Source organism: Streptomyces panacea, from assembly GCF_040560175.1.
GTDB lineage: Bacteria > Actinomycetota > Actinomycetes > Streptomycetales > Streptomycetaceae > Streptomyces > Streptomyces panacea.
Genome location: NZ_JARJHW010000001.1, coordinates 113,726 through 164,235, shown reverse-complemented (window position 1 = coordinate 164,235; position 50,510 = coordinate 113,726). Strand labels below are relative to the sequence as shown.

Here is a 50,510-nt window from a genome sequence, read left to right as displayed (position 1 = left end):
GGGGACTTGGAGAGGTCGGTGGTGGCCGGACCCATGTCGTCACCCATGTCGTCTACCTCGTGTTCCTGGTCATGTGGCGCATCAGCACTTCCTGGGTCGCGTCCGCGCGCGGGACCTCACCGGTGAGCCGGCCGGCCGCCATCGTGTAGACGCGGTCGCACATCCCGAGCAGCTCCGGGAGTTCGGAGGAGATGAAGACGACGGCCTTGCCCTCCGCGGCGAGCCGGTCGATGACCGTGTAGATCTCGTACTTGGCGCCGACGTCGATCCCCCGGGTGGGCTCGTCGAGCAGGAGGACGTCGGGACCGGCGAAGATCCACTTGCTGAGGACGACCTTCTGCTGGTTGCCGCCCGAGAGCCGGCCGGCCTGTTCGAAGACCGTCGGGGCCTTGATGTTCATGCTCCGGCGGTAGGACTCGGCGACGCGGGTCTCCTCGTGCTCGTCGACGATGCCGCGCCGCGACACCTTCGGCAGGGCGCTGAGGGTGATGTTGCGCCCGATGGTGTCGATGAGGTTGAGCCCGTACTGCTTGCGGTCCTCGGTGACGTACGCGATGCCGTGTCCCACGGCGTCGGGCACGGTCCTGGTACGGATCTCCCGGCCGTCCTTGAAGACGGTCCCGCTGATGTTGCGGCCGTAACTGCGTCCGAAGACGCTCATCGCGAGTTCGGTGCGGCCCGCGCCCATCAGACCGGCGATTCCGACGATCTCGCCCCGGCGGACATGGATCGAGACGTTGTCGACCACCTTGCGCTGCTGGTCGATCGGGTGGTGCACGGTCCAGTCGCGGATCTCCAGCGCGGGCCGCGCCTCGGGATCGCCGTCGTACGGGGTGCGTTCGGGGAAGCGGTGGTCGAGGTCGCGGCCCACCATGCCGCGGATGATGCGGTCCTCGGTGGTCGACTCGGCCCGCACGTCGAGGGTTTCGATGGTGCGGCCGTCGCGGAGGATGGTGACGGAGTCGGCCACTTCCGCGATCTCGTTGAGCTTGTGCGAGATGATGATCGAGGTGATGCCCTGCGCCTGCAATTCCCTTATCAGAACGAGGAGTTGGGCACTGTCCCCGTCGTTGAGCGCGGCGGTCGGCTCATCGAGGATGAGCAGCTTCACCTCCTTGGCGAGGGCCTTCGCGATCTCCACCAACTGCTGCTTTCCCACGCCGATGTCGGCGACCCGGGTCCCCGGGTGCTCGGCGAGTCCGACCCGCTTGAGCAGTGCGGCGGCATGTCTCAGCGTCTCGTTCCAGCTGATGATCCCGTGCCTGGCGTGCTCGTTGCCGAGGAAGATGTTCTCTGCGATCGACAAGTACGGTACGAGGGCCAGCTCCTGATGGATGATCACGATGCCGCGCGCCTCGCTGGCGCCGATGTCCTTGAAGGCGCAGGGCGAGCCCTGGAAGAGGATCTCGCCGTCGTAACTGCCGTGCGGATGAACCCCGCTGAGGACCTTCATGAGCGTGGACTTGCCCGCCCCGTTCTCGCCGCAGATGGCGTGCACCTCCCCCGGGGCGACGTTGAGGGTGACGTCGGAGAGCGCCCTGACCCCGGGGAAGGTCTTGCCGATGGAGCGCATCTCCAGGACGGGTGCGCTCACTTCAGGTCACTCGCCTTGATGTAGCCGGAGTCGACCAGAGCGGCCTGGTAGTTGGCCTTGTCGACGCTGACCGGGTCGAGCAGATAGGCGGGGACGACCTTCTTCTCGTTGTCGTACGTCTTCTCGTCGTTGACCTCGGGCTTCTTGTCGTTCAGTACGGCGTCCGCCATCTGGACGGCCTGCTTGGCCAGCGCCCGGGTGTCCTTGTACACGGTCTGCGTCTGCTGTCCGGCGACGATCGACTTGACCGAGGCGACCTCCGCGTCCTGGCCGGTGACGACCGGATAGGGCTTGGCGGAGGTGCCGTAGCCGTCCGACTTCAGTGCGGAGAGGATGCCGATGGAGATTCCGTCGTAGGGCGAGAGCACGGCGTCGACGTCCCCGGAGCCGTACGACTTGGTGAGCAGGTCGTCCATCCGCCGCTGCGCGGTGCCGCCGTCCCAGCGCAGTGTGGTGACCTGGTCGAGCTGTGTCTGGCCGCTCTTGACGACGAGTTGCTTCTTGTCGATGTACGGCTTGAGGGTCTTCCAGGCGCCCTGGAAGAAGTAGCGGGTGTTGTTGTCGTCCGGCGAACCGGCGAACAGCTCGATGGCGAAGGGGTCCTGGTCGTCGCCGCCGTCCTTCAGGCCGAGCTTGTCGATGATGTACGTCGCCTGGAGAACGCCGACCTTCTCGTTGTCGAAGGACGCGTAGTAGTCGACGTTCGGGCTGCCGAGGATGAGCCGGTCGTAGGCGATGACCTTGATGCCCTGGTCGGCGGCCTGGCCGAGTACGTCGCCCAGCGCCCGCCCGTCGATGGAGGCGACGACGAGGACGTCGACCCCCTTCGTGATCATGTTCTCGATCTGGGACACCTGCTGGTCGACGTCGTCCTCGCCGTACTGGAGGTCGGTCTTGTAGCCGAGCTTCTTGAACTCGGCGACCATGTTGCGGCCGTCGGCTATCCAGCGCTCGGACGATTTGGTCGGCATCGCGATGCCGACGGTGGAGCCCTTGCCGCCTTTCTTCTCCTCCTTGCCCCCGCCGTCGCCGCTCTGGCCGCAGGCGGTCAGCGCGAGGGCGAGTGAGGCGACGGCGACGGTGCGTGCGGCGCGGCTGGTGCGCATGGTCATCAGTCCTTGTCCTTAAGGAAGGGGGAAACGGTTGAGTGGTCCGGGAAGGCGCGAGCCGAGCGGCGACATCCCGCCGTCGGCGCCGTGCCGGGCGAGCAGGTCGAGGACGAGCCGGCCTCGCCGTACGCGTTCGCGGGCGGTGGCCAGGGTGAGATCGCGCAGATGGGCGCCGTACGGGTAGATGCCGGGCGCCTTGGAGAGACCGAACTTGAGGTACAGGGGCGCGCCACGCCGGATCAGTTCGGCGGTCTCGTACATCCGGACGTAGCCGCCGAGGTCGTCCGGCGCCTCGATGTAGAGGTCCATCGGGGCGCGGCTGGCGCGGCGGATCTCGGTGAAGTGGGCGAGGGCGAGATCGGAGGGGATGTTGAGGGAGTCGGCGCCCAGGCCCTCGTGGACCGCGTACGAGGCGGGGTTGACCGGCCCGATGAGCGCCGACACCTTCAGCGTGGTGTCGGCGGGCAGGATGCCTCGCGTACGCAGCCGGTGCAGCGACCAGAGCACCCCCTCGTCCGCGACGAGCAGGCACTTGACGCCCAACTCGGCGGCGCGCAGGGCGTCTTCGACGCAGCCGGCGAGGGCGTCGTGGCCCCGGGCGCGCAGACCGGCGCCGCCGGAGTCGGTGCGCGTGGCCGCGCCGATGTCCCAGGTGCCGCGCGGGCCGGTGAACAGGCACAGCTCGATGTCGCGCGCCGCGCAGGCGCCGGCCATCTCGGTGATCTCGTCGTCGGTGAGCATCCAGACACCGCTGCCCTGGCTGATCCGGTGGATCGGCACATCGAGGCGGGCGGCTTCCTTGAGGACTTCGGTGAGGACTTCGGGGCCCTCGACGGAGGGGATCTCGGTGCGCCAGGTGCCGCCGTCGGGGAAGGTGTGCGGGGACGCGTCGGCGGGGTGGTCGTCGGGCGCGGCCAGGCCGAGCGCGGCGAGCGCCTGCTCACCGGGGCGGCGGGGGCCGGGGGTTGGTACGTCGGTCAACGGACATGTCCTTCGGTCGCTGCCTGTCGATTCTTTGCTCGCGTTCATGGCGTCCAAGGCGTCCAGGGCGTTTACGGGTGTTCGATATCCCGAACTACGTTCGGGTCTTGCGATACGGCGCTGTCGCGGCGCGCCGGACCGGCGGGGTCAGGGGCGCAGCAGCACCTTCCCCGTGTCCGGGTCGCCGCCGCCGACGAGCGCGACGGCCTCGGCGTACCGCTCCAGCGGGAACTCGTGGGTGATCAGCGGGCCGGGGTCGAGCAGGCCCGCCGTGAAGGCGCGTACGGCGAAGGACCAGGCGGCCGACGGGGCGCCGAAGACGCTGCGTACGGTCAGCTGCCCGAATGACAGATGGACGGGGTCGATGCCGGTCGCGCCGGTCGTGAACATGCCGGTGAGCACGACCCGCCCGCCGCGCCGCGCCAGCAGGCAGGACGAGGCCGCCGTGGTGGGCGCGCCCGCCGTCTCGACCACGAGGTCGTAGCGGCCACGCCGGCTCTCGGCCTCGGCGGGGCTGATGACCTCGTGCGCGCCGAAGGCGGGTGCGAGGGCGGCGCGGGTGGTGCGCGGTTCGACGACCGTCAGCTCGCCCGGCGCGTAGGCGGCGAGAAGCTGGACGGCGAGCAGTCCGAGCGTGCCGGCGCCGACGACGGCGATCCGCTCGCCGGGCTCCGGACACCCGGCCCGTACGGCTCCGGCGACCACGGCGGCCGGCTCCAGGAGGGCGGCGGCCCGTAGGTCGGCGTCGTCGGCCAGGGGGTGCAACAGCCGTGCGGGGACGGTCACATGGTCGGCGAAGGCGCCCGGCCGGGTGAAGCCCGTCTCGTCGTAGCCACTCGTGCAGAGCGAGGTGTCGCCGGCGCGGCACCGCTCGCAGGTGCCGCAGGTGCGGAAGCCCTCGGCGACGGTGCGTCTGCCGACGAGTGCCGGTTCCACTCCCTCGCCCACCGCCTCGACGGTGCCGGACCATTCGTGGCCGGGGGTGACCGGGTAGCGGACGTACGCCGGGTCGCGGCGGCCGTCGTACACCTCGCGGTCGCTCATGCAGATCCCGGCGGCGGCGACCCTCACGAGCACCTCGCCGGATCCGGGGACGGGCCGCTCGCGCTCGACGAGCCGGTGGGCCCCGGGCCGGTCGACGACGATGGCGCGGCCTCGGCTCGGGGCGGGGGCCGGGGCGCTCATCGGGGCGCCTTCGGGTCGCGCTTCTCCCAGCCCTCGGCCCAGAGGTCGAACCGGGCCTGCTGCTGCGGGAATTCGGCCGCCGCGTCCGCGTCGAACTCGACGCCGAGTCCGGGCGCGTGCGAGATCTCGAAGCAGCCCGTCTCCGGGTCGATCTCGGGCGCGCCCGTGACGATCTTCTTGATCTCCGCGTCGGCGAAGTCGTTGAAGTGCTCCAGGATCTTGAAGTTCGGCGTACAGGCGGCGAGTTGGAGACTGGCCGCCGTCAGCACGGACCCGCCGACGTTGTGCGGGGCCACCAGCACGTAGTGCGTCTCGGCGGTGGCGGCGAGCTTCCGCGCCTCCAGGATGCCGCCGATGTGGCCGACGTCCGGCTGGATGATGTCGGCGGCCTGCGAGGCGAACAGCTCACGGAACTCGATGCGGTCGTGGATGCGTTCACCGGTCGCGAGGGGGATGTCCACTTTCCCGGCGACCTTGCTCAGCGCCTGAAGATTCTCCGGCGGTACGGGCTCCTCCAGCCAGGCCGGGTCGTACGGGGCCAGTTCGCGCGCCAGCCGTACCGCCGTGGCCGGGCTGAACCGTCCGTGCATCTCCAGCATCAGCTCGGTGTCGGGGCCGATCGCGTCCCGTACGGCCTCGATCAGCGACACCGCGTAGCGGGTCCCGGCGCGGTCCAGCTCGAAGTGGCCCGTGCCGAACGGGTCGATCTTCAGGGCGCGGTAACCGCGTGCCACGACCGCCTCGGAGGCCTGGTGGTACGCCTCGGGGGTGCGCTCCGTGGTGTACCAGCCGTTCGCGTACGCCTTGACCCGGTCGGTCACCTTCCCGCCGAGCAACTGCCACACCGGGACGCCGAGGGCCTTGCCCTTGATGTCCCAGCAGGCCGTCTCCACCACGGCGATGCCCGACATCACGATCTCGCCGGCCCGCCCGTAGTCGCCGTACTTCATGCGGCGGACCAGATCCTCGACCGCGAACGGGTCCGAGCCCGCGATGTGGTTGGCCTCGGCCTCGCGCAGATAGCCCACCAGTGCGTCGGTACGGCCGAGCATCCGTGTCTCGCCGACGCCGGTCAGCCCCTCGTCGGTGTGGACCAGGACGTAGGTGAGGTTGCGCCAGGGCGTGCCGACGACATGGGTGCTGATTCCCGTGATGCGCACTGCGGTGCCCCTCAAGGTTGATCGCGAGAGCTGTTCGATATTTCGTCATGCGTTCGAAATGCTGGCGTGACCGTAAACAGCCGGCGGAGGGGTGTCAATGGTGCGTGCAGCGGTTAGCCTTTGTTCGTCACTCCGACCGATGGCCGGAGTATCGAACACGACGGTGGGGGGCGGACATGGGGCGGCTGGTCCCCGCGGTGACGCGGGCGTTCGACATTCTCGAACTGTTCCTGGAGGGCGACGGGAAGCTCTCCGCGCCCGATGTCGTCCGCCGGCTGGGGCTGCCACGCACCACCGTGCACGAACTGCTCACCACCCTCGCCGCCCGGTCGTATCTGGAGGCGATCCCCGAGCAGCCCGGCCGCTACCGCCTCGGCGTGCGGGCCTACCAGCTCGGCAGCCGTTACGCGGAGCAGCTCGACCTCGCCGCCGAGGGCGGGCAGGTCGCGCGGGACATCGCGGAGACCTGCGACGAGACCGTGCACGTCGCGATCCTCGAAGGCCTCGACGTCATCTACATCGCGAAGGTGGACTCCACCCACACGGTCCGGATGGTCTCGGCGGCGGGCCGTCGGCTGCCCGCCCACTGCACCTCGGTCGGCAAGATGCTGCTGGCGTCACTCCCGGAGCCCGAACTCGACGCCCGGCTCACGGGCGGCGAGTTGGCCGCCATGACCGCCAACAGCATCACCGACCCGGCTGTGCTGCGGACGGCGCTCGCCGGGATCAGACAGCGCGGCATCGCGGTGGAGCACCGTGAGTCCAACTCGGACGTGAGCTGCGTGGCCGCCCCGGTCCGCGACAGAAGGGGCCGGGTCGTGGCCGCGCTCTCGATCTCCGTCCCGATGATCCGCTGGACCGAGACCCGTGAGGACGAGCTGGCCCAACTGGCCACGAAGGGCGCGGAAGCCCTGTCGGTACGGCTGGGCCACCGCTCCCGCGGCTGAACGGGGTCTTGCGGGCGGGAGCGGTGGCGCCTGCTACGACGGTGCGCGGGCCCTGCGGCTGTCCGCGACCCCCGGCACTACTCCGGCCGCGTCACCGTCAGCCCCCACCGAACGCTCTCCGGCGAGGCGTCGACCGCGACGGGGAAGGATCCCGCGGGGACGACGCCCGCGTCCATGGTCTCGGAGCCGATACCCACACCATGCGCACGGGTTCGAAGGCCCTTGTAGGTCGATTGATCACGGACCGCCCGAGGCGATCCGCCGTCGAGGACTTTCCGCTGATGCGTGACAAAGTATGGACGGTCCCGACAGAAGTCTCTAGTCTTTCGCTCGATGTCGACTGATGGCGTACATGACACGAACCATTGGTCGAGCCGCGAACCGCCAGAGCGCCACGTCCGCATCCGTCGCCAGACCTCCGCATCCGGATCGAAGGGCCAGCCCCGGCGGTGAACTCCGCCCAGGGACAGGGGTGTTCTTCCCGGTGCGCGAAGTGCCAGGAGGAAGAATGGATCAAAGACCGAGCCGCCGCCTGCGCAGATGTCTGCTCAGTCTGCTCACCGTCTCGCTCCTCGCCACCGGCCTCATGTCGACCCCGGCCATCGCGGCCGACCCCGTCGCGGCCGATCCCGTCACCCGTGAACTGCCGCCGCAGGAGCCGGGGGTGACACTGCGCGTGTACGACGTGCAGGTGCCGCTGGAGAAGATCTGCGTCCTCAAGCCCGCGCAGACCCCGAACGTCGACAAGCTGATGCCCACCATCGACTGGTCCTCGACCGACGACTTCGGCGGGATCGGCGACAACTTCGTGTCGCAGGTCATCGGCAACATCGATGTCCCGCAGGACGGTTCCTACGCCTTCCGGCTGACCAGCGACGACGGTTCGCGGCTGCTGATCGACGACCGGGTCGTCATCGACCACGACGGTCTGCACGGCGCGGACCCCAAGGACGGCACGGTCACCCTGACGGCCGGCTACCACTCGCTGCGTATCGAGCACTTCGACCGCGCCGGCGGCCAGAACATCACCCTCGCCTGGCGCCCGCCGGGCGCCGCCGGCTTCGCCGTCGTACCCAACTCCGTCCTGAGCACGGACGCCGATGTCGTACGCGTGACGGCCCCGGGCCGCAAGGAGTGCGAGGGCGTCAGGGACTCCCCCGGCGACGGCCTGCCCCTGAACAGCGTGCACCCCGGCTACACGCTCACCGACCTCCGGCCGAGCGGGTTCGAACCGCAGGTCACGGCGATGGACTGGCTGCCCGACGGCCGGCTGGCCGTCACCACCTGGGGCGGCACCGACAACACCACCGGCGAGGTCTACCTCCTCAGCGGTGTCACGGGCAGCACGGGGCCGGAGAAGGTGAAGGCCAAGAAGATCGCCCAGGGCCTCAAGGAGCCGCAGGGGATCAAGTACGTCGACGGTTCGCTGTACGTGTCGCAGAAGCACGAGCTGACGGAGCTTCAGGACACCGACGGCGACGACGTCACCAACACCTACCGCAAGGTCGCCGCCTGGCCGTACGGCGGGAACTTCCACGAGTTCGCGTTCGGGCTGCTCTACCAGGACGGCTTCTTCTATCTGAACCTGTCGGTCGCGATCAACCTGGGCGGCGCGACGACGAATCCGCAGCCCGCGAAGAACCGCGGCTCCACGATCAAGGTCAACAAGGAGACCGGCGCGATCAGTTACGTGGCCGGTGGCCTGCGTACGCCCAACGGCATCGGATGGGGCCCCGAGGGCGACATCTTCGTGACCGACAACCAGGGCGGCTGGCTGCCCTCCTCCAAGCTGGTCCACATCAAGCAGGACCGCTTCTTCAACCACTACACGAACCCGGCGGGCCCGTTCGACGCCAAGCCGGTCACCAAGCCGGTGCTGTGGCTGCCGCAGAACGAGATCGCCAACTCCCCCAGCACTCCTTTGCTGTTGAAGGAGGGACCGTACGCCGGGCAGATGGTCTTCGGTGACGTCACGTACGGCGGCCTTCAGCGCGGTTACCTGGAGAAGGTCAAGGGCGAGTACCAGGGCGCGGTCTTCCGGATGACGCAGGGGCTGGAAGCAGGTGTCAACCGGATCAGCATGGGCCCGGACGGCGCGATCTACGCCGGTGGTCTGGGCGCCGGCGGCAACTGGGGCCAGGAGGGCAAACTCCAGTACGGCCTCCAGAAGTTGACGCCGAACGGCCAGGACGCCTTCGACATCCTGGCGATGCGCGCCAAGCCGGGCGGCTTCGAGCTCGAATACACCAAGCCGCTCTCCGCCGAGACCGTCGCCCAGCTGGCCGACCGGTACGAGGTCGAGCAGTGGCACTACGCCCCGACCCCCGACTACGGCGGCCCCAAGATCGACGAGGAGACGCTGAAGGTGCGGTCGGCCACCGTGTCCGCCGACGGCAAGAAGGTCACCCTCGCCATCGACGGCCTCAAGTCCAACCGTGTGGTCCACATCCGCTCGCCGCGGCCGTTCAGCGCCGAGGGCGGCGGGACGCTGTGGAGCACCGAGGCCTGGTACACCCTCAACTCCCTTGTCGGCGACGAGCAGCCGAAGACGCAGTACGAGGCGGAGGAGGCCGCGCTGACCGGCGGCGCGCGTGTCGACACCGAGCACGCGGGCCACTCGGGCGGCGGCTTCGTCGACAGCTACGGGACGCAGGGCGCCACCACCACGTTCGACGTGCGGACGGCCAAGGCGGGCAAGTACGACGTCGGACTGCGCTACGCCAACGGCCCGAACCCCTTCGTCGGGGACAAGACCGTGAGCGTCTACGTCAACGGCCGCAAGATGAAACAGACCATCCTGCCCAGCACCGGCAAGTGGGACGGCTGGGCGACCAAGACCGAGTCGCTGCCGCTCAGCCGCGGGGCCAACACCATCGCGTACCGGTACGACGAGGGCGACACCGGCCATGTCAATCTCGACCTGATCTCCGTCCACCCCAAGGACAGTCGCATCACCCTGTTCGACGGGAAGGACCGCTCGCAGTGGCAGCACAACGACGGCAGTAATGTCCGATGGCCGTCGTCCGACGAGAATTCGATGGAGGTCTGCTGCGGCGACATCCGCACCAAGCAGGCGTTCGGAGACTTCAAGCTGCACGTCGAGTTCCGGGTACCGAAGCTGCCACCGGACGTGACCGGCCAGGACCGCGGGAACAGCGGTGTGTATCTCCAGGAGCGCTACGAGATCCAGATCCTGGACTCGTTCGGCGTCGAGAAGCTCGCCAACAACGAGGCGGCGGCGATCTACACCAAGAAGGCCGCGGACCTCAACGCCTCGACGGCGCCGGAGACTTGGCAGACGTACGAGATCACGTTCCGTGCCGCCCGCTTCGGCGCCGACGGGAAGAAGACCGAGGACGCCCGCGTCAGCGTGGTGTGGAACGGCAAGACCGTCCACAACGACGTGGCGATCGACGGGCCGACGGGAGCCGGCGCCCCCGAGACCACGGCCACCGGGGCCATCCGGCTCCAGGACCACGGGAACAAGGTGCGCTACCGCAACATCTGGATCGAGCCCAAGGCGTAGGACCTGTCTTCGAAGTCCCGCGCCACCTTCCTCGCCCCCGGCCGGTCACGGCCGGGGGCGAGGCCGTACGCACTCTCGTCATGTTGACGATATACCCCCCTCTTCGATATCGTCATTCCGACGAGAAGAGGTCATCATGGCTGACATCACCAAGCGCCTCGGCCGGCGCCATCTCCGCTCCGCCCCCACCGCCCACATCCGCCATCACCGGCGGGGACGGCTGGTCCACGACGGTCCGGGGCTCAGCTTCTGGTTCCGGGCGCTGTCCGCCGCTCTCTCCGAAGTGCCGGTCAGCGACCGGGAGTTGGCGATGGCCTTCCACGCCCGCACCGCCGACTTCCAGGACGTCACAGTCCAGGCCACCGTGACGTACCGGATCAGCGATCCCGCGCTCGCCTCCGCCCGGCTGGACTTCTCCCTCGACCCCGACACCGGTGTCTGGCGCGGCGCCCCGCTCGAACAGATCGCGACGCTGCTCACCGAGACGGCCCAGCAGCACGCGCTCGACGTCCTGGCCCGCACGCCGCTGGCCGCCGCGCTGTCCGACGGCGTCGCCGCCGTACGCGACCGGATCGACGGCGGGCTGGCCGCCGAGCCCCGGCTGCCCGCCACCGGCCTGGAGGTGGTGACCGTACGGGTCGTCGCCGTCCGCCCGGAGGCCGAGGTCGAACGCGCGCTGCGGACGCCGGCGCGCGAGCAGATCCAGCAGGAGGCTGACCGGGCGACGTACGAGCGGCGCGCCGTGGCGGTGCAGCGGGAGCGGGCCATCGCCGAGAACGAACTCGCGAGCCAGATCGAACTGGCCCGCCAGGAGGAGCAGTTGGTCGAGCAGCGCGGCACCAACGCCCGCCGTGAGGCCGAGGAGAGCGCGGCGGCCGACGCCGTACGCACGGAGGCCGAGGCGGCGCGGCGGGTACGGCTGGCGACCGCCGACGCCGAAGCGGCGCGCAGGTCCGGCGAGGCACGGGCGGGGGCCCAGGCCGACTGGCTGCGGGTGCACGGCGACGCGGACGCGGCGACCCTGCGCGCGCTGGCCGTCGACCGGCTCGCCGAGAACCTGCCGCGTATCGACAGCGTCACCGTCTCCCCCGACGTGCTGACCGGCCTGCTGGCGACACTGGGACGACGGGACGGGGAGCAGGCGTGACGCTCGCGCCGCGTGCGGTGCTGGTCCACCGCACCACCGAGTACGAGGAGTTGCTGGCCCGGCACGGCACGCACGGTCAGGCCGCATTCTTCCTCTCCTCGCGCGACCGTGACATCCGTGAGGTCGCCGAGCGGCACCACCGAACACACCGGGCACTCATCGACGTGGCCGCCGCCGTGCCCGACCGGTGGCGGCGGAGCCGGGTCGAACGCGCGGACCTGGACCGGTTCCTCTTCGGCCCGGAGGACGTCGTGGTCGTGGTCGGCCAGGACGGGCTGGTCGCGAACGCGGCGAAGTATCTGTCGGGACAGCCGGTGGTGGGCATCGACACCGATCCCGGCCGCAATCCCGGCGTACTGGTGCGCCATCGCGCCGCCGACGCGGGTCCCCTCCTGGCCGGGGCGGTGGGGCGCGGCGGCGTCGACGAACTCACCATGGTGGAGGCGGTCGCCGACGACAGCCAGCGGCTGCTCGCGCTCAACGAGATCTGCCTCGGCCCGGCGGGCCACCAGACGATCCGCTACCGCCTGAGCGCGGGCGACGGGCCGACCTCCCCGAAAGCCGGGGCCAAGGACGGAGCGGCGGCCGAAGCCCAGGCGTCGTCCGGAGTCCTCGTCGGCACCGGCACCGGCGCCACCGGCTGGCTGCGCTCACTGTGGCAGGAACGCGGCAGCGCGCTCACCCTCCCCGGCCCCGTCGACCGCCGGCTGCTCTGGTTCGTACGAGAGGCCTGGCCCTCCCCCACGACCGGGACCACACTCGTCTCGGGCGAACTGACGCCCACGGAACGGCTGAGCCTCACCGTGGAGTCCGACCGTCTGATCGCCTTCGGCGACGGCATGGAGTCGGACGCGCTGACCCTGACCTGGGGCCAGACGGTCCGCGTCGGCGTATCGTCGACGACCCTGCGGCTCCTCGGCTGAGCCTGCTCAGGCCGGGGCCGCCGCGTCACCGCGCCAGGAACGCCACAACACGGCGAGGTGCCGTAGCCGTCGTCGTGCGCCCGCCGGGGATGACGGGACAGCACTTAGCCGGGCCGACGCGTCAGGCGGACCCTTTCGAGGCGTTCCGGGTACAGGAGGACCGGGCCGAGGAGCCCCGAAGTCCGCGCGTCGCCATGGGCGTTGGCGCCGGTGTTGGTGACGCGCACACGTACGACGTTGGTGCCCGCGCGCAGTGCGGCCGTGATGTCGCAACGGTACGGCGTCCAGAGCCGGGCGGGCAGTTCCGTACCGTTCACGGCGATCTCCGCGACGTCGCGCACCTCGCCGAGGTCCAGGCCCCACCGGCGTCCGGACAGGGTTCGCGCGTCGAGGGTGAACTCGCGCTCGTAGAGGGCGGACCCGGAGTGGGCCGGGTCCAGATCCGTCCAACTGCCGAGCGGACGGCGGGTGTTCGGCGCGCCGTCACGGTCGAAGCGGAAGGCCCAGTCACCGTCGAGTGGTACGGGCGTCAGCGGGTCCCCGACGGTGAGGGTGCCCTCGTACCGGCGGTCGCCGTGTCGCGCCACGACGCGGACAGTCGTCGCGGAGGCCACGCGTACGGTAGCGGTCCCGGTACGTCCGTCGACCGTCAGACGCTCCACCGGCACGTTCGACTCGACCGCGTGCGCGGGCTCGCCGTGGGACGGGGTGCGGAAGACGACGGCTATCGCGGCCTTCGCCTCCAGACGGAGCGGTACGGCCGTCCCCTTCCCGCCGGCCGGGCCGCCGGGGAACGGCGCCGGGCGCCAGACACCGGCCGGTGCGGTCCGGCCCGTGTCCGGATCCCAGACCTCCGGGACGCCCAGCGCGGGGAACGTCGCGGTGAACTCCACCGCCCGCGCGCGCTCGTTGTGCACGAGGAACGACTGCTCACCGGCGCGTTCCAGGCGCAGTACGCGGACGTCGGACAGGGCGGGCGAGAGTGTCGCGGCGGCGCCACCGGCCGACGCGACCTTCGAGGCCGCTTCCGCCGGGTCCTTCGCACGGTGCGCGCTCCGGCCGGCGAAGAGTCTGTCCAGGGCCCTCGCCAACTGGTCGTCCCTGCCCGCCGGTTCGCGTGTCGGCAGATCGCCCACGGCGACGAGGACACCGCCGCCGTCCACGAAATCGGTGAGCGCCTCCACGGCCCCGACCGACAGCAAGGGCGTCCGGGGCAGGACGACGATGCCGTACTCCTGGTGTCCGACGGCCAGCCGGGAGCCGCGGGTCCTGGCGTGCTTGATGAGCGCGGGATCCTTGTCCAGCGCGCCTTCGTCCAGGAGGTCGAAGTCGATCTGTACGTCTTCCAGCGCGTGGATCGCGGCCACGAACGAGGCGTCGAGTGCGCTCTGTTCGGGGCGGTCCTGCACGGATTCGGCGGCGCGCTGGGGCTGCACGAGCGCGGTGCGGGCCTTGGCCGTGGCCCGCGCCGCCTCCACGAGCCGCCCGATCCACTCGTTGAGGGGCGTGGAGAGGTCCCACCACGGACTGACCGGCTGGAAGGGCGGCGGGAAGACGATGTTGTCCGCGTCGGAGAATCGGGCGTGCAGCAGGACCTTGTTGACGCCGCGGACGACGAACGCACCGATCACCTCGCGGGTCAGGGCGGGGGTGACCGCCCATCCCGTGCCGCCCATCGCTTCCAGATAGACGCGCCGCCGCCCCATCTGGTGGGCCGCGCTGGCCGGCCAGCGCGGCAGGATCCGGTGGTACTCGCGCTGGAGGTGGTCGAAGATGAGGTCGGTGCCCGGCACCTGGGCCCACTGGTGCGCGGTGTTGAGATTGCCGGTGCTCTTGATCTGCTCGGCGGGGCCGTACTCGTCCCACAGCGGATTCGAGACGAGTTCCAGGCCCCGGTCGCCGGTCCAGGTGGAGACGCGCCGGTAGTACGCGGCGGCGAACCGGTTGGAGACGGCGCGCCAGAAGACACCCCGCAGCCGGTCCCCCTCGTCGCCGAGGTCGTCGTGAACCGCCGTGAGTACGACCCCGAGGCCCGCCTTCGCGTTCAGCCGCCCGACTTCGCCGACCAGGCTCGGGGACCAGGGCGGTCTGCCCCATCCGGCGTCGGCGGACGCGATGAACGGCTCGTCGTCGGCGAAGCCGCGCAGTACGCCGCCGATTGCCCACGGGAACCGGCGCAGATACTCGCCCGGCACGGTGTCCAGGAAGAGGTCGACCGCCTCGTCGTCCAGGAGGTCGAGGTAGTTGCGCCGGCTGCCGGAGGCGTCGGCGAGCGGCCGGGAGGTGTAGATGTCCACCTGCCACCGTCCGGCGGGCGCCGTCCAGACCCCGTCACCGTTCAGGGCCTCGGTGAGGTCGATCATCCTGGCGATCACGCCGGAACCGGTGGCGCCCGCGGGCCGGGCCGCGGCGGCGACCACGTCCCCGAGGTCGGCCGGTGTCTCGAAGTCGTCCGCGGCGGAGGGGACTTCGAAGCTCTGTGTGTACAGCGGGGCACCGGCGGGGTCCACGACGGTGAGGGCGTTCCAGGACGAGCGCTGCGTGGCGGTGGCCCGTACGCCGACGGTGCCGGTGGCGAAGGCCGTGTCGCTCACCGGGGTGAGAGCGGCGCCGTCCAGTGCGGGTGTGAGGGTCGATCCCTTGACGGAGACGGAGAGTTCGTGGTCGGCGTCGGCGTCGAATCCGTCGGCGGCGGCGCCTTGGCGCAGCAGTGTGAAGCCGCCGTCCCTCTGGCGCCAGATGTCGACGCCGCCGTCGGCCCGCAGGTCGGCCAGATAGCCGTTCCTCGCGTCGGAACAGCGCACCATCAGGCCCGCGTTGGCCCGCTCGACGCGGACCGTGGCCGTGACCGTGTAATCGCCCCACCCGGTGCCCTGTTTCAGGACGCGGACACCGTCGTACGTGGCGGCGTCCACGCCCAGGCGTCCGCCGGCGACGGTCAGGGCGTGGGCGGTCAGCGTGACCGCGTCGCCGCCGTCGGCGTCGACGGTGCCGCGCCCCAGGTTCCTGGCCCGCAGATCGGGTCGCGGCTCGTAGGTCCGGCCGCCGACCGTGCCGCCGTTCACCACGAACCCGCCGGCCCGGCCGCTGGGGAAGAAGTCGTCGTTGAACAGCCACAGCCGCATGTGGTGGCGGTCCGCCTCGCGGAGTGTGTGCTCGATGATGTCGAACCACGCCTCGGTGAAGAAGACGGGGCGCAGCGCGGGGGTGTCGAAGGGGAAGACCAGGACCTCGGTCACTCCCTTGTCCCGCATGTCCGCGAGCGTGGCGTCCACGAGGGCGGGGGTCACCGTGCCGTTCCAGAACCACAGGACGAGCGGCATGCTGCCGGTGCCCGGGCGGGCGAACCGGGCGGCGGAGAAGCCCTCGGAACCGCCGCGCGCGGGAGGGCCGGGCTCTGATGCGTACGCGGGCTGCCAGAAGCTCGCCGCGCCGTCGGCCGTCGCGGCCGCCGCTGCCGTGGCGGCGGCGAGTTGAAGGGCTCGTCTGCGGGTGGGCGCGGGCGTGTGCGTGCCGTCGTCGGTGCCGTCGTCGGTCATCGGTTCTCCCTCGGGAGGACAAGAAATGAAAGGATTCATTTCCTTCGACACGGACGCTAAGGCAGGCTTCCGTCAAGGGTCAATGGGGCGGATAGAACGTTTCACAGCGGCAGTCGGGCAAACGGACGGGCCCGGCCCCGGGGTCTTCCCCGGGGCCGGGCCCGCCGAGGATGCCTCAGTCCGCGTAGACGCTCAGTCCGGACAACTGCCCAGCCGGCCAGCCGCTGTTGCCGGTGATCTGCACCCGTACGTACCGGGCGGTCGCCGGCGACGCGAGGGTGACCGTCACCGTGTTCCCGCTCGCCGGGTCGAAGACGCGGGCGGCCGGGGCGCTCAGAGTCGCGAAGCTCGTCCCGTTCGTGGAGCCGAGGACGGACAGCGTCTGGGTGCGCGAAGCCCAGGCGGGGTTCGGCGGCAGCGACAGGACGAGCCGGCGCACCGGCAGGGCCGAGCCGAGGTCGACCTGGATCCACTGGGGGAACGCGTTGTTGGCGCTCTCCCAGTAGCTGTTCCCGTTGCCGTCGACGGCGTTGCCGGGGCCGTAGTTCTGCGTCTGGCTGCTCGCACTCGCCGCCCTGCTCAGCGCGAGGTCGCCGGTCGGCGGGTTGGGGCCGCCGCCGCCGGTGACCGGCGGTGTGGGACGGGTCGGGGTCAGCGCCAGCTGGCCCTTGAGCATCCGGCCGCCGTCACCCGTGAGCCGCAGGTAGTAGTCCGCCGAGCAGGCCGTGCCGTCCTCGTCCAGCGCCCGGATGCCGGAACCCACCGGGACGTGCGCTGCGGTCTCCGCGGTCTTGGCGATCTGGTTGCCCTCGTTGTACTCGTCGAACATCGAGATGTAGATGCCCTGCACGCCGATCCGGCACATGTTGTAGAACTGCCGCCACATGAAATCGCCGTGCGCGCGGTGGCCCGACTGGAGGTCGCCGGGCAGGACACAGGGCTGGTAGTCGATCCCGTTGGCGTCGCAGTGTGCCTGGTCGGGTGTGTTGACGTTGGCGTAGAAGTTGTCGGCGCCCGCGATGTCCCCGATCCGGCCGACCATCCACGGCGAGATCATGTCGAAGGCGAGGTACACGTCCATGTACCCGGGCCGTGAGTCCTCGATGCCGCGCCGCCAGTGCGTGGGCACGCCACCCATCACGTAACAGCCCTGCGCCTTGAACCAGTTGACGACGTCCAGGCAGACGGCGGCCGACCAGGTCTTGTTGGGCTCGTTGAAGCCGAAGCCCCAGATGCCGACCACCGGCTTGCCGTTCTGTTTGGCGTAGGCCGGGGACGCGGTGAGCGCCTTCATCTTGGCGAGCCAGTCCGCCTTCATCTCCGGCTGCATGTTCGTCCACGCGGTGGCGTCGTACATCACGTAGAACTTGCGCCCGTACTTCTCGGCGGCGCCGCGCACCTTCACCGCCATGTCGTCGCGGGTCGCGCCCTCGCCGCCGTTGGGGTTGAAGCGCTGGAGGGCGGCGGTGTCGATGCCGGACTGCTGCATCCACGAGAAGTGCGTGTCGACGGTCTGCTGGTCGTACGAGGAGAACAGCGCGGCCGGCTGTCCGTTGCCGAGCGCCGGGTAGGCCGTCCGGTAGGTGTGGGTGTAGTCGCGTACGTCGGGCCAGCTCACGATCGCGGTGTTGCCGGGGGACGGCGACTGGCCCCAGTTCTGCGACCAGTGCCACCAGCCGTTGATGGGCGCGCCGTCGCCGGAGCAGGCGAACCAGCCCTGGTAGCCGACGGTGATCTTGCCGACGACGTCTCCGGGTGGGGAGGCGGCCGCCTGTGCGGTCCCGGTCTGGGCGGCCAGGCCGGCCGCCGCTCCGGCGCCGGCTATCGCGGACGCGATGACGGTGCGTCTGGAAAGTGCCACGGGGTTCCTCGCAATCGGCTCTGCGTGTGGAGGTGCGGGGAAGAGCGGCATGCGGCGGCATGCGGAGTACGTGGTTCGCGGTCGCGGTTCGCGGTACATGGCGGCGGTGTGCGCGTCCCGGCGCACGGTGCGGCCCCCCACAACGTAGGGACATGACAGTCCACCGGCAAGACAGAGGACTGGAAATTATTGACCGATCCGCGTCACGATCCGAAGGATGCAGCGAAATTCCCACTCAACCCGGCTTCGGCCGAACAGGTCGGCGAGCAGCGCGAGACGACCGGGCGCGGTCGGGCAGCGCCTCATGGCGGTGCCACGTGACACTCAACGAGTGAGCGAACGAGTCGAGTTGGGCGCGGCGGCGATGAACTCCGGCCGCACGACGGCGCCGTCGCCCGACGGGCGGTACCGGGCCGACGTCCGGTCGGCCGACGTCCGGTCGGCGGGCGACGGGCCGTGTGGGCTCGTCGGACCCCAACGGCGCCGCTAGCGGCTCCGCCGACGGCGCCTCTCGCCCAATGCCGCCAACGCCGCCCGGTGGCAGTGCAACTGACGGACCGACAGCAACGTGAGAACGGGGAACGCGAGTACGCCGGTCACGCTGGTCCACAGCGTCTGATCGCCGGGGTGCCCCGCCCACAGGGCGGAGGCCAGGCACGCGGCTGCCAGAACGGACATGCCCGCGTACGCCCATCGCACCCAGGTCAGCAGTCCGGCCTGGTCCTCGGTCAACGGATATCTGCTCGTCCCGGACTCCGGGATGGTGGTGCCCATTCGCTGCGCCTACCCCCGAGCGCCGAAGCTACCCACGTTCGGCCGCCCTCACACTCGTCGGCACGGGCGAAGATCGACGGCAGCAGTCGTACTGTCTTCGCGGGGGCGTCCCACGACATGGGCCTGTCACCGGTGGAAGGCCCGCCCCGGCCGTGAGCGAAAACCCGGTGACTCCGCCACGCCGCTCTCCGTAGACTCACCACGAACTCGCGCGCCGCACACCGTCGCGGCGCGCGATCCGTGACCAGTGAGGGGAGACCGGCCGTGCGCTACCGCACCGCTGTTGTCGTTCCCCCGGCACGGTACGAGGTGATCCTGGTGTCTCCCGGCGCCCGGCGCCGGCTGCGCGGCCGGTACCGGATGTCCGTGACGAACGTCTGATACCCCGTCAATCCGCTGTACGGGCAACCTCGTTGGGCATGACCCACGAGATTGGCCACGCAGCGTCGGGGTGCTTCGTCCGGGCAATCGCGTCGTCCTTCTCCGTGGATCACCCCGAAAGGCCCTGGGCCGTGCGTACCGACCTGCACACCAACCACCCGCGCACCACCGACCGACTCACCGCTGTCCGGAACCTGGGCATCCTCGCCCATGTCGACGCCGGCAAGACCACCGTCACCGAGCGGATCCTCTACCTCACCGGCACCACCCACAAGCGTGGTGAGGTCCACGACGGTACGACCGTCACGGACTTCGACCCGCAGGAGCGCGACCGTGGGATCACCATCTTCGCCGCGGCCGTGAGCTGCGACTGGGACGGTCACCGGATCAACCTCATCGACACCCCGGGCCACATCGACTTCGCCGATGAGGTCGAGCGCTCACTGCGCGTACTCGACGGCGCGATCGCGGTGTTCGACGCGGTCGCGGGGGTCGAGCCGCAGAGTGAGTCGGTGTGGCGGCAGGCGGACCGGCACGGGGTGCCCCGGATCGCGTTCGTCAACAAGCTGGACCGGGCCGGGGCCGATCTCGACGCGGCCGTCGAATCGATCCGCCGGCGGTTGCATCCGGCGCCGCTGGTGGTGCAGTTGCCGATCGGCACGGAGGACGGCTTCACCGGTGTGGTGGACCTGCTCCGGATGCGCGCGCTCGTCTGGTCCGGCGGCGACACGGACTCCTGCGAGGAGGGCCCCGTGCCCGACTCCCTCATCGAGGAGGCGCTCCGGCGCCGCCGCGTGCTGGAGGAGGCCGTGGCGGAGCTGCATCCGCTCGCGCTGGAGGAGTTCTGCGCGGAATCGACCCTCTCGGCGCGGACGTTGGCCGCCGCACTGCGTGACCTGACCCGTTCCGGCGAGGGTGTCGTGGTGCTGTGCGGCTCGGCGTACCGCAACCGCGGGATCGAGCCGCTGCTGGAGGCGGTCGTCGCCTACCTGCCGTCACCGCTGGACGTACCGGCGGTGCGCGGCACACGGGACGGCGCCCAGGAGGAACGGGCCGCCGACCCGGCGGGGCCGTTCGCGGCGCTGGTGTTCAAGGTCAGCTCGACCTCGACGGGCCGGCTGACGTATCTGCGGGTGTATTCGGGAACGGTCGGAAAGGGAGAGGCGGTGCTGGACGTGGGTACGCGGCGTACCGAGCGGATCAGCCGGATCCTGCGGGTCCGGGCCGACCGCCACGCGGAGGTGGACCGGGCGGTCGCCGGGGACATCGTCGCGGTGGTCGGGGTGAAGGCGGCCCGCGCGGGCGCCACCCTGTGCCTACCGTCGGCCCCGCTGGTCCTCGAACCGCCGACCGTCGCCGATCCGGTGGTCTCCGTGGCGGTCGAGGCGCGCGGGCGCACCGACGTCGACCGGCTGGTGACGGCCCTGGCGCGGCTGGTCGAGGAGGATCCCTCGCTGGCGGTGCGGACCGACTCCGAGACCGGTCAGACGGTGCTGTCGGGGATGGGTGAGCTGCATCTGGAGGTCGCGGTGGAGAAGATCCGCCGTGCCCACGGGCTGGACGTCGGAGTCGGCCGGCCGGAGGTGGCCTACCGCGAGACGGTCGCGCGCGGGGTGTCGGGGCTGGTGTACCGGCACGTCAAGCAGGACGGCGGGGCCGGGCAGTTCGCGCATGTCGTCATCGACACCGAGCCGTTGGAGGCGGCGCGATCGGCCGGGGACGACCGTGGTGGAGCGCTCGACTTCGCGTTCCGCTCGGCCGTCGTCGGCGGACGCGTGCCGCAGGAGTACGTCCGGGCGGTCGAGGCCGGCTGCCGGGACGCGCTCGCCGAGGGGCCGCTCGGCGGTCATCCGGTGACCGGGGTACGGGTCATCCTGACCGACGGGGCGACGCATCCGAAGGACTCGTCGGAGATGGCGTTCCGCACGGCCGGACGGCTCGCGCTCCGCGAGGCTCTGCGGGCCGGCACGACGGTCCTGCTGGAACCGGTGGTCGAGGTCACCGTGACCGTCCCCGACGACGCCGTCGGCGGGGTGCTCGGTGACCTGGCGGCCCGGCGCGGCCGGGTCTCGGGGTCGACGGCGCGTGCCGGTACGGCCGTGGTCACCGCGACGGTGCCGCTGGCCGAACTGTTCGGCTACGCGACGCGGTTGCGCAGCCGGACGCAGGGCCGGGGCACCTTCACGGCCCGGCCCACCGGCTACGCCCCGGCGCCGGGCCCGGCGTCCCACGCCGCGGCGTCCCGGTAGCACATGACCGTGGGTGGCCCCGCCCGTACACGGGCGGGGCCACCCACGGTCATCGGCCCGCTCAGCGCACGGGCGCCCCCGGACCCAGGGGGATACCGAGCGCCCACCACGCCAGGAACAGCAGCGTCCAGGCCGCGGTCATCGCGACGGCGAGCGGCAGGGTGTACGAGGCGAGCGTGCCGATGCCCGCGTTCTTCCGGTAGCGCTGGAGGAAGCCGAGCGCCATCAGGAAGTAGGGGCTCATGGGCGTGATCGCCGTGGATCCGGAGTCCGCGATCCGGAACAGCGCCTGCGTCGTCTCCGCGGGGACGCTCACCAGCATCAGCATCGGAACCAGCACCGGCGCCGCCAGTGCCCACATCGCCGAGCCGCTGGTCACCATCACGTTCACCAGCGTCAGCAGGAGCAGGATCAACAGGAAGACGACGACGATCGGCAGTCCACTGGACCGGAGCGCCTCGGCCGCGTTGACCGCGAGCACATCGCCGATGTGGGTCCACTCGAAGTACGCCAGGAACTGGGCGATCGCGAAGAAGAGCACCAGTACCGGCGCCATCTGTTTGATGCCCTCGGCCATCAGCTTCGGCACGTCGGCGGCCTTCTTGATCGAGCCGGAGCGCACGCCGTAGACGATGCCCACCAGGCCGAAGAGGAAGGCGACGACGGCCGCGATGCCGTCGAGGAACGGGGATTCCACGATGCTGCCGCCGTCACCGCGCAGCGGCGAGGAGACCGGCAGGAGAGCGGCGGTCAGGACCACGACGGCCGTCAGCAGCACGGCCACCGCGCGGCGCAGCGCGGAGCGTTCCCGGTCGCTGAGGGTGAGTCGACCGAGGTCGTCCAGGTCGGCGTCGGGGTCGGCGTCCAGGTCGGGCCGCTTGCTGAGCACGAACTTGGTCACCAGTGTGATCACGACGGCGAGCAGCAGCGAGGAGGCGATGTTGAAGAACCAGTTGCTCAGCGGGGACACGTACGCGTCGTCCCCGCCGACGATCTGCGCGGCGGCCGTCGTGATGCCCGCGAAGATGGCGTCGTTGGGCGTGGGCAGCGGACTGGCGTCGTATCCGGAGGCGATCGCGGTGTACGCGACGACGACGCCCAGGATCGGGGAGCGGCCCACCGCGCGGAAGGCGAGCCCGCCGAGGGGCACGAGGATGATGTAGGCGGCGGCGGAGGCGACATGGGCGACGGTGCCCGCGAAGGCCACGGCGAACACGACCCACGAGGCGGGGACGCGCGAGACGCCGACCCGCATCAACGCGGCGAGGAATCCGCTGCGTTCGGCGACGGCCACACCCATGATGACGACGACGATCGTCGCCATCGGCGGGAACGTCGCGAAGTTCTCGATCATCGTCGAGACCGCCATGGCGAGTCCGTCGCCGCTGAGCAGGTTCTGGACGGCCACGGTCTTGTCGTCGGCCGGCGAGATGACGGAGACGTCCGTCGCCGCGAGTACGGCGCTGACGACGGCGAGGATCCCGGACAGGATCCAGAACAGCCAGAAGGGGTGCGGCAGGGCGTTGCCGGCGCGTTCGATGACGCCCATGGCGCGGATGATCAGCGGCAGCCGGGGCTCGTCGGGTGTCTCACCGGGTGTGCCGGAGGTGCCTGGTGTGCCTGGTGGTGCGGGGGTCGAGGTACTCATGAGCGGCTCTCCTTTCTCGATTCCTGCGTCAGCGAACGACGGATCTCGGGGTCCGGTACTGGCGCAGGAACTGCCACATCACCTCGTGCGCCTCGATGGTCCCGGTGGCGTATCCGCCACCGCTGTAGCTGTCGGCGCCGGGCCAGGTGTGACCGCCGCCCGTGACGGCCACGTGGCGTACCTCGGCGCCGTGGTCGCACCCGCCGCGGCGGGTGATCGTGATGTCGGGCTCGATCGTGCTGGTGCGCGGCCGGGCGCGGCAGTCGTTGCGGTCGGCCCACGCGTTGGTCCAGTCGGGTATCGCGGGCAGGCCGCGCTCGGGGTCGCCCTCGTAGGGGATAGTGACGTCGCCCGTGCCGTGGAAGTCAATGACGGGGACGGGACGCGAGGGGCGGCAGTTCTCGCCGGTCTCGGGGTAGAAGGCGCCGGCCACGGGGGCGATGGCGGCGATCCGGTCGGACATGCGGCAGGCGAGCAGGCCGGTGAAGCCCGCGCCGTTGGACTTGCCGGTGGCGTACACGCGCTGCCGGTCGACGCAGAGGGTGCGGTTCAACTCGTCGATCAGGTCACCGGTGAAGGCGACGTCGTCGACACCGGCCGCCGCGTACGGCGCGCCCTGCCAGGCCTGCCGGTCGCCGTCGCCGGTCCCGACGACGCCGTTGGGGTACGCGACGATCGCGGGCAGGTTGGACAGCCCGGAGAACTCCTCGGTACCGACCCCGGTGTTGCCCCTGCCGTGGAAGGCGAGCACGACGGGCCAGTCGTGGCGCGGGGTGTAGTCCGCGGGGAGATGGAGTTGGTACGTACGGGAGAGTCCGCCGCTCGCGAGGGTGCGCAGTTGGCTGGTGCCCGGCTGCTGGGGCGCGGGCTGCCGACAGCCGGTGGCGGACGGGTGGCCGGCGGGAGTGGAGGCGGCCGTCGCCGTGACCGGGGCCAGCGCCGAGCCGACGAGGGCGAGTCCGGCCGCGGCCACGGTGGTACGGATCAGGGCGCGGGCACGGCCCGGGGAGAGGCGTCGGCCGCCGAACGGGGACTGCTTCATTGCAGGCTCCTTCTGCCGTACGGCACGGGGGCGCGTACGGCTCACTGAGGGACAGGGGTGCGGGGGAACGAGGGCGCGCGGATACACGGCGCGGGGTGCGGTGACGGGTGAGGGGCGTGCGCCTCGGATGTGCGGGCGCACGCGGGGAAGTGGTGGTGCCGGAGGGGGCCTTGAAGGCCCCGGTCAGGCGTCCAGCCACTCCTTGACGAACGTGACGATGCGGGACACGGCCGTGTCCACGACGGCCTGCCCGGCGGCGGCGGTCGCGCGGCGCGGGTCGCCGAGTACGCCGTTGGGGCTGAGCCGGTCGTAGCTCACCGTGAGCGCGGGGTGGCCGCGCCGGGAGAGCCGGGAGAGGGGATCGAGATCGGCGGTGGCCGTCGGTCCGGGGGTCAGGCGGTCGGTGTGCACGAGATGGGGCGCGAGGTGCAGCATCTGCGCCGTCTCGGCCTCACCGCTGTGTCCGTGCACCTCGCCGACGCGCATGTCCGCGACGGCGTCGGGCGCCAGCGCGGTGAGCGGGGTCCAGGCGAACTGGATGTCGGGCCGGGTGACGAGCAGGTCCTGAGCGACCGTGCCCAGGGTGGCGTTGTTGCCGCCGTGGCCGGTCACGACGAGGATCTTCCGCCAGCCGTGCCGGTGCAGGCTGTCGACGTACTCCCGTACGACGGCGGCGAACGTCGTGGTGGAGAGCGTCACCGTGCCGGCGAACGCCAGGTGGTGCGGGGACACCCCGACGGGCAGGGACGGGCCGATCACCGCGCGTCCGCCCAGTTCGGCGGCGGCCAGGTCCACCACCGACTCCGCGCGGACGGTGTCGGTGGCCATCGGCATCCCCGGGCCGTGCTGCTCGAACGCGCCGGCCGGCAGGATCACCACCGGGCTGGACGTCACGGCGTCGGCCGCCTCGACGGTCGTCATCTCGGCGAGCCGCAGCGGACGCGGCGGCAGGGAGGGTGAGGGGTGGGAGGAGGTCATCGCCGGCCTCCTTCCGGGAGCGTGCCGCCGAGTCCGGCGTCGGCGTCCGGCTCGTCCGGCTCGTCCGCCGGGAAGTCGGCGGTGAGGACCGCCTCTCGGATCGCCGCCAGATGCGTACGGGTCAGCCGCTCGGCCGCCGCCGCGTCGCCGTCCCGTACCGCGTCGAGGATCTCCAGGTGCTCGGCGTGGTCCCGTGCCCTGTCGTTGTAGCGGTGCCGGATCTCCACCTGGTCCCGCGCGCGGACCTGGAGCAGGGCTTCGACGGCCTCGCGGAGCAGCGTGTTGCCGCTCGCCGCGGCCAGCGCCACATGGAAGTGCACCGACCGCCGCAGGGATTCCTCCGGCGGGTGCAGCGCGTTGGAAGCCGCCGACTCCAACTCCCGTACGGCGTCGGCCATCCGCACATTCGCCGCAGCCGCGGCGACGGCCGGCTCCAGCACCAGCCGTGCCTCGACCAGTTCCAGCACCGAGGCGCGGGTGCTGCGCGGCAGATGCGGGTTGGCCATCAGCCGGCGCCCGATACCCGGGCCCACGTACGTGCCGGATCCGTGCCGGAACTCCACCACGCCGGTGGCCTCCAACCTGCGCAGCGCCTCACGCACCGTGGGCGTGGTGACGCCGAAGCGGCGGGCGAGATCACGGGAGGACGCCAGGGCGTCTCCGTGATCGAGGCGTTCCGAACGGATGATCTCGACGATGTTGTCCGCCAGGCGCTCGGACAACGACAACTCACTGCGACTCATAAAGTGAATAGATCACTTGATCTCTGACGGTGTCAATGCTCGTGACGGCATCGATCGCCCACGATCTGTGATGGACGAACGGGCCACCGCCGTGGCGGACACCTTCCTCGAAGGCTCCGAGCCGTCGATGGGCCGCGGGGGCGACGCCTTCGACACCGAGCCGAGCACCATCGACCCCACTGCCGAGCGGCGCGCCGCCGACCGGCGGGCCCGTCAGGGGCTCGAACAGCGCGACCAGGGTCACGCGGCGTGAGTACGAGCGAGCCCGAGCCGCCCGAGCCGAAGATCGATGTGTCCTACCTGCTCCACGCCGCCGAGCTGCCGCTCCGGGACCCGCGGCTCGACGGCTACGGCCCTCTCCACGCGACCGCGGCCCGCGGCTACGCCCGCGCCATGGACCGGGACATCCGCGGCTCCCCGCACCTCAAAGGCCGCCGCACCGCTCCAGACCCTGGCCCGGCCGCCCTGCCCGGAGCACTCCTGCGGGACGTTCCTCCCCCCGCACGGGCACCGGCTGGACTGTCCCGCGAAGGCGGCGGACGCGCTCGTACGTGACCGCCGCGTCGGGCACGGCCGGCGCCACCGGCGCCGCACGCCTGCCGCACGCCTGCCGCACGGCTGCCGCACGCCTGGAGCGCCGGCTGAGCCCGGCGCCCCGGCCTCAGAGCCCGCCGGGTGGCCTCCGACCGGCTCTCAGCGACGGCGCCGGTGGAACAAGGCGTAGCCGACGACCCCCACGGCGATGGCGATCGCCACGAACGTGTACCAGGTGGGACCTCCCGCGTCCTCCGCTCCGAGGATCATTCGGCGGCCCCGCCGAGCGCACGGACCGCGTACGGGGCCGGGGGAAAGCACTTCTGGGATGCCATGCCCATCATCTACCCCGCGCGGGCCGCGCCAGACGGCCGGACCGGCCGTCGGCGGCGGCTCATCAGCTCTTGACCTGCTCGCGGACGCTTTCGACACTGCCGCAGTCCGCCGCCAGCTGCCTGGCCCTCTCCTCGCTGAACGCGACGCCGAGCTCGGCGCGCCGCTCGGCGCCGACGTTCTCCCGCGCGCCGTTGAGGATGGTCCGCTCCTCCTCGTCGAGGTGGTGACTCACCGCTTCGACCAGGCTCTCCAGCCTCTCGTCCCACTCGGCGGAGCCGACCTCGTCGGTCTCCAGCAGGTCGAGCAGCGCCTCATTGCCCTCGTCGTGCTCCTCTTCGCCGTGCTCGACCTCGGCGTTGTCGATGTTCTTGAAGCGCGTCAGCGCGGGATAGACCTCGGTCTCCTCGGCGCGGGCGTGGGCGACCAGCAGCCCCGCGAACTCGCGCAGCGCCGCCGCGCGATCCGCCTCCACACTCCGCATCCTGCGGAACAGGTCCTCCATCGTCCGGTGGTCCCGGAGGATCAGCGCTACGACGTCGTGCTCGGTACCCATGGGGCTCCTTCTGTCGGCTCGTTGTCCGCTCGTGTGCCCTGAATCCGCCGCCCTGCGCACCTTCCGTTGCCGCCCGCCGATCGACGCCGGTGACAGCTCCGGGGCCGTACGGCCCCCGGACCCGCGTCGCCTCCCGCGCCACCTCCCCCGGCCCGGCCCCGGCGCCCGCCCGCGTCGGGGCCCGTCTCCGCCCGGCCCACTCCCGAACCACCCGGCGGACATTTGGGGCGTATTCTGAGAATCTGCCGAAAGGATCGAGTGATGGTCGACGAGTCACGAGGCGACGACGTGTACCAGCCCGAGAACTCGGACGTGGACAACGGCCCCTCCGACGATCTCGATCTGGAGAACGTGATAGACGAGCGCGGGCTGGACGACATGATGACGGAGGGGTACTCCCCGCCCGAGCACCCTCTCGGCGTCAACAAGTACGGCGTCACCGGCGAGGAGCAGCGCGAGGGAGAGTCCTTGGACCAGCGGCTCGCCCAGGAGGCTCCCGAGGTGCGCCCGGAGACGGGCGACGGCGTCGGTGACGTACCCGAAGGCGAGGGCGAGCCGGTGGACACGGAGACGGGTGACGCGCGAGCGGGACGGCTGGAGGCGGTGGACGACATCGCGCCCCGTCGGCATTCGGACGTGGGCGCGCGCGACGTCGGGATCGACGGCGGCGCCGCTTCGGCCGAGGAGGCCGCCATGCACATCGCCGAAGACGAGGAAATGGACGGCTAGTGCGAGGGGAGGACCGCCTGGCCCGGTATCACGGGAAGCGCCGGTTCGACACCACCGACGAGCCGCGCGGCGAGGGCACGGGCCCCACCGGTGAACTGTCGTTCGTCGTCCAGATCCATGACGCCCGCCGGCTGCACTTCGACTTCCGGCTGGAGGTGGACGGCGTGCTCAAGTCCTGGGCCGTACCGAGGGGTCCGTCCACCGACCCGGCCGACAAGCGGCTGGCGGTGCCCACCGAGGACCACCCGCTGGAGTACCGGGAGTACGAGGGTGTCATCGCGTCCGGTCAGTACGGGGCGGGCCCGGTCATCGTCTGGGACCAGGGAACGTACCGGCCGCTCGGGGTCAACAGCCCGGCCGCCTTCGCCACCGCCCTGGCCAGCGGTCATGCCTCCTTCCGGCTGAACGGGCGCAAGCTGCGCGGCTCCTACGCGCTCACCCGGTTCCGTGACGGCGAGGACGGATCGGCCGAGGCCTGGCTGCTGGTGAGGAAGACCGGTTCCGGCAGTACGCACGGCCGACGCGCCACCCCCGACCCGCGGCGGGCCCGCTCGGCGCGCACCGGCCGGACACTTCGCCAGGTGAACGGGGATACGCCGGACCGGGCGATGCCGGATCATGGGAGCAGCCGCGTCCATCGATCCGAAGGCGACGACCATGCTTGACGCAGACCTTGACCCGGGTGCCGGCCCAGGTCTCGACACCGACGACGTCCGCCGTATCGCGCTGTCCCTGCCGCGCACCGTGGAGAGGGAACTCTGGAACATCCCCACCTTCCATGTCGCGGGGCGGATGTATGTCACGGTGCCCGACGACGGGACGTCGTTCGCCGTCCGCTGCCCCCGGTTGGAGCGTACGGAGCTGATCGCGGCCGAGCCCGAGAAGTTCTGGGTCCCGCCGCACGAGGCCAACTCCTCATGGGTACGGGCCCGGTTGAGCGCGCTGGAGGACGAGAGGGAGCTGTACGACATCCTGGTCGACTCCTGGAAGCAGGCCGCCCCGGCGGATCTCGCGGAGTCCTTCGAAAGCTGACCGACCGATGAGTTCCGGAGCCTCGGCGGGTCAGTAAAGGAACAGCGACACGACGACGACCGACACCCAGGAACACAGGAGCCCCGCATGATCCCGAATGACGCCGTGTCCCACAGCGACGTACCCCGGAGCGCCACGCACCAGGTCGAGGCGAACGGCGTGCGCCTGTGCGTCCAGACCTTCGGCAGCCCCACCGATCCGGCCATCCTGCTGATCAGCGGCGCGACGAGTTCGATGGACGGCTGGGACGAGGGGTTCTGCGCCCGGCTCGCGGCCGGCGGACGGCATGTCGTCCGCTACGACCAGCGTGACACCGGGCAGTCCGTCGTCTCCCCGGCCGGCGCCCCGGACTACACCTTCAACGATCTGATCGCGGACGTCGTCGGTCTGCTGGACACGTTCGGTGTGGACCGAGCGCATCTGGTGGGCATCTCCATGGGCGGCGGCGTCGCGCAGTCCCTGGCCGTCGCCCACCCGGAGCGGGTCGCGACGCTCACCCTCGTCTCCACGAGCCCGGCGGGTCCCACCGAATCGCAACTGCCGCCGCCCTCCCCGCGCCTGAGCGCGTCGTTCACCGATCCGGCCCCCGAGCCGGACTGGTCGGACCGTGCGGCGGTGATCGCGTATCTGGTGGCGGGCGAGCGGCTGTTCACCGGTTCGGCGTCGTTCGAGGAGGAAGCGGTACGGGAGTTGGCGGGCCGCGTCGTCGACCGCTCCACGGACATCGAGGCGGCCATGAAGAATCACTGGGTGCTCGGGGAGGACGAGAAGCCGGTCGCGGTCCGGCTGGCGGACGTGTCCGCACCCACGCTCGTCCTGCACGGCACCGAGGATCCGCTCTTCCCCCTCGACCACGCGCGTGCGCTGGCCGAGGGGATCCCCGACGCCTGTCTGGTCACCCTGGACGGGGTCGGTCACCAGGCGCCGCCGGCCCGGGTCTGGGACACGGTGATTCCCGCCGTCCTGCGCCACACGGACCGGAGCTGACGCCTGCCCGGGTGCGCCCGGGACCGCCCGGAACCGGCCCATCCCGTCCCGGGCGCACGGGCGCACCATTCACTTCACTTCTTCGAGCTGTCCCGTCGCCACGTCGAAAATGAATCCACGTACCGCGTCGGTGTGCGGAATGAACGGGCTGACGGTGATCCGGCGAATCGACTGACGTACGTCCTCCGCCAGATCCGTGAATGCCTCCGGGGACCACGGCGGCCGGATCCCCGTCTCGTTCTCGATGTCCCGCTTGAAATTGTCGTCGGTGAAAGAGAGCATCCCGCAGTCCGTGTGGTGGATCAGGATGATCTTTCGAGTACCCAGCAGCCGCTGACTGATCGCCAGGGAACGGATCCCGTCGTCGGTGACCGCTCCCCCGGCGTTCCTGATGACATGGGCGTCGCCCTCGTTCAGGCCGAGAATGCGGAAGATGTCCAGCCGTGCGTCCATGCAGGCCACCACGGCTAGCCGACGGAACGGGGGCAGTTGCCGAGGGCCCGCGAAGGACTCCGCGTAGACCGCGTTGTTGGCGAGGAATTCCGTGACGGACACGACGGACCCACTTTCCACAGTTGACGACGGAGCCACGGTAGAGGGCCGAAATTCGAACAGCGAAGACGACAGACCGCCTCGCCACAGCTTTGCAATAGTCCGGCAATAATCAAGCTGTGTTGCCGCTTCATTTCAGTCTCGTGGCCATTGAGGCGCCGCACTTCCGGCCCTGTCTGCCGCCCTTTACGGTCCGGAGTCACGCGCCGGTTCCTGTCCGCCGTCGCGATCCGCCGACTCCGTTCTTCTCACCCGTGCGAGGCCGTCAGCCATGAGCCAGCCCGTCGATTCCGTCACCGCGGGGCACACTCCCGACGACAGTTCCCGTCAGGACCCCGGCGCCGCCTGGTCCTTCGAGACCAAGCAGATCCACTCGGGTGCCGAGCCCGACCCGACGACCGGCGCCCGTGCGGTACCGATCTACCAGACGACCTCGTTCGTCTTCCGCGACACCGAGCACGCCGCCGCCCTCTTCTCGCTCGCCGAGCCCGGCAACATCTACACCCGGATCCACAACCCCACGCAGGACGTCTTCGAGCAGCGGATCGCCGCGCTGGAGGGCGGTGTCGCCGCCGTGGCGCTCGCCTCCGGGCAGGCCGCCGAGACGCTCGCGATCCTCACCCTGGCCCGCTCCGGCGACCACATCGTCTCCAGCACCTCGCTCTACGGCGGGACCTACAACCTCTTCCGCCACACGCTCCCGCGCTTCGGGATCGAGGTGTCCTTCGTCGACGACCCGGACGACATCGACGCCTGGCGGGCCGCCGTCCGACCCAACACCAAGGCCCTGTTCGCCGAGACGCTCGGCAACCCGCGCGGCAACGTCCTCGACGTACGGGCGGTCGCCGACGCGGCCCACGACGCGGGTGTACCGCTGATCGTCGACAACACGGTGCCCACTCCCTATCTGCTGCGCCCGATCGAGCACGGCGCGGACATCGTCGTCCACTCGGCGACCAAGTTCCTCGGCGGGCACGGCACGACCATCGGCGGTGTGGTGGTGGACGCCGGCACCTTCGACTTCGGCGCGCACGCCGAGCGGTTCGAGGACTTCCACACCCCGGACCCGAGCTACCACGGGCTGCGCTACTGGCCGGACCTCGGCCCGAGCGCCTTCGCGGTGAAGCTGCGCGTCCAACTGCTGCGCGACATCGGCCCGGCGCTCTCACCGCACTCCGCGTTCCTGCTGCTCCAGGGCGTCGAGACGCTGAGCCTGCGCGTCGAGCGCCACACGTCCAACGCCCTGGAGCTGGCGCGCTGGCTGGAGCGGCGTGACGAGGTCGCCGAGGTGCACTACCCGGGTCTGGAGTCCAACCGCTGGCACGGGGCGGCCGAACGCTATCTGCCGCGTGGCGCCGGTGCGGTTCTCTCCTTCGAGCTGCGCGACGGTGTCGAGGCGGGCAAGCGGTTCGTGGACGCGGTGGAGCTGTTCAGCCATCTGGCCAACATCGGTGACGTACGGAGCCTGATCATCCACCCGGCGTCGACGACCCACAGCCAGCTCGACGAGGAGCAGTTGACGGCCACGGGCACCGCTCCGGGACTGGTGCGGCTGTCGGTGGGGCTGGAGCACATCGACGATCTGAAGGCCGATCTCGAAGCGGGGTTCCGCGCCGCCAAGGCCGCGTCCTGAGCACGGCGCCGCCGACCGCGCTCCCCCTCCCGCCGGCCACCGGGGCCTGGCGGGAGGGGGATCCGCCGGGCCGCCGCGCCTGGGTGACCCTGCGGGACCCGCTGCCGCTGGAGGGCGGTGGGTCACTGCCCGGGGTGCGGATGGCGTACGAGACGTGGGGGCGGCTCGCCGCCGACGGGTCGAACGCGGTGCTGGTCCTGCACGCGCTGACCGGTGACAGCCATGTCGCCGGGCCCGCCGGCCCCGGTCATCCGACGGCCGGCTGGTGGGACGCGCTGATCGGTCCGGGCAGGCCGTTCGACACCCGGCGGTGGTTCGTGGTCGCGCCCAATGTCCTGGGCGGCTGCCAGGGCACGACGGGTCCCGCCTCGGCCGGGCCCGGCGGAACGCCGTGGGGGCCGACGTTCCCGTATCTGACGCAGCGTGACCAGGTGGCCGCCGAGGCCCGGTTGGCCGACGCGCTGGGGATCGGGCGCTGGGCGGCGGTAGTCGGCGGTTCCATGGGCGGGATGCGGGCCCTCGAATGGGCGGTGAGCAGACCGGAGCGTACGGGATCCCTGCTGGTGCTGGCGTGCCCGGCGGCGTCCTCGGCGGAGCAGATCGCCTGGGGCGCCGTGCAGATCGGGGCGATCCGCTCCGATCCCGGCTGGCAGGGCGGCCGTTACCACCGGGCCGGGCCGGGCGAGGGGCCGCACCGGGGGCTGGGGGTCGCGCGCCGGATCGCCCATGTGACGTACCGGAGCGAGCCGGAGCTGGCGACCCGGTTCGGCGGTGAGCCGCAGTCGGGCGAACACCCCTGGCGGGGCGGGCGTTACCAGGTGGAGTCGTATCTGGACCACCACGCCGCCAAGCTGGTGCGCCGGTTCGACGCGGGCAGCTATGTCGTACTGACCGAGGCGATGAACGGCCATGACGTCGGACGTGGCCGTGGTGGCGTCCGCTCCGCGCTGGGCCGGGTGCGGATGCCGACGCTCGTCGCCGGGGTCGGCTCGGACCGGCTCTATCCGCCCGCGCAGCAGGCGGAGTTGGCCGGGGCGATACCCGGCGCCGACCGGCTCAGGATCGTCGAATCGCCGTACGGTCACGACGGCTTCCTCATCGAGACGGGACAAGTCGGCGCCCTGGTCGCGGAGTTGCTGGCCGGGGCGTGAGCGGGCGGATCAGTACGGCAGCGGCTCGTCGGCCAGATAGGGCGGCGCGGGCTCGTACTGGATGTACCGGCGGACCGCGCGGGCGTGGTCACGTCCGTGGAGCCGGCCGACCAGCCACAGGGCCATGTCGATCCCGGCGGAGACGCCCTGGCTGGTGACCAGGTTCCCGTCCACGACGTAGCGGGCGTCGCGGACGACGGTGATCTCACCGCGGGCCTGGAGCTCGTCCTCGAACCCGTGGTGCGTGGCCACCCGCCGGCCGCGCGCGGGCCCGGCCTCGTGCAGGAGGAGGGAGCCGGTGCACACGCCGGTGACCCAGTCGGTCTCGGCGGCCGTCCTGCCGATCCACTCCATCAGCGCGGTGTTGTCCACCTCGCGCCGGGTTCCCCCGCCGCCGGGGACGAGCAGTACGTCGAGCGGCGGGCAGTCGCCGAGCGTGCGGTCGGGCAGGACCCGCATGCCTTTGTTGCAGCGGACCGGGTCGGGGCGCTCGGCCACCAGGACGGCGGTGTCGGTCCTGTCGCGCAGCATCGAGGAGACGGTGAAGACCTCCCAGGGGCCGACGAAGTCCAGCTCCTCCGCGCCGTCGAAGATCAGCAGTCCGTACGTGGTCACGGGCACTCCTTGGTCGTCATGTGCGGTCCTCCGTCGATCGGAACCGGTTCCGGTAGTCGGTCGGTGTCACGCCGCAGTGGCGGTGGAACGCGCGCCGCAGCGATTCGGAGCTGCCGAGTCCGCAGCGGCGCGCGATGGCGGTGACCGGTTCGTCGCCGCCCGTCAGCGCCCGCTGGGCGGCCTCCACCCGTACGCGCTCCACGTACTCGGCCGGACCCGTCCCCAGCTCCGCGGTGAAGCGGCGCTGGAAGTGACGCGGGCTCAGCCCGGCACGGGCGGCCAGGTCCGCGAGGGTGTGCGGCGAACCGGGGTCGGCGTGGACCGCCTCGACGACGGCCCGGATCGGGTCGGTCGCCGGCTGCGCGGACCAGAGGGGGACGCTGAACTGCGCCTGGCTGCCCGGCCTGCGCAGGAACAGCACGAGATGCTGGGCGACGGTGTGGGCGGCCTCCCGGCCGAGGTCGTCCTCGACCAGCGCGAGGGCCAGGTCCATGCCGGCGGTCACTCCGGCGGACGTCCAGACCCGTCCGTCGCGCACGAAGATCGGCCGGGTGTCCACGGTCAGACCGGGATGCTCGCGGCGCAGTTGGCTGTCGCGGCTCCAGTGGGTGGTGACACGGCGTCCGGTGAGCTGCCCGGCGGCGGCGAGCAGGAACACGCCGCTGCACACGGAGGCGATCCGGCGGGCCGTGGTCCCCGCCTCGGCGATCCACGCGACGAGGGCGGGGTCCTTCGCGGCGTCGTCGACCCCGCTGCCGCCGGCCACCACCAGGGTGTCGATCCCGGTGGGATCGACCTCGCCGATCCCGTGGTCGGCGTGCACGCGCAGCCCGCTGGTCGAGCGCGTCGGGCCCGCGACGGGGGCCACGATCCGGCAGTCGTAGCCGGGACCGAGCCGGCCCGCCTGCTGGAACACCTCGAAGGGGCCCGAGAGGTCGAGTGACTGGAACCCCTCGAAGATCACGAAGACGACGCGTCGCTGCTGCACGTCGTCCAGCCTGCGTCCCGGGTGCCGGCGTCGTCAACGACGTACGGCCCACACATCACGCCGTGGGACGGCCGGATCTGGTCGGGTGAACCACCGGCCAGGCTGCCGATGAAGATAATTCGATCATGTTTGAGTACCTTTCATGAAGAATCGTATGAAAATCAGCACGTTCCTGGTCGCCACGGGCGCGATCGTCGTAGCCGCCGGTCCGCTGCCCACCACGGCGGAGCCGGCCGCCGCCGAGCCCCGCCTCGCGCCGCTGCACCGCTCCGCGACGCCTCTGGTCGACCGCTACATCGTCTCCATCGACGCCGCGTTCGACGCGAGGAAGCTGCTCAACCGCGCGGGGGTGAAGCCCCTCTTCACGTACACGAGCGTGCTGCGCGGGTTCGCGGCGGAGCTCAGCGCCGCCCAGCTCAGGACCGTGCGGGCGACGCCCGGCGTGACCGCCGTCGAGCAGGACTCCGAGATCGAGGCGCTGCGGACCGCTCCCCCGAGCAGCCGCGTGCCCGCCTCGTCCTGGGGCCTGGACCGGATCGACCAGCAGGCACTGCCGCTGGACGGCCAGTACAGCGCGAGGAACACCGGCAAGGGTGTCACCGCGTACGTCGTCGACACGGGCATCGATTTCGACCACGACGAGTTCGGCGGGCGCGCCAAGCCGGGCTACGACTCCATCGGTGACGGCCGGCAGGGCAAGGACTGTCAGGGCCACGGCACGCATGTGGCGGGTACGGTCGCCGGCCGTACGTACGGTGTGGCTCCCGAGGCCGACCTGGTGAGCGTCCGGGTCCTGGACTGCCAGGGCAAGGGCACCTGGTCGGGGATCCTCGCCGGCTTCGACTGGGTCGCCACCAACGCCAAGCAGCCGGCCGTGCTCAACGGGTCCCTCGGCGGCCCGAGGTCCACCGCCGTGAACAGTGCCACGACCGCGTTGTCGAGGAAGGGGGTCCTGCCGATCCTCGCCGCCGGCAACGACGGGGTGGACGCCTGCTCGGTCTCACCGGCCTCGGCGCAGGGGGTCGTGACGGTCGGCGCCACCGACAGGGACGACCAGCAGACCGGCTTCTCCAACCACGGGAAGTGCCTGTCGCTGTACGCGCCGGGCGCCGCCATCGTGTCGGCCAAGCTGAACGGCGGCAGCACCGCACTGAACGGCACCTCGATGGCCTCTCCCCATGTCGCGGGCGTGGCCGCGCTCTACAAGGCGGAGCACCCGGAGGCCACCGCCGGCGAGCTCGCCGACTGGCTCGGTGGCGCGGCCACGCGGGACAAGCTGTCCGCCGTCAGCGAGGGCTCACCCAACCGGCTCCTGTTCACCGACGGGCTCTGACAGGGGGCGCCGACGGCCGGAAAAAACCCACATGGCGTATGAAGAAGCGATTCAGCAGCCGCTGTTCGAGCGATGAACCGACTGGTTCGGAGAACATTCGCACAGGCCGGGACAGCCTTTCGACGACCTGTTCCACCCCACCCGCACCATAGGAGTTTCCTGTGCGACTTCGTACCAGTGTGGCTGCCACCGTCGGCGCCCTCGCCCTCGTCATCACCCTGCCGGCTTCGGCCGGCGCGGCCGAGGGTGACTTCACCTACCAGCACAACGACCAGGCCGGCATCGCGCAGACGTCGGGTCTGATGGACCCGCAGAGCCGCGAGTGCATCACGCTCCCCGAGGTCCAGGACGAGCAGTCGGCGGCGGCGCACAGCCCCCGCAACAACACGGACGCCACGGCGACGGTGTTCGAGGGCGCCGACTGTGAAGGCCTCCACTTCAGCCTTCAGCCCAACGGGGGCCAAGCCTCCGAGCAGCTGAAGGTCCGTTCGGTCGTCTTCAGCTGACCGGCTGACCGACCGAACCACCGACCGGCAGATCCGGCCGGCCACCGAGCCGGCCGGATCTGCCGACCAGCCGCCCCGCCACGAGCGCCACGCCCGTGCCGGGGCGGCGCCATGTCCGGGCAGCGGCCGTCTCCGGCCGGGGCCCCGGCGGAGGTGCCGGGCCGCCCGACGCGTCAGGCGTACTCCCTCTCCTTCGGCGCGAAGATCAGGTTGCGGCTCTTCTCGGGGCGGTCGCCGGTGATGGGGACGAGACGGCCGTCGGACTCCGAGATCCAGCGGAAGGTGTAGTCGAGTCCGTCGAAGGGCTCGGTGAGTTTGCCGAGCAGTGTCTTGTGCAGGGCTTCGAGGATGATGACGGGGCGGTCGCGCTTGATGAGACCCCGCGCACCGGCCAGGACGCTCGGCTCGTGGCCCTCGACGTCGATCTTGATCAGGTCGACCGGGGTGTCCCCCAGGGTCTCGTCCAGGGTGAGCAGATGGACGCGGGTGGTGAACGCGCTGGCCGGCGGCTTGGCGAACTCCTCCAGGGAGGAGCCGGTGGAGAGCAGGTTCGACAGCGGGAAGCGGATGTTGATGTCCGCGGTACCCAAGTGGTCGGAGACCCCGTTCTGGTGCAGCACGAGATTCTTCAGACCGTTCGCCCGGTGGTTGACGGCCAGCCTCGCGTGGATCGGCGGCACCGGCTCGAAGGCGTGCACCGTGGCCTTGGGGGCCGCGAGGGAGGCGATCATCGAGTAGTAGCCGACGTGCGCGCCGACGTCGAGGATCGTACGGCTGGTGGCGGCGAGCCGGCTCCAGTGGTGCAGGCTCGCCGACTCGTAACCGAACCGGCCGTTCCACACGGTGTCGAGGGCGACGGCCTCGTCGTTGGCGCAGAACATCACGAACGGCGGACAGTGCTCCGAGTCGATCTCGACCCATCCGTGGTGGGGGAAGCCCTTGCGGTGCTTCGTGAGGATCTCGGAGGTCGTGACGGGCCTGATCCGCGCCGCCTCCCGCTCCGTCCGCCGGTTCGTCTCGTCGAGATCGCGGATCCGGGTGCCGACCCGCGCGCAGACCGGCCGACCCGGTCGCGCCTTCCCGGTACTCACGCTTGATGAGATCTTGCGGAGGATCTTCACGGGGCTCCTTGACGTCGTTCAGGTGGCCGGGATGTAGGCCGATGTTGTCGACACCGAATGAGCGGGGGATGTTGGTGCGGTGAACGCGAAGGGAACCATCCCGTGGTCCGGGCCGGGGCCGGGCGCGGGTGGTGGGGCGGCGGCATCGCCACTGGGCTAGTTTTCACGTATGCCCTCTGACAACGACGCACGTTTCGGCAGGATCGGTATCTGGAGTTCCGCCCTGCACCCCTCGGAGCCGGCCGGCATCGCGGCGGTCTCGGCGGCCGTCGCCGAGCTCGACTCGCTCGGGTACGGAACGATCTGGATGGGCGGCAGTCCGTCGCTCGATCAGGTGGTCCCCGTGATCGAGGCGACCCGGCACATCACCGTCGCGACCGGCATCCTCAGCATCTGGGACCACCAGGCAGCGGCGGTCGCCGAACAGACGGCGCGGATCCGGCAGGCCTCTGCGGGGCGCTTCGTCCTCGGACTGGGCGTCAGCCACAGCGGATTCAACCCGAACTACGCACGGCCCTACTCGGCCATGGTCGAGTACCTCGACGCCCTGGACGCCTCGGCCGACCCGGTGCCCGCGTCGGAGCGCGTCCTCGCCGCGCTGGGCCCGAAGATGCTGAAGCTCGCCGCCGAGCGCGCGGCGGGCGCGCACCCCTATCTCGTCACGGCCGAACACACGGCCGAGGCGCGCGCGACGCTCGGCCCGGACGCGCTGCTCGCGCCGGAACTCACCGTCGTACTCGACACGGACATCGACCAGGCCCGAACCGTCGCGCGCGGGATGCTGTCGATGTATCTGCAACTGCCCAACTACACCAACAACCTGCTCCGACTCGGCTTCGCCGAGAGCGACTTCGCGGACGGCGGCAGCGACCGGCTGCTGGCCGCGCTCTTCGCGCTGGGCGACGCGGAGACGGTACGTGCCCGGGTCGACGAGTACGTGGCCGCCGGCGCCGACCATCTGGCGCTCCAGGTGCTGACCGGCGACCGGAGCAAGGACCTGCCGCTCGCCGAGTGGCGCACGCTGGCGGAGGCGCTGGAACTGACGGCCCGAGCCTGACACACCGTCACGACGCCGCCGGCGCCGACAAGTTGACGTCGACACCGGCGGGGTCGTGACGGACCAGCGGCTTAACGGAAGCGAAGACCACGCACGGACGGGTCAGACGCGTTCCAGGACGATCACGGGGATCTCCCGGTCCGTCTTGGTCTGATACTCGTCGTAGTCGGGCCAGACCTCGGCCATCCGGCGCCACATCTCCGGCTTCTCCTCCGGGGTCGCGGTGCGCGCGCGGGCGGTGAAGCGGTCGCCCTTCACCTGGACATGCACCTCGGGGTCGGCCTGGATGTTGAGGTACCACAGGGGAGGCGCGTCGCTGCCGCCCTTGGAGGCGACGACGAGCAGGTCGTCACCGTGGGGCCGGTAGATGAGGGGGGTGCTGCGCTGCTCGCCGCTCTTGCGGCCGGTGGTGGTGAGGATCAGCGTGGTCGTGCCGTTCTGCCACTCGTGTCCCACCTCGCCGTCGGTCTCCTGGTAGCGCTTGACGTGCTCTTTGCCGAACAGCATCTGCCGTCTCCTTCTGCGTCTCGCTCCGCCCGTGGCATCCGCGTGGGGACGCCCTCGGGCCCGTGCGAATCCGACCGTAGCAACGTCCACGCGATGGCGGCCGTTGTGCGGCGCGTGCCGCGCGCCGCGTGTCCGAGACAGTGAACGGCGCTACGGAGGCAGTTATTCCGAGGCGCCGGTACCGCGATTAGCGGGGCAGCCTGCCCAGTTGCAGCGTGTCGGCGAAGGAGTCGTCCCTCGTACGCAATTTCCCGGGGACTTCCGAGGGCTTTACATATGCGTACGCGTAACCGTACTCACCCTCGTACGCGTGCTCCGCCGCGACCGGTGTCCGGCCGCGCGCGTCGCCGTCGGCGTATCCGTCGGCGTATCCGTCCGGGATTTCCGACTCGTCGATCAGTGAGGGGCTGGCGCGGTCCATCCGCAGCGCGTCCACGGATTCCGCGAGAAGTTCGTATTCCGTCGTTTCGTCTCGTGTGGCGACGCGAATGAGATGACCCGCCGCCAGATGTTCCGCGACACGGTCCTGGTGGTCCTGATTGTCGCGCCAGGCGCGCAGCATCTGGGGAACGTCAGGGACGGTCTCCGCCAAAGGGGCGAGCGCCCGAGCGGGGAATTTGTCGTTGTCGGGGCTCGGATCGAGACGTTCCGCAATCCATGTCGCCCGGTCCCGTAACCACCACAGTGCAAGTGACAGAGTGGGTGCGCGATACGTTCCCAGAGGTACGCCTATACGCTGACCGCCACTGACTCCGTAAGCGGTGACATGGCACAGGAATTCATCATGCACGGCCACTCTCCTCGTGCCGTTCATTGGTGGCCCGGTGGCCTGGGACGTAATGCCTTGGTGCTGAAGGTGCGCGGTGGCGGGGGTGATTCCAGGAGGGCGGAATGAATGATCTTTTGGGGCGCCCCGATGTATTGCCAGACAGTTCGCCGACCGACTGTCACTGCATCATTCTGGCCAGGGTTCGAGTGTGCCAATCCCTCTCCAAGGCCGAATTTTTGTCGCGGCGCGAGAGCGCGTACGCCCGCGGTGGAGACTGCGGGCATCCCCCAACCGCCTTGCACCGCACCGACCTTGACGTTCACTGTATGGAGTAGCAGTGGAACGCTGCGGCACAGGACCACAGGGGGACGTACATGGCCACGGGGAGAAATAGTGAAGATCGAGGGACGGGCGGGGGCTCGGAGGCGGGCGGGGACCCGGCCGCCGACGCGGGGAGGAGCGCCGACGAACCCAACGACGCCGTACCGCCGTCCGTACCGGTGCCGGCCCAGCGGCCGCTGACACCACCGCCGCCCGCTGCGCCGCCCGCGTCACCGCCGGGGCAACCTCCGCTGACACCGCCGCCACCGGCCCAGCCGCCGGCCTTCGGCCCTCCCCAGCCGGCTTTCGGTCCCCCTCCTGCGCCCTCCATTCCTCCCCAGCCGGCTTTCGGTCCTCCTCCCGCGCCCTCCGTTCCTCCCCAGCCCGTCGGCCCGCCGCCCGCCTCCGGTCATGTCGCCGCCGTCGCGCTGCTCAACCTCACCGGCCTCGGGCTCGGTTACGCCCTGATCCGCGACCGGCTCCGGCTCGCCCTCGCCCTGGCGGCGACCGGACTGTTCCTGCTCCTCGTGCTGCCCGCCGACACCGACGGCGCACCCGGCCTTCTTGTGGCGCTGTACGCCCTGGTCCTGATCGGCGCCGCCCTCGACGGCGCGCGGCGCGCGCGTGTCCCGGTCCCCCGGCCGCCGCTGGTGCTCCCCACCCTGCGGCCCGCCGTGGCCGTCGCCCTGGCTCTCGTGCTGCTCGCCATACCGGTGGGCGGGGCCGTCGCCTACGAGGCGGCGCGGGACGAGGCCGTCGAACGGATGCTGCTCGGCAGACTCGACGAGGCCGACAGGAAGGTCGAGGCGACGCGGGAGAGCGGCGGCAGCAGCAAGGACAAGGGGGTGGGCTTCACGGCCGCCCTCGGCGTCTACCGCGAACTCGGCGAGAACGAGGGGGATTCGAGGGCCGGCAAGCTCGTGCCCGAGCGGCTGGCCACGTTCTACGACGCCGTGTCCGTCCCGTACACCGAGAAGGACTACTGCGAGGCCGTCGACGCCCTCAAGTATCTGCGTGACGTGCCCGATTCGGTCGACGCCGCCCTGCTCGGCAAGCTGGCCACGTGGCCCGACCAGCCGCTGGCCACCTCTCTCCTGGAGTGCGGCAAGCAGGGACTGGCCGCGGGTGAGCCGGGCGTCAACGGCGGCGAACTCGCCGAACTCATCTCCACGTTCCCGAAGTCGACGCAGGCCGCGGCCGTGAAACCGGCCGTCGACGCGGCGATCAAGGAGCGTGCCGGGAAGCTGGGCGGAGCCGAACCGTGCACGGCCACCACGGAGTTGGAGAGCATCTCCGAGATGGTGAACTCCTTCGAGACGGACACCGCGGCCCTGAAGAAGAGTGCCGCGTCGGCCGTGGAGTCCGGCACCTACGCGTGCGGTGTGGACCAGTTCAAGGACAAGGATTTCGACCTCGCCCTGGAAACGCTGACCTCGTTCAGGTCCACCTACAAGGACAGCAAGCGCAAGGACCGCGCGCGGGAGATCGCCATCGCCGCCGAGATCGCCGCGGAGCGCGGGGCGGCCGGCAAGCGTCTGCCGCCGGAGAAGGCGCCCGGCGGTCCCCGGCTGGAAGTGGTGATCAGCAATGACGCCTCGGACGCGGTGGAGATCCTCTACACCGGGCCCGTGACCGGCACGATCAAGATCAAGGCGTGCGGCGGCTGCGAGAACTACTCCAGTTACAACGCGGTCGACAAGGCATGCAAGGACTCCGGCAAGGGCTACCCGAAGAAGACACTGCGGCTGCCGGTGGGTGACTACCACTTCCTCCTCAAGCACTCCGGGGCCGCGGCCGACGACGTGACCAGCACGACGGACGGGATGTCGATCGATCCCGGCTACTCGTACACGTACTGCAGCTATGTGGTCGAGTCGGGCCCGTTCGACTCCATCCGGCCCGCGGACCCGATCGACCCGGTACTGGCCAGGTAGGGCCTGCCTCGTAAGATCCACGACATGGGTACGACGTGAGCACGAGCGTGGTCCGAGACCACCACCCGGCGGCCCGGCAGCCACCGGGCCGCGTTCGTGTGCCGTCGACCCGAGCCCAGGAGACATCAGCTCCATGCCCATGCCTCACGTATCGTCCTCCCCCGTCCTGAACCACCGCGCCGAGCGGCTGCGCGAACTCGCCGCGGCCGAACCACGCCTGGACGGCGTCCTGTTGTACGGGTCGTGGACCCTCGGGGAGTCGGACGCGCACTCCGACCTCGACGCGTATCTCTTCGTCCGGGACGCGGACGCCGACACCTTCGACGGGCGGGAGTTCGTCGAGCGGCTGGCGCCGCTGAAGCTGGCCCACACCAATATGTACGGGATCCTCGCCGTGGTCTTCGACGACCTGATGCGCGGGGAGTTCCACATCGATCCGGCGGGGCCCGGCATCGATCTGATCGCGTCGTGGGAGGGCATGGTGCACCTCCCCGACCCCGACTCCGCCGTCCTGCTCGACCGCGGGGGGCGGCTGACCCCGGCCGCCCGCCGGCTCGCCGAATTCCGGCCGCCGGAGCCGGTGTCCACGGCCCAGGAGCTGTGCGACGAACTCGCCAACTGGACGCTGATGCTGGCGCATGTGAAAGCGCGCGGCGAGAGCGCCCGCGCGTACAACCTGCTGCACGCGGTCGTCGGTCCGTTGCAGTTGAAGCTCTGCCGGCTGTTGCGCGGCTCCACGACGCACTGGCTCACGCCGAGCCGCGCGCTGGAACAGGACCTCCCGGAGGCCGACCGCGCACGCCATCTCGCGACCACCGGCGGGGCGCGCCCCGCCGAACTCCGGGCGGCGGCGATGGAGAGCTGGCGGTGGAGCCGCGAGCTGGCCGCCGAGGCGGCGGCGCGCTGGGGCACGGCACTGCCGCTTCAACTGCACGACGAGATCGCGGAGTTGCTGGCCGAGGGGTGAGTCCCGGCGAGGCGCCGCGCCGGGCGCGCGGGCCGGGATGGAGCCGCGACGGCAGGAGAGCGGGTGGTACGCGGCCCGGCCCGCCGCGAGTGTGCTCATGCCCCGGCCCGGGCTCAAGCAGCCGGCGGCAGGCCCCGTGCCGCGCCGGGGGTTCGCCGTCGCGGCCCGCTCCGGTGTCGCGGGCCCCCTCGACGCGGCACGGGACCTGCGCCTCCAGGGACTGATCGCGAGGGCAACCCCCGCCTGAGCCCGTCACTCCCGGCAGGAGCAACCGCCCGGCACCCGACCCTCGTCGCCCCTCGGGCAGATCACCCTCCGAGGAGAGGAACCCTGTGGACGGCGACAGCGGCGACAGCGCGGACGGCGCCGAGGGATGAATTGATTCAAGTCCGGGGTGGGTGGCCCCGCCGGGGCGCCGCTGCGGTCAAGGGGCCCACACGGCAGCGTGCAGGGCGCCGGACAGGGCTCCGTACAGCACCTTGACACGCGTCCGCAGCGCCACCTACCTTCTCAATGAATCGATTCATTCATCGATCAGGGACCGAAGGAAGCCGCTTGATGACGCCCTCACCCGAAGCCGCTCAGGCCCCGCAGGCCGCCGAACTCCTCGCGCGTTCCCACCGTCTGGGTGCCGACCCCCGCAACACCAACTACGCGGGCGGCAACACCTCCGCCAAGGGCCTGGCCCCCGATCCGGTGAGCGGCGACGACACCGAGCTGATGTGGGTGAAGGGCTCCGGCGGGGACCTGGGCACACTCACCGGGCCGGGCCTGGCCGTACTGCGGCTCGACCGGCTGCGGGCGCTCGCCGAGGTGTATCCGGGCGTGGAGCGCGAGGACGAGATGGTCGCCGCCTTCGACTACTGCCTGCACGGCAAGGGCGGCGCGGCCCCCTCCATAGACACCGCCATGCACGGTCTGGTGGACGCCCCGCACGTCGATCATCTGCACCCCGACTCCGGCATCGCGCTCGCCTGCGCGGCGGACGGCGAGGCGCTGACGGCGGAGTGCTTCGGTGAGCGTGTGGTGTGGGTGCCCTGGCGCCGGCCCGGCTTCCAACTCGGCCTGGACATCGCCGCGGTGAAGGAGGCCAACCCGCGGGCGATCGGCTGTGTGCTCGGCGGCCACGGCATCACCGCGTGGGGCGACACGTCGCGGGAGTGCGAGGAGAACTCGCTGAGCATCATCCGGGAGGCCGAGCGGTTCCTCGCGAAGCGCGGCAGGCCGGAGCCGTTCGGGCCGGCCCTGGACGGATACGGCGCGCTGCCCGACGGCGAGCGGCGGACGCGCGCCGCCGCGCTGGCCCCCCTGCTGCGCGGGCTGGCCTCGACGGACCGGCCGCAGGTGGGTCACTTCACCGACAGCGAGCCCGTGCTGGACTTCCTGGCCCGTGCCGAGCACCCGCGTCTCGCGGCCCTCGGCACGTCCTGCCCGGACCACTTCCTCCGTACGAAGGTCCGGCCGCTGGTCCTCGATCTGCCCGCCTCCGCGCCGCTCGACGAGGTGACGGCCCGCTTCGCGCGGCTGCACGAGGAGTACCGCGCGGAGTACGCCGCCTACTACGACCGGCACGCCGACGCCGACTCGCCGGCGATGCGCGGCGCCGACCCGGCGATCGTGCTGGTACCGGGCGTGGGCATGTTCTCGTACGGCAAGGACAAGCAGACGGCGCGGGTGGCCGGCGAGTTCTACCTCAACGCGATCAATGTGATGCGGGGCGCCGAGGCGGTCTCGTCGTACGCGCCGATCGAGGAGTCGGAGAAGTTCCGGATCGAGTACTGGGCGCTGGAGGAGGCGAAGCTCCGGCGGATGCCCGCCGCGAAGCCGCTGGCCACCCGCGTCGCGCTGGTGACCGGTGGCGGGTCGGGCATCGGGAAGGCCATCGCGCACCGGCTGGCCGCCGAGGGCGCGTGCGTGGTCGTCGCCGACGTGAACGCGGAGAGCGCGGCGGAGGTCGCCGGTGAACTGGGCGGCTCGGACCGGGCGTTGGCGGTCACGGTCGACGTGACCGACGAGGACGCCATCGCCGCCGCCTTCCGCGAAGCGGCGCTCGCCTTCGGGGGCGTGGACCTGGTCGTCAACAACGCCGGTATCTCGATCTCGAAGCCCCTGCTGGAGACGACCGCGCGGGACTGGGACCTCCAGCACGACATCATGGCGCGCGGCTCGTTCCTGGTCTCGCGGGAGGCCGCGCGGGTCATGACCGAGCAGGGGCTCGGTGGCGACATCGTCTACATCACGTCGAAGAACGCGGTGTTCGCCGGTCCCAACAACATCGCCTATTCGGCCACGAAGGCGGACCAGGCGCACCAGGTCCGGCTCTTGGCTGCGGAGTTGGGCGAGCACGGGATCCGGGTCAACGGTGTCAACCCGGACGGGGTGGTGCGCGGGTCGGGAATCTTCGCGGCGGGCTGGGGGGCTCAGCGGGCGGCGGTGTACGGGGTGGCGGAGGAGAAGCTGGGCGAGTTCTACGCCCAGCGGACGCTGCTCAAGCGCGAGGTGCTGCCGGAGCATGTGGCGAACGCGGTGTTCGCCCTGACCGGCGGCGATCTCACACACACCACCGGGCTGCACATTCCCGTCGACGCGGGTGTCGCCGCGGCGTTCCTGCGCTGAGGGGCGGAGAGGACCGGGAGCCGAGAGAGCAGGGGGCACCACCGTGTCGTACACCGAGACCTCGGCTTCGGCTTTCGTCGCCGTCGACCTGGGCGCCACCAGCGGCCGGGTGATGGCGGGGCGAGTGGGCCGGGCAGGGCGGGGGACGCTCGACCTGACCGAGGTCCACCGCTTCCCGAACCGGCCGGTGCGGCTGCCGGGAAGCCTGCGGTGGGACGTGCTCGCTCTCTATCAGGGGGTGCTCGACGGCCTCGGCCTCGCGGCTCGTACGTACGATGTCGCGTCGATCGGGATCGACAGCTGGGCGGTCGACTACGGGCTCCTCGACGCGGACGGGCAGTTGCTCGGCAATCCGTACCACTACCGGGACACCCGGACCGAGGGCGTGGGCGAGCGCGTCTGGGAGACGGTCCCGGCCGGGGAGCTGTACCGGATCACGGGGTTGCAGCACCTGCCGTTCAACACGGTCTTCCAGCTGGCGGCGGCTTCGGGTGGCGCTCAACTGGCCGCCGCGAGAACGCTGTTGATGATTCCGGATCTGCTGACACACTGGCTCACCGGCAGTGTCGGCGCGGAGGCCACCAACGCGTCCACGACGGGTCTGTTCGACGCGCGTGCGGGCGACTGGTCGCACGCGCTGATGGGCCGTCTGGGTATCGACCGGACTCTGTTCCCGCCGATCCGGCGGCCGGGGGACGCGGCGGGGACGCTGCTGCCGTACGTGGCGGCCGGGACCGGGCTGCCGGAGTCCACGCCCGTGACGGCCGTGGCGTCCCACGACACGGCTTCGGCCGTGGCCGCCGTGCCCGCGATCGGGCCGGGCTTCGCGTACCTCTCGTGCGGTACGTGGTCACTGGCCGGTCTCGAACTGGCCGAGCCGGTGGTCACGGAGGCGTCCAGGGCCGCGAACTTCACCAACGAGCTGGGAGTGGACGGCAGTTACCGCTTCCTGCGCAACGTCATGGGGCTGTGGCTGCTGTCGGAGACTCTGCGCACCTGGGCGGATCGCGGACTGCCCGCCGATCTGGGGCCGTTGATGGAACGGGCGGCGCGGTCGCGGCCGTTCGCCGCGCTGGTCGACCCGGACGACCCGTCGTTCCTCGCGCCGGGCGACATGCCGGGCCGTATCGCCGTGTACTGCGCGCGCACCGGCCAGCGGCCGCCCGACGACCAGGCGGCGACAGTCCGCTGCATTCTGGAGAGCCTCGCGCTGGCCCACCGCGCGACGTTGCGTACGGCGGCCGAGCTGTCCGGCACCGAGATCCGTGTGGTGCACCTGGTGGGGGGCGGCAGCCGTAACGAACTGCTCTGCCAACTGACGGCGGACGCCACGGGGTTGCCGGTGGTGGCGGGACCGGCGGAGGCCACCGCGCTCGGCAACATCCTCGTCCAGGCACGGACCCGGGGCCTCGTCGGAGACCGCTCCGAGATGCGCCGACTGGTGGCACGGACCCAGCGGTTGCGGCGGTACGAGCCGCAGGGGGACGGCCGGGCGTGGTCGGCGGCGGCTGAGCGGATCGGGCTCACCTGAGGGCGCCCGGCGGAGAGCGAGGAGTGCCGCGCGCAGGCTCGGCTCCCGATGGCTGGGGGCGGGATCGTTCGGTGCCCGGTCGCTCGGTGCTCGGTGCCCGGTCGCTCGGTCGCTCGGTGCGGGATCGCTCGGTGCCCGACGGCTCAGCTCTCGATGGCTCGGTCCAGCCACTCGGACAGAAGCGCGCGCTCGATGACGGTGAGCGTCGGTAGCCGCGGCACGGCGGTCCGGAACGCGACGGCGGCAGCGGTCACGCTGTCCTCGACGGGCACGGACACGTCGGACAGGATCGACCGCGTCACCATGTCGTACATCGCGTCGGCGAGGCCGAGATCCCGCTCGTGCGGCGGCGTGGCGAGCAGGGTCAGCACGGCGCCGGTGCCCGCGGCGTGGATGAGTTCAACGGCGCGGCTCTCGGCGACGCGCAGCCGACCGGTCGCCGCGACACGGCGTACTCGTGCGCGCAGAACCTCCAGTCCCGCGAGCTCGGCCGGTGAGCGAGTGCCACGGCCGGGATCCATGAGCAGGCCGAACAGCGCCGCGTTGGCGAGGCCGAAGCCGACATGCGCGTCCCACCCCGCCCGGAGGTCCGCGACGGGGTCGTCGCTCTCCTCCACCAGTTCCTTTCCTGCGACATGGACGGCGAAGACATGCTCCGCGACGGCGTCGAGCAGGCCGTCCTTGTCCCCGAACAGACGGTAGATCGTCGGCGCCTGCACGCCGGCGGCCTGGGCGACACCACGGGTGGTCACGGCACTCGGACCCTGTTCGCGCAGGAGCCGCGCCGCGACCTCCACGAGGTTCGCCCGCGTCTCGCCTCTGCCGGTCCCGCCGGGCTTCGTCTCCATCATGTTCCAACGATAACGTGCTGCCGCTATCGATGCCTTATCGTTGGAATCGCAGTACGGTTTCCAGCGATAACATCAGAGACGACACGAGGACGAATCATGATCATCATCACCGGCGCCACCGGCCGGCTCGGCTCCCGGATCATCGGACGGCTGCTCGAACGGATCCCCGCGGAGCGGGTCGGCGTCAGCGTGCGTGACACGGACCGCGCCGCCGACCTCGTCGCACGTGGCGTCCGTGTGCGGCGCGGCGACTTCACGGACCCCGACTCGCTCGCCGGTGCGTTCGAGGGCGCCACGCAGGTGCTCATCGTCTCGGCGGGCGAGACCGGCGACGCGGCGGTCGCCCAGCACACCACGGCGATCGACGCCGCCCTCGCCGCCGGGGCCAAGCGCGTCCTGTACACGAGCCACCAGGGCGCCGGCGCCGATTCGCTGTTCGCGCCCATGCCCGACCACGCCGCGACCGAGCGGTACCTGGCGGCGACGGGCACGCCCTACACGGCGCTGCGCAACGGGTTCTACGCGAGCACCGTCCCACTCCTGCTGGGCCGGGCGCTCGAAACCGGCGAACTCGTCGCGCCCGCCGACGGCCCCGTGTCGTGGACCACCCACGCCGACCTCGCCGAAGCGGCGGCGGTGGTCCTCGCGGACGAGGGCCGGTTCGACGGGGCGACCGGGCCACTGACCGCGCCGGACGCCCTCGACCTCGAAGACATCGCGGGCATCCTCACCGAACTCACCGGCCGCACCGTCCGGCGCGTCGTCGCCGACGACGAGGAGTGGACGGCCGGCCTGATCGGGCACGGCGTACCCGAGGACCGGGTGAACATGCTGCTCGGCATGTTCCACGCGTCCCGACGCGGTGAGTTCACCACCACCGGACCCGCGCTCACGCACCTGCTCGGGCGCGACGCCACGCCGGTCCGCTCGGTCCTCGAAGAGTCCGCCACGCCGCGCTGAGCTGCGGGCCGACGATCCGCCGGACCGGACCCAGGCCGTGTCTTCAAAGTCCCGCCTGGCACGGCACCTCGCCGCGTTGTCGGAGTCGGAGTCGGAGTCGGAGTCGGCCGAGTACGCCCAGTACGAGACCGATCCTCCGCCTTGCGATGCACCGCACCAGACACCGCGGGCCCCGCCCTGCGGGCGGACGGCGCTACTTCGAAGACACGACCTAGTAGCCGGCCACCGGGGCCGCCGCGTGGCTGACCGGGACGGTGTGGGTGACCCACGAGGTGCCCGCGAGGAGGTGGAGGAGGAAGGACGTCGGTTCGGGCAGGTAGCCGGGGGTGCCTTCGCGCAGGGCGAGTCCGCTCTGGAGGTGGGTGCTGGGGGCGACGACGAGGGTGCTGTTCGCGTAGGCGGCCGTGACCTGGCGGTGGACGTGGCCCGCGAGGACGCGGGCCACGTTCGGGTGGCGTACGAGCACATCGGCGAGCGCGTCACCGTCCGCCAGGCGCATGCCGTCCAGGAAGGGAATGCCGACAGGCACCGGCGGGTGGTGCAGACACACGAACGCAGGTACGCCCGGCCTGCGAGCCAAAACCCTGTCGAGCCAGGCGAGTTGCTCCGCCCCGAGCCGCCCGCCGCCCTCACCGGGCACGGAGGAGTCCAGGGCCACCAGGGTGAGCCCGGACAACTCGGCGACGTAATACGCCTGGTGCGCACCCCCCAGCAGGCCGGTCCCGCCGAACGCGTCGACCAGCGCGCCGGGTTCGTCGTGATTGCCCGCCACGAGGAACAGCGGCAGCGGGAAGCTCCCGATCACCTCGCGCAGCACCGCGTACTCCCCCGGCGCTCCCCGCTCCGCCAGATCCCCGGTGATCACCACGCAGTCCGGCAGCGGATCGAGCACCAGAACGCGTCCGAGCGCCCTGCGCAGTCCTTCCACGGGTGCGCCGCCCAGCGGGCCGGTGGTGAGGTGGGGGTCACTGAGGTGCGCGACGGAGAGAGCCATACGGACACCCTGCCCAGGCCCGCCGGCACCCATGGCCGGACACGCCGAGGGCGAAACGCGCAGACGCTGACGCCCCCCGCCATCGACCACGCGCCCGAGGGCGTCGACCGTCCGACCGATGTTCCCGGGACACCGGCTGAGGTACG

General features: G+C 71.1%; 43 protein-coding genes and 1 pseudogene. 23 read left to right on the top strand and 21 right to left on the bottom strand.

Annotated elements, in window-relative coordinates; genetic code table 11:
- Positions 1-52: 52 nt before the first annotated feature.
- The 5 genes from mmsA to P3L51_RS00695 form a co-directional block, all read right to left on the bottom strand.
- On the bottom strand, positions 53-1,594 hold the full coding sequence (gene mmsA, locus P3L51_RS00715; RefSeq protein WP_354602997.1) for a multiple monosaccharide ABC transporter ATP-binding protein: 1,542 nt from the start codon (positions 1,592-1,594) through the stop codon (positions 53-55).
- Positions 1,591-2,700, bottom strand: a complete 1,110-nt coding sequence (gene chvE, locus P3L51_RS00710) for a multiple monosaccharide ABC transporter substrate-binding protein (RefSeq protein ID WP_435594347.1) — start codon at positions 2,698-2,700, stop codon at positions 1,591-1,593. The genes mmsA and chvE overlap by 4 nt, the downstream gene beginning before the upstream one ends.
- 18 nt (positions 2,701-2,718) lie before the next feature.
- Complete coding sequence (locus P3L51_RS00705; RefSeq protein ID WP_435594345.1) at positions 2,719-3,732, bottom strand: hypothetical protein; 1,014 nt, start codon at positions 3,730-3,732, stop codon at positions 2,719-2,721.
- Between the two features lie 99 nt (positions 3,733-3,831).
- Complete coding sequence (locus P3L51_RS00700; protein WP_354602994.1) at positions 3,832-4,869, bottom strand: zinc-dependent alcohol dehydrogenase; 1,038 nt, start codon at positions 4,867-4,869, stop codon at positions 3,832-3,834.
- Complete coding sequence (locus P3L51_RS00695) at positions 4,866-6,029, bottom strand: mandelate racemase/muconate lactonizing enzyme family protein (RefSeq protein WP_354602993.1); 1,164 nt, start codon at positions 6,027-6,029, stop codon at positions 4,866-4,868. The genes P3L51_RS00700 and P3L51_RS00695 overlap by 4 nt, the downstream gene beginning before the upstream one ends.
- Before the next feature lie 176 nt (positions 6,030-6,205).
- Here P3L51_RS00695 and P3L51_RS00690 point away from each other — a divergent pair, with 176 nt between their 5' ends.
- The 4 genes from P3L51_RS00690 (at position 6,206) to P3L51_RS00675 (ending at position 12,572) form a co-directional block, all read left to right on the top strand.
- Positions 6,206-6,976, top strand: coding sequence for an IclR family transcriptional regulator (locus P3L51_RS00690; RefSeq protein ID WP_354602992.1), 771 nt, complete (start codon positions 6,206-6,208; stop codon positions 6,974-6,976).
- Between the two features lie 508 nt (positions 6,977-7,484).
- Positions 7,485-10,502 (top strand): 3-keto-alpha-glucoside-1,2-lyase-like domain-containing protein, encoded by a 3,018-nt coding sequence (locus P3L51_RS00685; RefSeq protein WP_354602991.1) that lies wholly within the window; start codon positions 7,485-7,487, stop codon positions 10,500-10,502.
- Between the two features lie 136 nt (positions 10,503-10,638).
- The gene (locus tag P3L51_RS00680; protein WP_354602990.1) at positions 10,639-11,649 is read left to right on the top strand and encodes an SPFH domain-containing protein; all 1,011 of its coding nucleotides are present in this window, start codon (positions 10,639-10,641) and stop codon (positions 11,647-11,649) included.
- Entirely contained in the window at positions 11,646-12,572 is a 927-nt protein-coding gene (locus tag P3L51_RS00675) for a hypothetical protein (protein WP_354602989.1), read from the top strand. Before P3L51_RS00680 ends, P3L51_RS00675 begins: the two co-directional genes overlap by 4 nt.
- Positions 12,573-12,676: 104 nt before the next feature.
- Here P3L51_RS00675 and P3L51_RS00670 read toward each other — a convergent pair whose 3' ends face one another.
- Positions 12,677-16,111 (bottom strand): glycosyl hydrolase, encoded by a 3,435-nt coding sequence (locus tag P3L51_RS00670; RefSeq protein ID WP_354602988.1) that lies wholly within the window; start codon positions 16,109-16,111, stop codon positions 12,677-12,679.
- Between the two features lie 175 nt (positions 16,112-16,286).
- On the bottom strand, positions 16,287-17,972 hold the full coding sequence (locus tag P3L51_RS00665; RefSeq protein ID WP_354602987.1) for a glycoside hydrolase family 99 protein: 1,686 nt from the start codon (positions 17,970-17,972) through the stop codon (positions 16,287-16,289).
- Between the two features lie 331 nt (positions 17,973-18,303).
- Here P3L51_RS00665 and P3L51_RS00660 point away from each other — a divergent pair, with 331 nt between their 5' ends.
- Positions 18,304-18,462 carry a hypothetical protein gene (locus P3L51_RS00660; protein WP_354602986.1) on the top strand — a complete coding sequence of 53 codons (159 nt, stop codon included), beginning with the start codon at positions 18,304-18,306 and terminating at the stop codon, positions 18,460-18,462.
- Here the strand turns inward: P3L51_RS00660 and P3L51_RS00655 are convergent.
- On the bottom strand, positions 18,459-18,746 hold the full coding sequence (locus P3L51_RS00655) for a hypothetical protein (RefSeq protein WP_354602985.1): 288 nt from the start codon (positions 18,744-18,746) through the stop codon (positions 18,459-18,461). The two genes, P3L51_RS00660 and P3L51_RS00655, sit on opposite strands and share 4 nt — an antisense overlap.
- Before the next feature lie 512 nt (positions 18,747-19,258).
- Between P3L51_RS00655 and fusA the strand changes: the two genes are divergently transcribed.
- Positions 19,259-21,376: an elongation factor G gene (gene fusA, locus P3L51_RS00650; protein ID WP_354602984.1), complete on the top strand. Its 2,118-nt coding sequence runs from the start codon at positions 19,259-19,261 to the stop codon at positions 21,374-21,376.
- A gap of 61 nt (positions 21,377-21,437) precedes the next feature.
- Here fusA and P3L51_RS00645 read toward each other — a convergent pair whose 3' ends face one another.
- The 4 genes from P3L51_RS00645 to P3L51_RS00630 form a co-directional block, all read right to left on the bottom strand.
- Positions 21,438-23,024: an AbgT family transporter gene (locus P3L51_RS00645; RefSeq protein WP_354602983.1), complete on the bottom strand. Its 1,587-nt coding sequence runs from the start codon at positions 23,022-23,024 to the stop codon at positions 21,438-21,440.
- A 28-nt stretch (positions 23,025-23,052) separates the two neighbouring features.
- Positions 23,053-24,066: a CE1 family esterase gene (locus P3L51_RS00640; protein WP_354602982.1), complete on the bottom strand. Its 1,014-nt coding sequence runs from the start codon at positions 24,064-24,066 to the stop codon at positions 23,053-23,055.
- A gap of 183 nt (positions 24,067-24,249) precedes the next feature.
- Positions 24,250-25,044, bottom strand: coding sequence for a creatininase family protein (locus P3L51_RS00635; RefSeq protein ID WP_354602981.1), 795 nt, complete (start codon positions 25,042-25,044; stop codon positions 24,250-24,252).
- Positions 25,041-25,766, bottom strand: a complete 726-nt coding sequence (locus P3L51_RS00630) for a FadR/GntR family transcriptional regulator (protein WP_354602980.1) — start codon at positions 25,764-25,766, stop codon at positions 25,041-25,043. Before P3L51_RS00630 ends, P3L51_RS00635 begins: the two co-directional genes overlap by 4 nt.
- Positions 25,767-25,857: 91 nt before the next feature.
- Between P3L51_RS00630 and P3L51_RS00625 the strand changes: the two genes are divergently transcribed.
- The gene (locus P3L51_RS00625) at positions 25,858-26,040 is read left to right on the top strand and encodes a hypothetical protein (protein WP_354602979.1); all 183 of its coding nucleotides are present in this window, start codon (positions 25,858-25,860) and stop codon (positions 26,038-26,040) included.
- The gene (locus tag P3L51_RS00620) at positions 26,037-26,342 is read left to right on the top strand and encodes a hypothetical protein (protein ID WP_354602978.1); all 306 of its coding nucleotides are present in this window, start codon (positions 26,037-26,039) and stop codon (positions 26,340-26,342) included. Before P3L51_RS00625 ends, P3L51_RS00620 begins: the two co-directional genes overlap by 4 nt.
- A gap of 376 nt (positions 26,343-26,718) precedes the next feature.
- On the opposite strand, the gene P3L51_RS00615 is transcribed toward P3L51_RS00620, so the two are convergent.
- A complete protein-coding gene (locus P3L51_RS00615; RefSeq protein WP_354602977.1) occupies positions 26,719-27,210 on the bottom strand; it encodes a hemerythrin domain-containing protein in 492 nt (163 codons plus the stop codon).
- A gap of 261 nt (positions 27,211-27,471) precedes the next feature.
- On the opposite strand from P3L51_RS00615, the gene P3L51_RS00610 reads away from it, so the two are divergent.
- The 4 genes from P3L51_RS00610 (at position 27,472) to P3L51_RS00595 (ending at position 29,958) form a co-directional block, all read left to right on the top strand.
- Positions 27,472-27,939, top strand: coding sequence for a DUF5709 domain-containing protein (locus tag P3L51_RS00610; protein WP_354602976.1), 468 nt, complete (start codon positions 27,472-27,474; stop codon positions 27,937-27,939).
- Positions 27,939-28,604 (top strand): DNA polymerase ligase N-terminal domain-containing protein, encoded by a 666-nt coding sequence (locus P3L51_RS00605; protein ID WP_354602975.1) that lies wholly within the window; start codon positions 27,939-27,941, stop codon positions 28,602-28,604. Before P3L51_RS00610 ends, P3L51_RS00605 begins: the two co-directional genes overlap by 1 nt.
- The gene (locus P3L51_RS00600; RefSeq protein ID WP_354602974.1) at positions 28,597-28,971 is read left to right on the top strand and encodes an MmcQ/YjbR family DNA-binding protein; all 375 of its coding nucleotides are present in this window, start codon (positions 28,597-28,599) and stop codon (positions 28,969-28,971) included. Before P3L51_RS00605 ends, P3L51_RS00600 begins: the two co-directional genes overlap by 8 nt.
- Before the next feature lie 87 nt (positions 28,972-29,058).
- Positions 29,059-29,958, top strand: coding sequence for an alpha/beta fold hydrolase (locus P3L51_RS00595; RefSeq protein ID WP_354602973.1), 900 nt, complete (start codon positions 29,059-29,061; stop codon positions 29,956-29,958).
- A gap of 69 nt (positions 29,959-30,027) precedes the next feature.
- Here P3L51_RS00595 and P3L51_RS00590 read toward each other — a convergent pair whose 3' ends face one another.
- Positions 30,028-30,513 carry a beta-class carbonic anhydrase gene (locus P3L51_RS00590; protein WP_354602972.1) on the bottom strand — a complete coding sequence of 162 codons (486 nt, stop codon included), beginning with the start codon at positions 30,511-30,513 and terminating at the stop codon, positions 30,028-30,030.
- A 268-nt stretch (positions 30,514-30,781) separates the two neighbouring features.
- On the opposite strand from P3L51_RS00590, the gene P3L51_RS00585 reads away from it, so the two are divergent.
- Together P3L51_RS00585 and metX are read left to right on the top strand one after the other, a co-directional pair.
- Positions 30,782-32,143 carry a bifunctional o-acetylhomoserine/o-acetylserine sulfhydrylase gene (locus P3L51_RS00585; protein WP_354602971.1) on the top strand — a complete coding sequence of 454 codons (1,362 nt, stop codon included), beginning with the start codon at positions 30,782-30,784 and terminating at the stop codon, positions 32,141-32,143.
- A complete protein-coding gene (metX, locus tag P3L51_RS00580) occupies positions 32,140-33,294 on the top strand; it encodes a homoserine O-acetyltransferase MetX (RefSeq protein WP_354603003.1) in 1,155 nt (384 codons plus the stop codon). The genes P3L51_RS00585 and metX overlap by 4 nt, the downstream gene beginning before the upstream one ends.
- 9 nt (positions 33,295-33,303) lie before the next feature.
- Here metX and P3L51_RS00575 read toward each other — a convergent pair whose 3' ends face one another.
- Positions 33,304-33,909: a DJ-1/PfpI family protein gene (locus tag P3L51_RS00575; protein WP_354602970.1), complete on the bottom strand. Its 606-nt coding sequence runs from the start codon at positions 33,907-33,909 to the stop codon at positions 33,304-33,306.
- A 16-nt stretch (positions 33,910-33,925) separates the two neighbouring features.
- On the bottom strand, positions 33,926-34,897 hold the full coding sequence (locus tag P3L51_RS00570; protein ID WP_354602969.1) for a GlxA family transcriptional regulator: 972 nt from the start codon (positions 34,895-34,897) through the stop codon (positions 33,926-33,928).
- A gap of 154 nt (positions 34,898-35,051) precedes the next feature.
- Here P3L51_RS00570 and P3L51_RS00565 point away from each other — a divergent pair, with 154 nt between their 5' ends.
- Both P3L51_RS00565 and P3L51_RS00560 read left to right on the top strand, forming a co-directional pair.
- Positions 35,052-36,230: a S8 family peptidase gene (locus P3L51_RS00565; RefSeq protein ID WP_354602968.1), complete on the top strand. Its 1,179-nt coding sequence runs from the start codon at positions 35,052-35,054 to the stop codon at positions 36,228-36,230.
- 161 nt (positions 36,231-36,391) lie between these two features.
- Positions 36,392-36,736: a hypothetical protein gene (locus tag P3L51_RS00560; protein WP_354602967.1), complete on the top strand. Its 345-nt coding sequence runs from the start codon at positions 36,392-36,394 to the stop codon at positions 36,734-36,736.
- A 173-nt stretch (positions 36,737-36,909) separates the two neighbouring features.
- Here P3L51_RS00560 and P3L51_RS00555 read toward each other — a convergent pair whose 3' ends face one another.
- Positions 36,910-37,827, bottom strand: a complete 918-nt coding sequence (locus P3L51_RS00555; RefSeq protein ID WP_354602966.1) for an FkbM family methyltransferase — start codon at positions 37,825-37,827, stop codon at positions 36,910-36,912.
- Positions 37,828-38,026: 199 nt separating this feature from the next.
- On the opposite strand from P3L51_RS00555, the gene P3L51_RS00550 reads away from it, so the two are divergent.
- Positions 38,027-38,914 carry an LLM class F420-dependent oxidoreductase gene (locus P3L51_RS00550; RefSeq protein WP_354602965.1) on the top strand — a complete coding sequence of 296 codons (888 nt, stop codon included), beginning with the start codon at positions 38,027-38,029 and terminating at the stop codon, positions 38,912-38,914.
- A gap of 102 nt (positions 38,915-39,016) precedes the next feature.
- Here the strand turns inward: P3L51_RS00550 and P3L51_RS00545 are convergent, their stop codons facing one another.
- Together P3L51_RS00545 and P3L51_RS00540 are read right to left on the bottom strand one after the other, a co-directional pair.
- Entirely contained in the window at positions 39,017-39,421 is a 405-nt protein-coding gene (locus P3L51_RS00545; RefSeq protein WP_354602964.1) for a nitroreductase family deazaflavin-dependent oxidoreductase, read from the bottom strand.
- A 394-nt stretch (positions 39,422-39,815) separates the two neighbouring features.
- A pseudogene (locus P3L51_RS00540) lies at positions 39,816-40,211 on the bottom strand (hypothetical protein); the annotation flags it as partial.
- A gap of 353 nt (positions 40,212-40,564) precedes the next feature.
- Between P3L51_RS00540 and P3L51_RS00535 the strand changes: the two are divergent.
- From P3L51_RS00535 to P3L51_RS00515, 5 genes are all read left to right on the top strand, one after another.
- A complete protein-coding gene (locus P3L51_RS00535; RefSeq protein ID WP_354602963.1) occupies positions 40,565-42,445 on the top strand; it encodes a hypothetical protein in 1,881 nt (626 codons plus the stop codon).
- Between the two features lie 133 nt (positions 42,446-42,578).
- Positions 42,579-43,412: a nucleotidyltransferase domain-containing protein gene (locus P3L51_RS00530; protein WP_354602962.1), complete on the top strand. Its 834-nt coding sequence runs from the start codon at positions 42,579-42,581 to the stop codon at positions 43,410-43,412.
- Positions 43,413-43,449: 37 nt separating this feature from the next.
- A complete protein-coding gene (locus P3L51_RS00525; RefSeq protein WP_354602961.1) occupies positions 43,450-43,659 on the top strand; it encodes a hypothetical protein in 210 nt (69 codons plus the stop codon).
- Positions 43,660-43,970: 311 nt separating this feature from the next.
- Positions 43,971-46,028, top strand: coding sequence for a bifunctional aldolase/short-chain dehydrogenase (locus P3L51_RS00520; RefSeq protein ID WP_354602960.1), 2,058 nt, complete (start codon positions 43,971-43,973; stop codon positions 46,026-46,028).
- A 112-nt stretch (positions 46,029-46,140) separates the two neighbouring features.
- The gene (locus tag P3L51_RS00515; protein WP_354603002.1) at positions 46,141-47,559 is read left to right on the top strand and encodes a rhamnulokinase; all 1,419 of its coding nucleotides are present in this window, start codon (positions 46,141-46,143) and stop codon (positions 47,557-47,559) included.
- A 143-nt stretch (positions 47,560-47,702) separates the two neighbouring features.
- Here the strand turns inward: P3L51_RS00515 and P3L51_RS00510 are convergent, their stop codons facing one another.
- Positions 47,703-48,410, bottom strand: a complete 708-nt coding sequence (locus P3L51_RS00510) for a TetR/AcrR family transcriptional regulator (protein ID WP_354602959.1) — start codon at positions 48,408-48,410, stop codon at positions 47,703-47,705.
- A gap of 96 nt (positions 48,411-48,506) precedes the next feature.
- On the opposite strand from P3L51_RS00510, the gene P3L51_RS00505 reads away from it, so the two are divergent.
- Positions 48,507-49,370, top strand: coding sequence for an NmrA family NAD(P)-binding protein (locus P3L51_RS00505; protein WP_354602958.1), 864 nt, complete (start codon positions 48,507-48,509; stop codon positions 49,368-49,370).
- A 211-nt stretch (positions 49,371-49,581) separates the two neighbouring features.
- On the opposite strand, the gene P3L51_RS00500 is transcribed toward P3L51_RS00505, so the two are convergent.
- Entirely contained in the window at positions 49,582-50,364 is a 783-nt protein-coding gene (locus tag P3L51_RS00500) for a phosphodiesterase (protein ID WP_354602957.1), read from the bottom strand.
- Positions 50,365-50,510: the final 146 nt, after the last annotated feature.

What these genes read in the sequence shown, in the direction of transcription:
- chvE (WP_435594347.1), bottom strand. Translation starts at nt 2,700, where the DNA reads ATGCGCACCAGCCGCGCCGCACGCACCGTCGCCGTCGCCTCACTCGCC.
- P3L51_RS00705 (WP_435594345.1), bottom strand. Translation starts at nt 3,732, where the DNA reads ATGAACGCGAGCAAAGAATCGACAGGCAGCGACCGAAGGACATGTCCG.
- P3L51_RS00700 (WP_354602994.1), bottom strand. Translation starts at nt 4,869, where the DNA reads ATGAGCGCCCCGGCCCCCGCCCCGAGCCGAGGCCGCGCCATCGTCGTC.
- P3L51_RS00690 (WP_354602992.1), top strand. Translation starts at nt 6,206, where the DNA reads ATGGGGCGGCTGGTCCCCGCGGTGACGCGGGCGTTCGACATTCTCGAA.
- P3L51_RS00685 (WP_354602991.1), top strand. Translation starts at nt 7,485, where the DNA reads ATGGATCAAAGACCGAGCCGCCGCCTGCGCAGATGTCTGCTCAGTCTG.
- P3L51_RS00680 (WP_354602990.1), top strand. Translation starts at nt 10,639, where the DNA reads ATGGCTGACATCACCAAGCGCCTCGGCCGGCGCCATCTCCGCTCCGCC.
- P3L51_RS00670 (WP_354602988.1), bottom strand. Translation starts at nt 16,111, where the DNA reads ATGACCGACGACGGCACCGACGACGGCACGCACACGCCCGCGCCCACC.
- P3L51_RS00655 (WP_354602985.1), bottom strand. Translation starts at nt 18,746, where the DNA reads ATGGGCACCACCATCCCGGAGTCCGGGACGAGCAGATATCCGTTGACC.
- P3L51_RS00645 (WP_354602983.1), bottom strand. Translation starts at nt 23,024, where the DNA reads ATGAGTACCTCGACCCCCGCACCACCAGGCACACCAGGCACCTCCGGC.
- P3L51_RS00640 (WP_354602982.1), bottom strand. Translation starts at nt 24,066, where the DNA reads ATGAAGCAGTCCCCGTTCGGCGGCCGACGCCTCTCCCCGGGCCGTGCC.
- P3L51_RS00635 (WP_354602981.1), bottom strand. Translation starts at nt 25,044, where the DNA reads ATGACCTCCTCCCACCCCTCACCCTCCCTGCCGCCGCGTCCGCTGCGG.
- P3L51_RS00625 (WP_354602979.1), top strand. Translation starts at nt 25,858, where the DNA reads ATGGACGAACGGGCCACCGCCGTGGCGGACACCTTCCTCGAAGGCTCC.
- P3L51_RS00615 (WP_354602977.1), bottom strand. Translation starts at nt 27,210, where the DNA reads ATGGGTACCGAGCACGACGTCGTAGCGCTGATCCTCCGGGACCACCGG.
- P3L51_RS00610 (WP_354602976.1), top strand. Translation starts at nt 27,472, where the DNA reads ATGGTCGACGAGTCACGAGGCGACGACGTGTACCAGCCCGAGAACTCG.
- P3L51_RS00600 (WP_354602974.1), top strand. Translation starts at nt 28,597, where the DNA reads ATGCTTGACGCAGACCTTGACCCGGGTGCCGGCCCAGGTCTCGACACC.
- P3L51_RS00595 (WP_354602973.1), top strand. Translation starts at nt 29,059, where the DNA reads ATGATCCCGAATGACGCCGTGTCCCACAGCGACGTACCCCGGAGCGCC.
- P3L51_RS00585 (WP_354602971.1), top strand. Translation starts at nt 30,782, where the DNA reads ATGAGCCAGCCCGTCGATTCCGTCACCGCGGGGCACACTCCCGACGAC.
- P3L51_RS00565 (WP_354602968.1), top strand. Translation starts at nt 35,052, where the DNA reads ATGAAAATCAGCACGTTCCTGGTCGCCACGGGCGCGATCGTCGTAGCC.
- P3L51_RS00550 (WP_354602965.1), top strand. Translation starts at nt 38,027, where the DNA reads ATGCCCTCTGACAACGACGCACGTTTCGGCAGGATCGGTATCTGGAGT.
- P3L51_RS00545 (WP_354602964.1), bottom strand. Translation starts at nt 39,421, where the DNA reads ATGCTGTTCGGCAAAGAGCACGTCAAGCGCTACCAGGAGACCGACGGC.
- P3L51_RS00535 (WP_354602963.1), top strand. Translation starts at nt 40,565, where the DNA reads ATGGCCACGGGGAGAAATAGTGAAGATCGAGGGACGGGCGGGGGCTCG.
- P3L51_RS00530 (WP_354602962.1), top strand. Translation starts at nt 42,579, where the DNA reads ATGCCCATGCCTCACGTATCGTCCTCCCCCGTCCTGAACCACCGCGCC.
- P3L51_RS00525 (WP_354602961.1), top strand. Translation starts at nt 43,450, where the DNA reads ATGGAGCCGCGACGGCAGGAGAGCGGGTGGTACGCGGCCCGGCCCGCC.
- P3L51_RS00520 (WP_354602960.1), top strand. Translation starts at nt 43,971, where the DNA reads ATGACGCCCTCACCCGAAGCCGCTCAGGCCCCGCAGGCCGCCGAACTC.
- P3L51_RS00515 (WP_354603002.1), top strand. Translation starts at nt 46,141, where the DNA reads ATGGCGGGGCGAGTGGGCCGGGCAGGGCGGGGGACGCTCGACCTGACC.
- P3L51_RS00510 (WP_354602959.1), bottom strand. Translation starts at nt 48,410, where the DNA reads ATGATGGAGACGAAGCCCGGCGGGACCGGCAGAGGCGAGACGCGGGCG.
- P3L51_RS00505 (WP_354602958.1), top strand. Translation starts at nt 48,507, where the DNA reads ATGATCATCATCACCGGCGCCACCGGCCGGCTCGGCTCCCGGATCATC.
- P3L51_RS00500 (WP_354602957.1), bottom strand. Translation starts at nt 50,364, where the DNA reads ATGGCTCTCTCCGTCGCGCACCTCAGTGACCCCCACCTCACCACCGGC.